45 protein-coding genes, 5 tRNA genes and 2 pseudogenes are annotated in these 45,085 nt (G+C 41.9%); 18 read left to right on the forward strand and 34 right to left on the reverse strand.

The features are described from left to right. From ACEYW6_RS12490 to ACEYW6_RS12510, 5 genes and pseudogenes are all read right to left on the reverse strand, one after another. Window positions 1-1,529 (reverse strand): S8 family peptidase (locus tag ACEYW6_RS12490; RefSeq protein WP_412979935.1); only part of this gene is annotated, 1,529 nt, incomplete at its 3' end. A gap of 383 nt (window positions 1,530-1,912) precedes the next feature. After that, window positions 1,913-2,143, reverse strand: a pseudogene (locus tag ACEYW6_RS12495) (S8 family serine peptidase); the annotation flags it as partial. Window positions 2,144-2,445: 302 nt separating this feature from the next. After that, window positions 2,446-5,148, reverse strand: a complete 2,703-nt coding sequence (locus tag ACEYW6_RS12500) for a type I secretion system permease/ATPase (protein WP_412979936.1) — start codon at window positions 5,146-5,148, stop codon at window positions 2,446-2,448. Further along, on the reverse strand, window positions 5,097-5,879 hold the full coding sequence (locus ACEYW6_RS12505) for a peptidylprolyl isomerase (RefSeq protein ID WP_412979937.1): 783 nt from the start codon (window positions 5,877-5,879) through the stop codon (window positions 5,097-5,099). Before ACEYW6_RS12505 ends, ACEYW6_RS12500 begins: the two co-directional genes overlap by 52 nt. 369 nt (window positions 5,880-6,248) lie before the next feature. Next, a complete protein-coding gene (locus ACEYW6_RS12510; RefSeq protein ID WP_190892643.1) occupies window positions 6,249-7,046 on the reverse strand; it encodes a TIGR00297 family protein in 798 nt (265 codons plus the stop codon). Between the two features lie 539 nt (window positions 7,047-7,585). Between ACEYW6_RS12510 and ACEYW6_RS12515 the strand changes: the two genes are divergently transcribed. Beyond that, on the forward strand, window positions 7,586-8,017 hold the full coding sequence (locus tag ACEYW6_RS12515; RefSeq protein ID WP_412979938.1) for a VOC family protein: 432 nt from the start codon (window positions 7,586-7,588) through the stop codon (window positions 8,015-8,017). 92 nt (window positions 8,018-8,109) lie between these two features. On the opposite strand, the gene ACEYW6_RS12520 is transcribed toward ACEYW6_RS12515, so the two are convergent. Continuing rightward, a complete protein-coding gene (locus ACEYW6_RS12520; protein ID WP_190892647.1) occupies window positions 8,110-8,748 on the reverse strand; it encodes an esterase/lipase family protein in 639 nt (212 codons plus the stop codon). A 505-nt stretch (window positions 8,749-9,253) separates the two neighbouring features. Between ACEYW6_RS12520 and ACEYW6_RS12525 the strand changes: the two genes are divergently transcribed. Next, entirely contained in the window at window positions 9,254-9,766 is a 513-nt protein-coding gene (locus ACEYW6_RS12525; RefSeq protein ID WP_412979939.1) for a hypothetical protein, read from the forward strand. A 191-nt stretch (window positions 9,767-9,957) separates the two neighbouring features. Here the strand turns inward: ACEYW6_RS12525 and ACEYW6_RS12530 are convergent, their stop codons facing one another. From ACEYW6_RS12530 to ACEYW6_RS12545, 4 genes are all read right to left on the reverse strand, one after another. Then, on the reverse strand, window positions 9,958-11,031 hold the full coding sequence (locus ACEYW6_RS12530; protein ID WP_412979940.1) for a tetratricopeptide repeat protein: 1,074 nt from the start codon (window positions 11,029-11,031) through the stop codon (window positions 9,958-9,960). 64 nt (window positions 11,032-11,095) lie between these two features. Further along, window positions 11,096-11,803, reverse strand: a complete 708-nt coding sequence (locus ACEYW6_RS12535) for a 16S rRNA (uracil(1498)-N(3))-methyltransferase (protein ID WP_412979941.1) — start codon at window positions 11,801-11,803, stop codon at window positions 11,096-11,098. Window positions 11,804-11,890: 87 nt separating this feature from the next. Beyond that, on the reverse strand, window positions 11,891-13,807 hold the full coding sequence (gene sir / locus ACEYW6_RS12540; RefSeq protein WP_412979942.1) for a sulfite reductase, ferredoxin dependent: 1,917 nt from the start codon (window positions 13,805-13,807) through the stop codon (window positions 11,891-11,893). 240 nt (window positions 13,808-14,047) lie between these two features. Further along, a complete protein-coding gene (locus ACEYW6_RS12545; protein ID WP_190892657.1) occupies window positions 14,048-14,587 on the reverse strand; it encodes a hypothetical protein in 540 nt (179 codons plus the stop codon). A gap of 393 nt (window positions 14,588-14,980) precedes the next feature. On the opposite strand from ACEYW6_RS12545, the gene ACEYW6_RS12550 reads away from it, so the two are divergent. Continuing rightward, complete coding sequence (locus tag ACEYW6_RS12550) at window positions 14,981-15,922, forward strand: ADP-ribosylglycohydrolase family protein (RefSeq protein ID WP_190892659.1); 942 nt, start codon at window positions 14,981-14,983, stop codon at window positions 15,920-15,922. 230 nt (window positions 15,923-16,152) lie between these two features. Here the strand turns inward: ACEYW6_RS12550 and cutA are convergent, their stop codons facing one another. From cutA to ACEYW6_RS12570, 4 genes are all read right to left on the reverse strand, one after another. After that, complete coding sequence (gene cutA, locus ACEYW6_RS12555; RefSeq protein WP_190892661.1) at window positions 16,153-16,479, reverse strand: divalent-cation tolerance protein CutA; 327 nt, start codon at window positions 16,477-16,479, stop codon at window positions 16,153-16,155. 5 nt (window positions 16,480-16,484) lie between these two features. After that, window positions 16,485-17,486, reverse strand: a complete 1,002-nt coding sequence (locus tag ACEYW6_RS12560; RefSeq protein WP_412979943.1) for a transposase — start codon at window positions 17,484-17,486, stop codon at window positions 16,485-16,487. A 24-nt stretch (window positions 17,487-17,510) separates the two neighbouring features. Next, window positions 17,511-18,362, reverse strand: a complete 852-nt coding sequence (locus ACEYW6_RS12565) for a hypothetical protein (protein WP_190892665.1) — start codon at window positions 18,360-18,362, stop codon at window positions 17,511-17,513. 140 nt (window positions 18,363-18,502) lie between these two features. Continuing rightward, a complete protein-coding gene (locus ACEYW6_RS12570) occupies window positions 18,503-19,162 on the reverse strand; it encodes an Npun_F0813 family protein (RefSeq protein ID WP_190892674.1) in 660 nt (219 codons plus the stop codon). A 357-nt stretch (window positions 19,163-19,519) separates the two neighbouring features. Between ACEYW6_RS12570 and ACEYW6_RS12575 the strand changes: the two genes are divergently transcribed. Further along, window positions 19,520-19,592 (forward strand) — tRNA-Arg (locus tag ACEYW6_RS12575). Between the two features lie 73 nt (window positions 19,593-19,665). Continuing rightward, complete coding sequence (locus tag ACEYW6_RS12580) at window positions 19,666-20,370, forward strand: group I intron-associated PD-(D/E)XK endonuclease (RefSeq protein ID WP_412979944.1); 705 nt, start codon at window positions 19,666-19,668, stop codon at window positions 20,368-20,370. Window positions 20,371-20,717: 347 nt separating this feature from the next. On the opposite strand, the gene ACEYW6_RS12585 is transcribed toward ACEYW6_RS12580, so the two are convergent. From ACEYW6_RS12585 to nadA, 3 genes are all read right to left on the reverse strand, one after another. Then, window positions 20,718-20,789, reverse strand: a tRNA-Thr gene (locus ACEYW6_RS12585). Window positions 20,790-20,876: 87 nt separating this feature from the next. Continuing rightward, window positions 20,877-20,962 (reverse strand) — tRNA-Tyr (locus ACEYW6_RS12590). A gap of 125 nt (window positions 20,963-21,087) precedes the next feature. Continuing rightward, window positions 21,088-22,062: a quinolinate synthase NadA gene (gene nadA, locus ACEYW6_RS12595; protein ID WP_412979945.1), complete on the reverse strand. Its 975-nt coding sequence runs from the start codon at window positions 22,060-22,062 to the stop codon at window positions 21,088-21,090. Between the two features lie 148 nt (window positions 22,063-22,210). Here nadA and ACEYW6_RS12600 point away from each other — a divergent pair, with 148 nt between their 5' ends. From ACEYW6_RS12600 to ACEYW6_RS12615, 4 genes are all read left to right on the forward strand, one after another. Beyond that, window positions 22,211-23,131 (forward strand): TIGR04168 family protein, encoded by a 921-nt coding sequence (locus ACEYW6_RS12600; protein WP_412979946.1) that lies wholly within the window; start codon window positions 22,211-22,213, stop codon window positions 23,129-23,131. Between the two features lie 131 nt (window positions 23,132-23,262). After that, window positions 23,263-23,347, forward strand: a tRNA-Ser gene (locus ACEYW6_RS12605). Between the two features lie 89 nt (window positions 23,348-23,436). Further along, window positions 23,437-23,625: a hypothetical protein gene (locus ACEYW6_RS12610; protein WP_190912562.1), complete on the forward strand. Its 189-nt coding sequence runs from the start codon at window positions 23,437-23,439 to the stop codon at window positions 23,623-23,625. Beyond that, window positions 23,622-23,924 carry a type II toxin-antitoxin system RelE/ParE family toxin gene (locus ACEYW6_RS12615; protein WP_412979947.1) on the forward strand — a complete coding sequence of 101 codons (303 nt, stop codon included), beginning with the start codon at window positions 23,622-23,624 and terminating at the stop codon, window positions 23,922-23,924. The genes ACEYW6_RS12610 and ACEYW6_RS12615 overlap by 4 nt, the downstream gene beginning before the upstream one ends. Window positions 23,925-23,963: 39 nt before the next feature. Here the strand turns inward: ACEYW6_RS12615 and ACEYW6_RS12620 are convergent, their stop codons facing one another. Continuing rightward, complete coding sequence (locus tag ACEYW6_RS12620; RefSeq protein ID WP_412979948.1) at window positions 23,964-25,304, reverse strand: tetratricopeptide repeat protein; 1,341 nt, start codon at window positions 25,302-25,304, stop codon at window positions 23,964-23,966. 294 nt (window positions 25,305-25,598) lie between these two features. Between ACEYW6_RS12620 and ACEYW6_RS12625 the strand changes: the two genes are divergently transcribed. The 3 genes from ACEYW6_RS12625 (at window position 25,599) to ACEYW6_RS12635 (ending at window position 26,947) form a co-directional block, all read left to right on the forward strand. Further along, window positions 25,599-25,865: a FitA-like ribbon-helix-helix domain-containing protein gene (locus ACEYW6_RS12625; protein ID WP_412979949.1), complete on the forward strand. Its 267-nt coding sequence runs from the start codon at window positions 25,599-25,601 to the stop codon at window positions 25,863-25,865. Further along, complete coding sequence (locus ACEYW6_RS12630) at window positions 25,862-26,320, forward strand: type II toxin-antitoxin system VapC family toxin (RefSeq protein ID WP_412979950.1); 459 nt, start codon at window positions 25,862-25,864, stop codon at window positions 26,318-26,320. Before ACEYW6_RS12625 ends, ACEYW6_RS12630 begins: the two co-directional genes overlap by 4 nt. Before the next feature lie 180 nt (window positions 26,321-26,500). Beyond that, complete coding sequence (locus ACEYW6_RS12635; RefSeq protein ID WP_412979951.1) at window positions 26,501-26,947, forward strand: acyl-CoA thioesterase; 447 nt, start codon at window positions 26,501-26,503, stop codon at window positions 26,945-26,947. On the opposite strand, the gene ACEYW6_RS12640 is transcribed toward ACEYW6_RS12635, so the two are convergent. The 3 genes from ACEYW6_RS12640 to menA are packed head-to-tail and all read right to left on the reverse strand — an operon-like array spanning window position 26,940 to window position 30,197. Next, the gene (locus ACEYW6_RS12640; protein WP_412979952.1) at window positions 26,940-28,325 is read right to left on the reverse strand and encodes a 2-succinylbenzoate--CoA ligase; all 1,386 of its coding nucleotides are present in this window, start codon (window positions 28,323-28,325) and stop codon (window positions 26,940-26,942) included. The genes ACEYW6_RS12635 and ACEYW6_RS12640 overlap by 8 nt on opposite strands. Beyond that, a complete protein-coding gene (locus tag ACEYW6_RS12645) occupies window positions 28,310-29,287 on the reverse strand; it encodes an o-succinylbenzoate synthase (protein ID WP_412979953.1) in 978 nt (325 codons plus the stop codon). Before ACEYW6_RS12645 ends, ACEYW6_RS12640 begins: the two co-directional genes overlap by 16 nt. A gap of 13 nt (window positions 29,288-29,300) precedes the next feature. Beyond that, window positions 29,301-30,197, reverse strand: coding sequence for a 2-carboxy-1,4-naphthoquinone phytyltransferase (menA, locus tag ACEYW6_RS12650; protein WP_412979954.1), 897 nt, complete (start codon window positions 30,195-30,197; stop codon window positions 29,301-29,303). Between the two features lie 311 nt (window positions 30,198-30,508). Between menA and ACEYW6_RS12655 the strand changes: the two genes are divergently transcribed. Beyond that, the gene (locus ACEYW6_RS12655) at window positions 30,509-31,924 is read left to right on the forward strand and encodes an isochorismate synthase (RefSeq protein WP_412979955.1); all 1,416 of its coding nucleotides are present in this window, start codon (window positions 30,509-30,511) and stop codon (window positions 31,922-31,924) included. A 49-nt stretch (window positions 31,925-31,973) separates the two neighbouring features. On the opposite strand, the gene ACEYW6_RS12660 is transcribed toward ACEYW6_RS12655, so the two are convergent. From ACEYW6_RS12660 to ACEYW6_RS12670, 3 genes are all read right to left on the reverse strand, one after another. Beyond that, a complete protein-coding gene (locus ACEYW6_RS12660; RefSeq protein ID WP_412979973.1) occupies window positions 31,974-32,243 on the reverse strand; it encodes a BrnA antitoxin family protein in 270 nt (89 codons plus the stop codon). Then, a complete protein-coding gene (locus ACEYW6_RS12665) occupies window positions 32,206-32,484 on the reverse strand; it encodes a BrnT family toxin (RefSeq protein WP_412979956.1) in 279 nt (92 codons plus the stop codon). The genes ACEYW6_RS12660 and ACEYW6_RS12665 overlap by 38 nt, the downstream gene beginning before the upstream one ends. Before the next feature lie 237 nt (window positions 32,485-32,721). Next, window positions 32,722-34,029, reverse strand: coding sequence for a glutamate-5-semialdehyde dehydrogenase (locus ACEYW6_RS12670; RefSeq protein WP_412979957.1), 1,308 nt, complete (start codon window positions 34,027-34,029; stop codon window positions 32,722-32,724). 411 nt (window positions 34,030-34,440) lie between these two features. On the opposite strand from ACEYW6_RS12670, the gene ACEYW6_RS12675 reads away from it, so the two are divergent. Then, a complete protein-coding gene (locus ACEYW6_RS12675; RefSeq protein WP_412979958.1) occupies window positions 34,441-36,432 on the forward strand; it encodes a M48 family metalloprotease in 1,992 nt (663 codons plus the stop codon). A 161-nt stretch (window positions 36,433-36,593) separates the two neighbouring features. Here the strand turns inward: ACEYW6_RS12675 and ACEYW6_RS12680 are convergent, their stop codons facing one another. The 3 genes and pseudogenes from ACEYW6_RS12680 to ACEYW6_RS12690 form a co-directional block, all read right to left on the reverse strand. Then, complete coding sequence (locus tag ACEYW6_RS12680; protein WP_412979959.1) at window positions 36,594-36,806, reverse strand: hypothetical protein; 213 nt, start codon at window positions 36,804-36,806, stop codon at window positions 36,594-36,596. Window positions 36,807-36,875: 69 nt separating this feature from the next. Beyond that, window positions 36,876-37,181 carry a response regulator gene (locus tag ACEYW6_RS12685; protein WP_412979960.1) on the reverse strand — a complete coding sequence of 102 codons (306 nt, stop codon included), beginning with the start codon at window positions 37,179-37,181 and terminating at the stop codon, window positions 36,876-36,878. Then, window positions 37,175-37,366, reverse strand: a pseudogene (locus ACEYW6_RS12690) (IS4 family transposase); the annotation flags it as partial. The gene ACEYW6_RS12685 and the pseudogene ACEYW6_RS12690, both read right to left, overlap by 7 nt. 266 nt (window positions 37,367-37,632) lie before the next feature. Between ACEYW6_RS12690 and ACEYW6_RS12695 the strand changes: the two are divergent. Next, window positions 37,633-37,875: a hypothetical protein gene (locus ACEYW6_RS12695; RefSeq protein ID WP_412979961.1), complete on the forward strand. Its 243-nt coding sequence runs from the start codon at window positions 37,633-37,635 to the stop codon at window positions 37,873-37,875. A 167-nt stretch (window positions 37,876-38,042) separates the two neighbouring features. On the opposite strand, the gene ACEYW6_RS12700 is transcribed toward ACEYW6_RS12695, so the two are convergent. Further along, entirely contained in the window at window positions 38,043-38,192 is a 150-nt protein-coding gene (locus ACEYW6_RS12700) for a hypothetical protein (RefSeq protein WP_196509662.1), read from the reverse strand. A gap of 192 nt (window positions 38,193-38,384) precedes the next feature. On the opposite strand from ACEYW6_RS12700, the gene ACEYW6_RS12705 reads away from it, so the two are divergent. Both ACEYW6_RS12705 and ACEYW6_RS12710 read left to right on the forward strand, forming a co-directional pair. Next, window positions 38,385-39,854, forward strand: coding sequence for an aldehyde dehydrogenase family protein (locus tag ACEYW6_RS12705; protein WP_412979962.1), 1,470 nt, complete (start codon window positions 38,385-38,387; stop codon window positions 39,852-39,854). A 137-nt stretch (window positions 39,855-39,991) separates the two neighbouring features. Next, window positions 39,992-41,200, forward strand: coding sequence for a transporter substrate-binding domain-containing protein (locus tag ACEYW6_RS12710; RefSeq protein WP_412979963.1), 1,209 nt, complete (start codon window positions 39,992-39,994; stop codon window positions 41,198-41,200). 143 nt (window positions 41,201-41,343) lie between these two features. On the opposite strand, the gene mazG is transcribed toward ACEYW6_RS12710, so the two are convergent. Further along, window positions 41,344-42,168 carry a nucleoside triphosphate pyrophosphohydrolase gene (gene mazG, locus ACEYW6_RS12715; protein ID WP_412979964.1) on the reverse strand — a complete coding sequence of 275 codons (825 nt, stop codon included), beginning with the start codon at window positions 42,166-42,168 and terminating at the stop codon, window positions 41,344-41,346. Between the two features lie 51 nt (window positions 42,169-42,219). Then, window positions 42,220-42,807 (reverse strand): metal-binding protein, encoded by a 588-nt coding sequence (locus ACEYW6_RS12720; protein WP_412979965.1) that lies wholly within the window; start codon window positions 42,805-42,807, stop codon window positions 42,220-42,222. Window positions 42,808-42,950: 143 nt separating this feature from the next. On the opposite strand from ACEYW6_RS12720, the gene ACEYW6_RS12725 reads away from it, so the two are divergent. Beyond that, window positions 42,951-43,023: transfer RNA gene (locus ACEYW6_RS12725), tRNA-Val, on the forward strand. A gap of 75 nt (window positions 43,024-43,098) precedes the next feature. Here ACEYW6_RS12725 and ACEYW6_RS12730 read toward each other — a convergent pair. From ACEYW6_RS12730 to ACEYW6_RS12745, 4 genes are all read right to left on the reverse strand, one after another. After that, on the reverse strand, window positions 43,099-43,455 hold the full coding sequence (locus ACEYW6_RS12730; RefSeq protein WP_412979966.1) for a DUF5615 family PIN-like protein: 357 nt from the start codon (window positions 43,453-43,455) through the stop codon (window positions 43,099-43,101). Continuing rightward, window positions 43,455-43,700 (reverse strand): DUF433 domain-containing protein, encoded by a 246-nt coding sequence (locus ACEYW6_RS12735; protein ID WP_412979967.1) that lies wholly within the window; start codon window positions 43,698-43,700, stop codon window positions 43,455-43,457. Before ACEYW6_RS12735 ends, ACEYW6_RS12730 begins: the two co-directional genes overlap by 1 nt. Before the next feature lie 160 nt (window positions 43,701-43,860). Then, window positions 43,861-44,604, reverse strand: coding sequence for an alpha/beta fold hydrolase (locus ACEYW6_RS12740; protein ID WP_412979968.1), 744 nt, complete (start codon window positions 44,602-44,604; stop codon window positions 43,861-43,863). Between the two features lie 123 nt (window positions 44,605-44,727). Beyond that, window positions 44,728-44,928 (reverse strand): hypothetical protein, encoded by a 201-nt coding sequence (locus ACEYW6_RS12745; RefSeq protein WP_412979969.1) that lies wholly within the window; start codon window positions 44,926-44,928, stop codon window positions 44,728-44,730. Window positions 44,929-45,085 lie beyond the last annotated feature (157 nt).

Consider the following 45,085-nt stretch of genomic DNA (forward strand, 5'->3'; position numbering starts at 1 on the left):
ATAGTCTCTGGTGTTAGATATCTTGCTGTTTCTGAAATTGCCTTACCGATTAAAGAACCAATATCAGAATTATTAAAACTAGTAATAGTCTCTGGTGTTAGATATCTTGCTGTTTCTGAAATTGCCTTACCGATTAAAGAACCAACATCGGAATTATTGAAACTAGTAATAGTCTCTGGTGTTAGATATCTTGCTGTTTGTACGTCGATGTGTAGCAGGTTGTCGTTAGACATCGCCTGCCTTGCCAGAGAACTGAAATTGGAAATATTAAAACTAGAGATTGTTGTTTGTGTATTATTTCCTGCTGTGTCTGCAATCACCTGACTCGCTAAAGAACTGACATTAGAAATATAAAAACTAGAGCTTGTAGTTTGTGTACTATTTTCTGCGGTTTCTGTGACAATCTGACGTACTTGGGCATCAGTCAGGCTGGAGTTAGCACTAAGCATAAGGGCAACTACACCAGCAACGTGGGGGGCTGCCATAGAAGTGCCGCTATAAGTGGCATATTGATTATTCGGAACTGATGAATAGACTTTGACTCCTGGGGCTGTGACGTAAGCGATTTCATTCGTCCCAGAGCGGTTAGAGAAGTCGGGCATGTTATTATTTTGATCCACTGCCCCAACAGCAATTCCCGACTTGTATGCATAGCGGGCGGGATAGTCTGGTGATGAGTCACCATCATTACCGGCTGCCATGACAACAATCACTCCTTTGCTGCTGGCATAGTCAATGGCTGACTGTAGAGTACGGTTGGAAGATGTGCCTCCTAAACTGAGGTTAATCACATTAGCTCCATTATCGACAGCGTAGCGAATACCTTTAGATATGGAATTATAGGAACCAGAGCCAGAGTCATTCAAAACTTTGACGGGCATAATCTTGGCATTATATGCAATACCAGTGACACCGTAGTTATTATTTTCTCCTGCGATCGTGCCGGAAACATGAGTACCGTGACCGTTTTTATCTAGGGTGTTATTGTTTTTCTCAGCAAAGTTCCAGCCGTAATTATCATCAATATAACCATTGCCATCATCATCTATACCGTTACCTGCAATTTCGTTGGCATTCGTCCAAATATTATTTCTTAAATCCTCGTGGTTATAGTCAACCCCAGTATCTACAACAGCAACAACAACACCCTTACCTGTGTATCCCTGTGTCCAAACTTCTGGTGCTTTAACAAGGTCTGCTCCCCAATTATTGCCACCAAGATCAGGAACATCTGCAAAGGTATTTTGACCAGTAGCTCTAGCCACTGCTGCTGCCCCATCAATCAAGCCATAGCCATTGGTGGAGTTATAATTTTCAGTGCTAAAAGCATTAGCAGTAGAGTTACTGGTATTTTCGGAGTCACCGTTATTTAGCAACTGCACATCAGCATCGGTTGAGTTGTAGCTACTACGTCCGCTAAAGTTGAGGCTGTAATCATCCTTCCTATTAAAGCTATCTAATGAGGATATTGAAGTAACATTTAGCTGTTTATTTGACAATATCTTGTTATTAACATCATCAATGAGCATAAGCTTTTGTTCTCAAAGATAGCAATAGTTTTTTGACAGATTGAAGCGTCAAAACCTTTCCAATAAAAGATTTTAAGGTGTGAATAAGCTCCATTGTTAATAATTACTATGTAATCTCATAAGAAAATGCTAACTCTACTACTAAAAAGCATAATTAATAGTGGAATTATTGTTAATAAGTTAATTGATACAATCAATCTTAAATTTGTAACAATGTAAGTATAAATTGATGGAATAAAAAATCAATTGTGCTATGTATAGCAATCCTAAATGAGTTACGAACAAAAAGATCCCCAATTTGTTGAATAAGTCGGGGATCTGAACCTCTCGGTGGAGAGCAAATCAAATATTTTACTTTTCAGAAACCACACTTGAGGATTGTTCTATGCCAAGCTATTTCCTGCTGTCGTTGTGACTATCTGACGCACTTGAGCATCAGTCAGAGTTTTGTTAGCACTGAGCATCAGCGCAACTACACCCGCAAAGTGAGGAGCCGCCATAGAAGTGCCTGGAAGAAATTCATATTTATTACCAGGATATGTCGAGTAGATGCCGATACCAAAATAGTCTTCGTATACTCCAGGAGCCTTCACCTGATAGCTCAATTGAATGGTTCTACCAACGGATATTGTGCTGGGGGCTGAGGTATTTTGAACTATCAGGTCTGGCTTGAACAGCCGCCGCAGCGATCGTCTTTGAGGTTGCTGGAGACATCGCTTGAGTAGCGTTTTTGTTGCGTTATTGACTCTTGGCAACATAGTCATACGTGTAATTATTGCCGACGAAAGTGTTGATTACCCCAGCAGTGTAACTACTACGATCGCTGGCTCTAAAACTATTTACACCACTCAAATTGAAGCCAGAGTAATTATTAGTATCATCAAAAATATCAGAAAGCTTTTAGCTATTACATCTACTAAATGTTTGCTTGCTGCCGCTGATATAGTGACCAATACAAACCTTTTTGTTGCAACAACTGTGAGTGAGTACCACGTTCGGCAATCACGCCTTGCTCCAATACCAAAATTAAGTCAGCACGTTTGAGGGGAGCAAAGCGGTGAGCAATCAGGAACACGGTGCGGTTAGCGGAAATTTTTTGTAGGTTTTGCAGTACTTGCTGTTCAGTTTCACTATCCAAAGCACTGGTAGCTTCATCCAAAACTAAAATTGGTGCTTGGGAAAGAAATAGCCTGGCGAGGGCAATACGTTGTCTCTGTCCGCCAGATAAAGCTGTACCGCGTTCACCAACATTGGTTTCGTAACCGTAAGGTAATTGACTGATGAAGTCGTGTGCTACTGCTAATCTTGCCGCCTCTACTACTTGCTCTGCGGTAATGTCGGGATTACCGAGAGTAATATTTTCCAAAATAGAACCGTTGAATAAAAAGTCTTCTTGGAGAACTACACTAATTTGTTGCCGGAGTGAGGCTAAATCGGCACTTTTAATATCAAAACCATCAATAAGGATGCGTCCTGATTCAATTTGATAGAGGCGTTGTAATAGCTTAGACAGAGTACTTTTACCAGAACCGCTGCGTCCGACAATGCCAACAAATTGCCCTGGTTCGGCATTGAAAGAGATTCCCCGCAGAATTGCTTCAAAGTTCGGGCGGTAGCGGAAAAAGACTTGCTCGAAGGTGACTTGACCTTTCAAGGGTGGTAAAACTAGACCAGTTCCCAGTTCAGCTTCTGGAGAGACATTGAGAATATCACCAATGCGATCTACAGAAAGTAGCACTTGTTGGAGGGTTTGCCACAACTGTACTAGGCGTAAAAGTGGGCCTGTGACTCTGCCAGACAGCATTTGAAATGCAACTAGCTGTCCAACTGTGAGCTTTTGTTCAATGACCAACTTGGCACCAAACCAGAGAATCAGCATGGTAGAAAAATTGGTGAGAAAGTCACCAATATTGCTACTGATATTGGAGGTAGTAGAAGCTTTAAAACCTGTGCGAATGAAGCGAGCAAATAAGCCTTCCCAGCGATCGCGGGCTACTGGTTCGGCTGCATGGGCTTTAACGGAGTGAATCCCTGTGATTGTCTCTACTAGAAACGATTGACTATCGGCACTCCGGTTAAAAGTTTCGTTGAGCCAGTTACGCAGAATTGGTGTTGCAACTATCGTCAATGTCGCAAACAGCGGTAGTACTGCTAAGGCCACAAAGGTAAGTGGAATATTATAGTAAAACATCAATGCTAGGTACACCACAGCAAAGATGCTATCCAGAATCACAGTTAATGCTGTACCTGTGAGAAACTGACGTATTTGTTCGAGTTCCTGGACTCGTGCTACTGTGTCTCCGACGCGCCGCGATTCAAAATAAGCTAATGGCAGACGCATCAGATGGCGAAATAGCTGTGCTGATAAACTCAAATCCAGACGACGAGCTGTATGGGTAAAGATGAATAGGCGCAGAATGCCAAGTATGGACTCAAATATAGCTACGAACAAAAGTGCGATCGCCATCACATCGAGAGTCGGCAAACTCTCCTGCACCATTACTTTATCAATGACGACTTGCGTAATTAGTGGTGTTGTTAACCCCAAAAGTTGCAATGTAAAAGATGCTAACAATACTTCTGTTAGCAATCCCTTATACTTCCAAACTGCTGGGGTGAACCAACTAAGGTTAAATTTTTCTTGCTGGGATATGAGTTCTACTTGCCACAATCGTCCATCCCAAGACGCTTCAACTATTGACTGCGATAAGGTTTCACAAGTCCGTTCGGGATTTAGAGGGTTAGCGATAATGAGGCGATCGCCCTTCATTCCATAGGCCACTACCCAGGATGGACTCTGGGGTGAGTCAGAATTCCACAGCAGTAAAGCTGGAAATGACAACTGTCGCAACTCACCCCAACTCACTTGTAACCTCCGCAATACTAACCCTAACTTTTCTCCTGCTTCCACAACCTGTTTTGGGCGTTGTCCTCTGAGTTGGCGCTGCACCCATTCAAGTTGCACAGAATTTTCTAACTGTTGCGCCACCATTGTTAAACAGGCAGCAGCGGTGTTCCAGCTGGCAACAAACGGATAATTTGAGATGATTAGATTTGCTGCTGGGAGTCCTCTTTGGGGTTGGAGGCTGTGGGGGCTGGAAGTTCCCTCTGAGGCTGGCGCTAGTGAAGGAGTCGAAGAGAAGGAAAATGTCTCCCTTTCTCCCTCGATATTCACTGGTAACACTTGCCAGAACTCCTGAATTTGTGGGTTAGAAAATTCTGCCCACAGTGCTGTATCCCAACACACTACTACTACTTCTTTACTAGCAGCTACAGCTTTAAAATCCGCAGACAGCTTTTGTAAGTCACCAAACCAATCCCCCGCATCTAGGGCGGCTATTGGTTTACCAACGCCCTCTTCTCGTAAGCGAACTTTCCCAGCAACAATTAAGAATTGGTAACCGCCGACATCGTTTGACCAGATTTTTTCTCCAAGACGATACTGACGAGTTTGGCACTCCTTTTCCAATCGGGATTGTTGTTCGGGAGTCAACCAGCATAACGGTGGCTGATTCCAAGGCAAAGAAGCTAGCACTTTTAATTGTAAAGATTCATTATCCAGAATATTTAACTCACTTGTAATTTGACTGTCAGTTTTTGAATTTTCTCTGCTAGCCATTTCTCAAATAACTCATTTTGTAGTGCTTGCTTCAGTTGAGTATCTTCTAAAGACGCTGGCAAAAATTGTTCTACTCGAAACAAACCATAAGGTACTTCTCCTTGGGGAGAGTCTTTGCCAACGATTTGTATTGGTCCTACCAATTGTCCAGGACTTGCCACATCAATAGCTGCCCGTAATATATCTGGCATACTTCCTCGGCTGACTATTCCCATCATGCCGTTCACAATTCGGTCATCTGAAAGTGAATACTCTTTAGCTAGTTGCTCAAAACTACCTCCTTCTTCAATTTGGGTTTGTAGTTCGTCTGCCAATTCTCGATTATCAACAACAATCCGAGAAAGTACTACCCGATCCAAGAAAATTTTGCGTTCAATAAAATATTCTTGGAGTTTTGCTTGGGTCACTACAGCTTTCAGCTTTTCTAACTTGTAACCAAAAGTAACCGATGTGTGAAAGGTAGCGTAATCTGTGTTATTGGTCTTTAACCATTCTTGAAAGCTTTGGGGGTCAGTCAGTTGATTTTTCAGCCTAAAGTCAATAATTGCCTGTTCAGTTATTGCTGTACCAATCTCAACATCGTCTCGTGTTCGGATTTCTTCCTCAATTACATACTGGCGAAGAATATCCCCAATGAACTGCCCCAATTTTCCAGAGGCTTGCAGGTACTTTACTGCTTCCTCAATAGAAATTATTTGGTCATTAATTGTCAAAAATGATAAAGATTCCATGAACTAATTATGTGAAAATGGTTAAACACTTATAGGACTTTTAAAGTAAATCATATAAAAATCATCTGGTCGTTGATGAATAAATATGATAAAGATTCCATGAACTAATTACATCTAAATGGTCAAAAAATTATATAGCTAGTAAATACAATAATTTCCCATGATCAGTTTTACAGTCTGGCGGGGACAAAACAGGATTGAAAATATCAGCGTTAGCGTAGTAGTAAAGCAGATTGCTTATTTTCTCTCAATGCCCAATGAGGCCAGCTACTCATGGGGGAAACTCCCTCGTAGCCTATTCCTTTTGGAGAAGACTGTGCTGGTTACCCAATGTCCCACCTAAACGAGTAATTATTTATTCTCACCGTTTTACTTAATGAAACTTATCCATGTCCAGGCAAGTAACACAGCTGCGATCGCACCGATTAATGTATTAAAAATATTTACTACTTCATTAGTCAGCCAAGTATACTTAGATTGCAGTGTTGCCCCAATCACACTTTCTAAATTAGTGGCAATAAATGCAGCCAGCACACACCAAGCTACTCCCAATAGGTCAATTAAACCAACTCCCCAACCAACAAATGCGATCGCTACAGAAGCCACAATACCAGCTAAAGTTCCTTCCAAGCTTACCGCTCCTTCTGTACCACGAGGCACTGGTTGGAGTGTGGTAATTAAAAAGGTGCTTTTACCATATGCTTTACCAACTTCACTAGCAGTGGTGTCAGCCAGCTTGGTACTAAAACTCGCTACATAGCCTAACAATAATAGGGACTGAGGATTGGGGACTATAAATTGGGGACTAAGTACAACAAATCCCGAATTGATTATCCCTACTCCCAAGGCACACAGTGCCCCAGTCAAAGCCGAACCCCAAACATTTTCTGGTCCTCTTGCCCCAGAACGCTTTTCGGCAATTCCTTCTGCCTCCTTCTGCGCCATACCGATGCGAGTAACACCAGAACCAACCAGAAAATAGAACATTACGACTGCATATCCTTGCCAGCCTAGAGTTACCCAAATTAGGATGGCCAAAAACCAAGCGTGGAATAATCCAGCAGGGGTAAGTAGCTTTTTTGGAGCAATCCAAGCTAAACCCAATAGAATTGTGTTTAATACTACCCCCACCAACCAGGGATTCACAGAATTAATTAAGGATGACATCAGCAATTAATCATGAGTAATTTTGTTTGAATATCAACAGAATAACGAATTTGCCATGCTTAAAGCTTAATTTATAAAACCTCTCCACCTAAAGTAATATGTTTGTATTGTTAAACTCAATAGCGTAGGCATCGCCCTGAAAGCTGAATGTAAAACGACAAACAATGTTTTAGATATACACTGCAATATTGACTAAAGAACGTGGATTAAACTAAATGCAAAGCTTTTACTTATTTGGGTGGACTATTCGAGCGCGTAACGCATCCAAAGCACTTTCATCGGATGCGTTAAGTTCCCAACACACCCGATTAAAGTTGTAGGTTATTAAATCTTACGTTCCTAAGCGTGTGGCAATACAAACCTAAATTAGTATAGCCCCAGGGTGTAACACCTGAAGTGGTACTCAGTCACCAATCTTAGCCATAAGGATAAACAATATAAGTTAATGTCAATTAAAACTGTGTTCAAGTTAACCACAATCAAGACTGAACAGCATAAATTGTAGATACCATGAACTACTAGTCTTTTCCACACAAGCTATGAGCCAAACCTTATTCCATCTTGCTTTCCCTGTGACTGACATTGCCCAAACAAAAGCATATTACGTGGATGGCTTGGGCTGCATTCCTGGTCGTGAAAACCATCATGCCCTGATTCTTAATCTCTACGGGCATCAACTAGTGGCTCACATCACCAAAGAACCCTTGACACCACAAAAAACTATCTATCCCAGACACTTTGGGCTAATTTTTACCCAAGAACGTGACTGGCAAGACTTACTAAAAAGGGCACAACAACAACAGCTACTTTTTCGTGAAGAAACCAAAAATCGCTTTGTTGGTTCTCCTCTTGAGCATCGCACTTTCTTTTTAGAAGATCCCTTTTTTAACCTAATGGAGTTCAAGTATTATCGTTACCCAGAGGCGATTTTTGGGAGTTACGAACATACACAAATTGGGGATAGGACTTAATAAATTCGTAATTCTTAAATACTCACCTCCGACGAGAAGCAAGCTACGTAATTCGTAATTTAAAAATGAATAAATCCAGTATGGCAAGCATTCTAGCTACTGACTGGATTTTTATTCAGCAAGGGTAGCTTAATACCCTTTGCTAAAGCTGCTTTCACTACTGCTAAACTTCTAGAGTCTGTCAGCATCCAAGGGTGTAAAGCAACTGGTACTATGACTTCGCTTCCTACGGGCATTTGTGAACTATTTGCTGGGACAATCATCAAATCATAAGGTGTCCAGATAGATGTAAAATCTAGCTGCCCCAATATTACAGCATCAGAATTTAAATCTTTGAGAAAAATACTGTCAGGGCGCATTTGTATGCAACCAGGACGCAAGGAACCATAAGCAACCACGGTTCCATGATGAGGGGAAGAGATCGTGATAAACCGCTGAACGCGGTTAATTCCTCCCAGTCGCTGGACATAGTAACGGCTGACAATTCCTCCCATGCTAAAGCCTACTAAATCTAGCCGTTGTTCTGGCGCAAATGTGGCTGTCACATAATCTGCTACTTGCTTTGCCAACTCATCAAGACCCACACTACCATTATTAGGTACGAGATCCAGGGAATATACAGACCATCCCTGTAGTCTTAACTGAGCCGCCATCTTATGAAAAACTGCCTCTGTATCGTCAATCCCGTGTATTAACAAAACGGGATTGCGTTGTTGATTTTCAATGTTCATTTACAAAATCTAGCTGAATTAAGGTGTGTATTTCACGTTTGTAGCTACATACTGCTCTACAAACTGAAGCTATTCTTTTTCGGATTCTTTATAAAGATATCTTTGCAAAACCGAAATACTTCTAAAGATAGTACGTATAAAATTTAACCAATTAATCTCATTATCTGCCAATAGGCTATGACACTCCTCCTACTGGTTGAAAGTAAACCGCTTGCTTTTCTCCAAGCAGTAATTTCCAAACAAAGAAATGTTAAATTTTGTAAAGCCGGCTTTCAGAATCTTGCTCTTAGTTACAGTAAAATTTAATAATTAGTTCTCGGTGTATACAGGTTGCAAGTGCTTGCAAAAGAACATTTGCCCTATAGTTTTACTACAATGTTGATTAAGCTACAAGCCTATAAGGTTGTCACCAGAACAGGTGAAGCAAAGCAGAAAATGTAACATTATATCGTAATTTTTAACGATTACGGTCGAGTTCCAAATATAAAAGGCAGGAGTAATTGTAATGGATTTTATCAAAAAGTTAATTTCGGGTATTCTGGGTTTCATTACCGGACTGTTACCAGGCAAGAAGAAAAGCAACGGCTACTTTTTGGAATTGGACGAAGCCAAAGATGCTGCTAAAGAAGTAGCATCGAACGCTAAGAAAGTAGCAGAGACAGTTGTATCGAATGCTAAAAAAGTAACAGAGACAGTTGTATCAGAAGCGCCAGAAGCATCCAAGCCGGCTTCATTGAACGGAACAAAAACCGCCGCAACTAAGGCTAAAGCAAAATCAGCTAAAAATCCCAAACCAGCCGATGTTACGCTAGTCCAGACTGCTGAGGGTCTGAAAGTTGAACCTGGGAAAAATGCAAAAGCCGCAGCAGCCAAAGTAATCAAAGAGCAGCCAACTGAAACTACCTTTGCGCCTAAATATCTCGCTCCTTCGGCTACTAGCTCTAATGGTCGTCGTCGTCCAGGGGCAAATATGAGTGTTTACCTAGACATGGCACGTCAGGTTAAAACCCCTGGTTAAGTCTTAGAGGCGCGAAATTTCGCGTCTCTTTTATATCCCTATATTATTCATGAGTTAAGTGTTAATACGCAAGATTAGGACAAGTTTACCAACTGTAGATGGGGGAACTCTCCAAAGTAGGAGCGATCGCTTAATATTCTCCACTACAACTGCATCTTTTTAGGTTTGGGTTAGATAGTTTCTTTGTATAACTAATCGGCATCTTTAACAAACACCAGTCCACTATATAAATGAAAAGCTGAGTCCCAATTAGTCTGTTCCCTACGCAACAAATGAATGTGAGACTTGATATGACCCAGCATTTCTGTTTGATCTAGTGTTGTATCTGCAAAGGATGTGAAATCTGACCAAATTTTGACTTGAGGTAGTTGCTGGTCAATCCAACTCGATAAACTATTCCAATTAATTCTGATTGTATTTTGGCTAGCTTGAGGAATGATTTCTAAACCTTGCTGAAATTCATAGCCGTTATCATCAAATCGGAGAATGCAACGTCTACCAGGTAGGTGTAAATCACAAAACTGTGCATAGTCTTGTGTTTGAGTTTTCCATTCCAGTTTCCGGTGGGCATCAACATCTATAACTTGTTCAAAAATGGGCAACAGTCCCACTACTCTTGCTGTGACTTCTGACCAGTCAAAAGTGAGAGAACCGAGTTGATTGGTGTCATTACGGCAAACAACAGTAGCTTGTGGAGTAGATTCTTGGAAATATTTGACTTGATAAACTTGAATTTGTTGAATTTGAGGTATTGTTGCCCAAAAGCAAGGAATACCAGCCTGCTGTAACTGTTTGCCGTAAAATTTTATTTCTCCCACTTGGCCAGTACGGTACAACCTCCAGCCACGACTTGGCAGTAATAGCCTTGCAGTATAAGGGTCTAGCTGCATAATTTGGGCGAATTTTCGAGATGCTTCTGTTTTCATCTCGTTACCGAGTGGTTCTAAGACTAGTACGCCAAGTTCGGTGTTATTAGGTTGAGATTTTGCTTGGGAAATGGCTCTTTGTCTTTCTTCAAGCTCCATTTCTTGTAGTCGTTGTAAACCTTGGCGTGCTAGCGTAACTATTTTGGTATTTGTAGTATCTCGCAGCAGTTGCCGATAGATTTTTTCCGCATCTTGGTGCTTTTCAGATACTTCATGTAGGCGACCAAGATAATATTGTACCCAAGGATTGTCTGGTGATTCTGTTAGCAGCTGTTTGAGTAATTTAGCAGCTGTTTGATAATCTTTATGGTCAAAGGCGATCGCAACTTGCTCAATCATCACTTTAAATAGACAGTGGAGTGATGTCTCGCGCAAAATTATTTTTGCGTGAGCTATACATCATTTATACTTCACAACTTGCGGTAATCAAGGATAATGCTACTACTGGGGCTGTAACTGCCCTCAGGATGCGGCGACCAAGGGAAACAGGTTCAAATCCAGATGCGATCGCATTCTCAATTTCTTGTGTTGTCCATCCTCCCTCTGGGCCAGTAGCAATGACAATCTCGTCAGAGATGCTACTCAGCACTTTGTTTAAATGGGGATACTCACCACGAGCTTCACAAATGTAACGGTGACTTGTCTGATTAGCGGTGACAGCAGTGTTAAAAGCAACAGGCTCTAAAATTGTCGGCACGAATGAGCGCTCTGATTGTTCGGCAGCTTCCGCAGCGATGCGCCGCCAGCGTTCGAGCTTTTGAGGACTAGGATGAAGCAAAGTGCGATCGCTCAATACGGGTACAATACAAGCTACTCCTAACTCTGTACAACATCGCACCACTTCATCAAATCCATTGCCTTTAGGTAACGCCACCATCAACGTAATTGCTACAGGTAATTCTGTTTCCACTAAAAGTGATTCTAAAACCTGTGCTTGTTCCCCCGCTAGCTGCGCTAACCACCATTTTCCCTTACCATCCATTGCAATAAAGTGATCGCCTTCATGCAAGCGCAACACACGCCCCAAATAATGTTGCTGTTCTTTAGTGAGCAAAATTTGCCCTTGTTGGAGTTGGGAGGGTGCGATCGCAATTCTTTGCAGTTGAGACATGAGATTTGAGAATTTCAAGAATATAAAATCAAAGATGGACACAGATAAATCCATCTGTGTCCATCATGGTTTAATTATTTATTCGGCTTACGAAAGATTCTGGAAGTATACTTCTAGCGCTTCAGTCACTAACTGAGTCATCGGCTTACCTTGGCTTTCTGCTACTTCCTTCAACTTGCTATAAACCTCTTCTTTCAAATTTACCCGGTGGCGCGATTTGTTTGCACCATTAGCTGTTTGGGGTTCGTAGGTGCTAGCAAATTCGCGGATGGCATCAAAACCAACGCGATCGCAAAAATCACCAAAGCTTTCCTTGGATTTCCGCGACTTTTTAAAGTAAACAAAAATCGGTTCTAGGAAGCTGTCTAAATCATTGTGGTGCAGCTTCTCTGTGTAAGGTTGTGCCAGTCGAGTCTGATTTGGCGAACCCCCTAACCATAATTGGTAAGATTCTGGGGCGCTACCGACAAAGCCCAATTCTGCTAAGTAGGGACGAGCGCAACCGTTGGGACATCCTGTCATCCTTACCACAAAATGCTCATTTTGTAAACCAACTTTATCTAACAGAGTGCGAACCCGCTCTAAAATACCTGGTATTGCGCGTTCTGATTCCGTGATTGCCAAACCGCAAGTGGGCAAAGCCGGACAAGCCATTGCATAGCGCACTAAAGGTTCGATTTTACTAGGGTCGTCTCCTACACCGTGACGGCTGAGAATGTCTTGAATAGCTTGCTTGCTATCTGGTTCAATATCGTAAAAAATCAGGTTGTGGTTGGCTGTCAAACGGATGGACAAGTTGAACTGTTCGACAATTTCCCGCAAAGCGGTTTTCAGTTGAAACGAACCTTCATCCTTAACTCGACCATTGTCAATGGAAATTCCTAAGAATAGCTTGCCATCACCTTGTTCATTCCAGCCCAGGAAGTCGTAATATTTAAACTCTGGCAGTGGTTTGAAAGCTTCGAGTGGTTTACCAAAATATTCCTCAACTTGGGTGCGGAATTTATCTACGCCCCAATCGTTGATTAGATATTTTAATCTGGCATGACGACGATCGGTGCGATCGCCATAATCTCTCTGGGTCGCAACAATCGCTTTCACTATGTCGTAAACGTCATCTTTTGCCACATAACCGATGGGGTCTGCTAACCTAGCGAAAGTTTCTTCTTTACCGTGGGTTCTACCTAAACCACCACCAGCAAAAATATTAAATCCTTCTAATTGCTTCTTCTTATTGGTAATTACTACCAACGTCAGGTCTTGGGAATACAAATCTATCGAATTATCTCCTGGCACCGTCACGCAAATTTTGAATTTGCGGGGCATATAGTGAGTGCCATAAATTGGTTCTTCGTTGTCATGAATAATTGTGCCATTCCCATTCCGCTGTCGGGCTGCCTTTACCTCTGGGTCTTCTTCAGCACTAATTGCTTTTTCCCCATCTAACCAAATTTCGTAATAAGCGCCTGTCTGCGCTGACAGCAAATCAGCAATATTCTGGGCATACTCCCAAGCATACTGATACTCTGGGCGATTCTTAAAGGGGGCTGGTGGTGCCATTACATTGCGGTTGATGTCACCACAAGCTCCCAAAGTCGAACCCAGGTTATTGACAATGGTGGCAATTGCTGATTTAAGATTCTTCTTTAAAATTCCGTGCAGTTGGAAACCTTGACGGGTAGTGGCTCGTAACGTGTGGTTGCCATACTCATCAGCTATTTTATCTAAAGCCAGATACAGCTGCGGCGGTACTAAACCACCCGGATTTTTTGTCCGCAGCATAAACTGGTAATCTTTTTCCTGTCCCTTGGTGCGGTTGTCGCGATTATCCTGCTGATAGGAACCATGAAACTTCAAAAGCTGCACCGCATTTTCGGTAAAATGCGTAGTGTCTTGAAGAATTTCAGTTGCTACAGGTTCACGCAGAAAATTACTATTTTCCTTGATTCCTTCTACTTTGGAAGGCTTACGGCTAGCGATAGGGGAAGGAGCAGATTTAACCATTAGACTTGTATAGTATTCTCAATAAAGCATTACGTAGACGCCGAATCAGCACCCTTCGGCTACTTGATCCCCGGTAATCCGGCCGGAATAATGAGGAATATTTTAATTTTACCACGGCAAAAGCCGGCTTTGTCAGTGATGTAATACTTAACAAAACCAGCTTTTTGGAGTAGTGAGTTTTAAGTGCTGAGTCCTGAGTACTTAAGTAAAGTATAAACTGACTGAGGACTCAATAATCTTTTATTTGAAGCGATATCCAATACCGCCATTGATACTAACAGCAGGAGTATCGCTATTTTGGTAGGCACCAAGCCCGACTTTAGCATTAGTGTAGACAAGGAAGTTGTTAGCAACTTCCGATTCAACACCAGCACCTACCACTACTGAATCTTTGTTACCTATAGGAGTTGGTGAGCCATCTTTCTCTACAAAAGAATAACCACCAGTTAAATAGGCATTAGTTCTATTAGCGATGGGCACATCCACAGAAAGTTCTGGGATAATGGCACTTGTTTTATCACTCCAGAGGACATTACCGCGTGCAGAAAATGGCGTAGTTCCTAATTTCACACGACCTGTAACATTACCACCAAATGTGGCATCATCATTGATACCTTGTCCGCCGCTGGTAACGCCAGCTGCAACACCAGCACCAACATAGCTAGCATCAGTACCCTTTTTAGTTTCAGCAGAAGCTTGACCAGCTGATAGGAAAAAAGGAGCAACTATTAAGGAAGACAATGCAGAAATTGTCATGAAAGACTTGAGTAAGCGTTTCATAATTTTTACCAAATTTTGTATTTTTTACTTGTATATTCCAAGTCGAAAATTGTATGATAATGTTCCAAATGTTTCCCAAATTTTATTAAATGAATGTTGCTATTGATGCATGGCGCTTAGAGGCAAGCTATCCCTGATAAGAATAAATAAGCTGTTATAATTACATTCAATGTCTTTTCATCCGGGGTCTTTGTTCCAAAAATAGACGCTTTGAAAACTGGCACAATATTTGGAACTAAAACTAAGCCGGGATATGGTAAATAAAATACCCGGTTAACAATTTTTGCCGAACTTTTCACAGAGGATGAAAAAGTAGGCTGTAGCATCTGTTGCAACAAGCTATAGAGCGAATCTATAAAGTTAATTTTGAGCAATTCTTGTGGAGATTGAATAATGCTAACCGCTGCAAAAACGTTGTCTGGTTTGATGGGTTTATGTGTCGGTGATGCGTTGGGTGTGCCGGTGGAGTTTACTAGCCGCGCTGAACGAGTAAAATCTCCAGTGACAACGATGTTAGGTTATGGCACATGGAATCAACCACCAGGAACTTGGTCAGATGACAGTTCCTTAAGCTTTTGCTTGGCAGAATGCCTTTGTAGAGGGTATTCGTTGGATGCTATAGCCAATTCCTTCTGGCGCTGGTACAAGGAGGCTTACTGGACTCCCCGTGGCGATGTCTTTGATATTGGTCAAACTACCCACACAGCAATTATGCGCCTGAAACAGGGAGTTGTTCCCCATCAAGCGGGCGGGAAGGTTGAAAATAGTAATGGCAATGGTTCATTGATGAGAATCTTGCCGATGGCTTATTGTCACAGAAGCTTCACTTTAAGCGAATTGCTGGCACGGGTGCATGATGTTTCGGCGATTACTCATGCTCATGCGCGATCGCAAATGGCCTGCGGCATTTATATTAGTATTGCAGTGGCGCTCTTGGAAGGGGCTGACCTTCAAACAGCTTATCTACAAGGATTGCAAGATATTCAAACAATTTATTCTGTGCGGGAGTTTTTGTTAGAGAAGCCGCATTTTGGCAGAGTTTTCAGTGGTGAAATTGCCAAAGTACCAGTGGAAGAGATTAATTCTGGTGGCTATGTGATTGATACCTTAGAATCATCCTTATGGTGCTTGTTAAATAGCTCATCTTATTCTGAAGCAGTGCTAAAAGCTGTCAACTTAGGCGGAGATACAGATACTACCGCTGCCGTCACCGGTGGGTTAGCGGGTATTTACTACGGCGTGGAAAATATTCCCAGACAATGGATGAACCAAATTGCCCGAAAACAGGACATTATCTACTTGGCAGAGCGTTTTGCGAGGGCTGTTTACGCTTAGGACAACATTTCATTAATTCTTTGCGTATCTCTGTGCTTACCTTCGCGGCCCTATCCTGCGGGAAGGCGTACCACTTCGTGGAAGCAAGCTACGCGTAGCGTCTCGTAGAGAAGCGCCTATGCGTTTAAATTTTAACCCTCAATTCGCCACGATTTTACGCAAAGCTTTACTTAGAGTTATTAGTTGAGAGGAAAAAGTGAGGAGTTATGAAAATTCTAACTCCTCACTCTTTAACTTTTAACTTGCTGAGAAATCCACTGCAAGTAGGCTTGAGAACTGGCAACAATTGGTAAAGCAATAATTTCTGGCACTTCATAGGTGTGCAGTTCCTTAATTTTGGCCTCCATTGCAGGAAATTGTGCCAAATCAGTTTTAATCAATAATTGCCATTCTTGCTCTTTATGCAGTTCCCCTTGCCATCTGTAAATTGAGTGGATTGGTAACAGACTCACACAAGCAGCGAGTTTAGCTTCCACAAGGGCATTTGCAATTGTTTCTGCCTCCTGGATGTTGCCAGTTGTCACCAATACCACACCATAGCCAGCAGGTGTCTCCATGACCTCTAAACCGTTGCAGACAAAGAATAGACCTGACCATCAATCAGCAGTCGTGTAATGCCCTTAGCTTGGAGATGAGTCCGAGCCTTATGGAGCATTTTACTATCGGGAACTTTAATCACGCGATCGCGCTTCGTAGAAAAACGCTTTGCAACGCGATGGTTATCAAAGACTGGCAGAGTTCTTTGCTGGGTTTCCAGGCTGGGAATTTGCCCCAAGTCACCAAAGTCCTTGAGAGGTCGGGTAATTAATTCCGAAGAACGGTCAATCACCAAATAGCAAGTTTTCGGCAAATTGGCTATCGACAGAGGTAAAACTTGAACTGATGCTTCACCTGGTCTTCTTTTTGTGACTAACGGCCTTTGGTCATCCAGGTCATCGTCATCAAAATCTTCTTCCTCAAAGTCGTCATCTTCTAAATCATCATCTTCTAAATCGTCCAAATCATCCGATTCGTCTAGCAAATCTTCGCCCAGCATGTGCGCGATGACGGCCGCTCCTGGATGTTCATTCTTTAGCGGTGGGATAGGGATGCTAACGATTTCCGGCGGCTTTGGCTCTGGAGTTTCTAATTTCTCTGTGACTCGGAGTTTGGGTTTTTCCGCCGCTGAGGGGCGTCGCCGCACCCGTCTACTAGCAGCGATTGACTCGGCCGTTTCCTCTGAGTAAAGTTGCTCCTCTACATGAATTACCCGACGTGGCTGCGGCTCAACCTTCGGCACTTCCACAGGGTGGCTCTCAATGGGTGGAACTTCTATCTCAAGCTCCGGTTGACTCAGCAGCGGTAATTGCTCGTAGCTTACCTGCGCCCTACCCTCAGGAGTTCTTGCAGCCCGCTTTAAGGAGACTAAGTATTCATACTCATCTTCTGGCAAAGTGCTTTTGAGCAGGCGACTAATTGTCGAATTACTCACACCATAGCGGTCTGCCAAAGTTGAGGTTGTTTCGGCAGTCTCTCGATATAACTTAAGAATTTCTTGCTTGTCAGAGTCTGTTAGTTTTCTCACGGTAGATACCAAAAATCTTTATTACTAAGCTCGTTTTCGTCCGCTGGTACGCCGCGTTCGTCTTAGTGATGCGTCATATTCTAAGACAGCGCCCAGTCCAAATAACACTCCACTAAACACCCAAAACACTTCTAATATCTCCCCACTTTGATAATTGGGGTCTTGGGCGTATTTAAACCACATATCTGCAATGTAGAGCGAAAATGCCGCCGCTGCAATCATTCGCCAAGACTGGGAAACTCTTCCCCCCCAAAAGGCTAATAGCAGAGTGGTAGCAATAATTAACAAAACCACATCGCTAACTACGTAAAACCAATTCAAAATAGCGACTAGCAGTTCTGAGGGTGTTCCCTGTTGCATAGAAATCCACCATGCCAACAAACTACCGAACATTGCAATTGCTAACACAATGAGCCACTGCCATTTTTCCAGATTGATTCGCCTGGAAGCCACAGCTAAAATCATGCCTGCGCCAAGTAATAGATAACTAAGTACAAAAAATATATCGCCTAAAGACACATCCGGTTCATCTTTTAAAATTATTTCGGTATAGCCGAAAATTATCCCCCCAACGAAATAGGAAAGCATACCTAAGCCAATTAAGAGCCAAACATTTCGGCCACTGACGATTTGCGGACTTAGCCAGTTCCTCAAGCATAAGATACTGGCACCCAAATAAGCTAAAGCTTCAAAAATATTTGTGCCAATCACATACCACTCGGCCCGGCTTTCTATGCCATCTGCTCCGGGAACTTTGGCACTAAACAACAAAAAGTATAGCAGTGCTAGTACGGCCCAGCCAATATTAGCTAAGACAATGTTCTGAGTGGTGAAAATTGATTTAGAAAGGAACGAATTCTCGTAAGAGTTATTCATAGGGCTTGACTATGTAGATGCACTCTGGCAGTATTTTGAGTTAAAGGACTGTATGTCTAGCAGTGTGTCTACTAGGTAATACACAATCGGACACCAAAAGCAAGTGCCAGTGGCAGGAACTTTGTTAAAGAATTTCCATGCTACTGCCATAGTTTACCTAGTGGCGATTGATTTAGCCAAGCGAAAAATAGCGATCGCTCGGCTTCTGGCATATCTTCTAGCTTATAAATCACTTGTTTGGTAAAATTAGCGTTGCCAAAATACGCCTTTCCTAATCGATGCAGTTCTTGTAATAAGATAACTACATGATTTTCTTGCCAATCAGGTATTTTGGCTGTCGGTAACGGATTAGTAGATACCAAATATTTCACTGCTTCTAAGGAAGATGCTTGAGGAAATTGCTTCTGCTTTAACACTTCCGCAATATCTTTTTCAAATAATGCAGCTTGCCGAGCACCCAAAAAATCTTCAATGTCGATAGAAACACCTTGCAACAGCAAAATACTGGCTTGGACTAAAATCGCCGTTTTGCCATGACCACCTGTGTCACTATCCAGCTGCTCTAAACGGATTTTACCCCAGACGCTAAAGCGTTCCGGTTCCTCCAATAAAACACAGGCTTTACCCCGATTATCCGTTAATTCTCTCCATAAGGCTCTAGCTTCTTCCTCTTGACTAGCTTTGAAAACACTAATCAAGCGAAAAGTCTGCCCTTGATAATTGAGAATCGGCACCTGCTGATCCTTTTTTGGGTGCTGAATGCTTGATATTTCAACATCCTGCCGTTTGAGAATAAACATGGCACTAGCAAATAACTCCTCACAGGGGCACTCTTAATATGGAATATATAATGGCATTTGGCAGCATCGCCAAGGCTGAAATTACCTAGCATACTGTGGAAATGAGCCTAGCGATCGCCAGATACTTCCCGAAGGTAGCGGCCCAGAAGGCGTTGGCGTTAACAGGCAAATAACCCATTGACAACTCAATATATCTAAACCAATACCCCATCTGTTTCGTTTTCGGTGTAGATTAACTAACTAGCGACTAGCATCTTAGCCTTGCTAGTAGTAAATCTGCAATTTTCGATTGCTTCTTGGTAGGTGAACACGATATAATAGTGCAGATGACTCCTTCAGGAGCCATTATTTTGTTTTGGGCGCGTAGCTCAGTGGATAGAGCCACGGATTTCTAATCCGTTGGTCGCAGGTTCGAACCCTGCCGCGCTCGTTTTAACTTAATACGAACCCTAAAGAAGCCTTTTCATGGTAATTTACCATAATAGGCTTGAGAGTTCATATAAATGCACCATACAAAAGATAAGGGCGATCTAGCAGCAGCTAAAGTTATAGCAGATTTAGTCGAGAAAGAATATTCAGTTTTTGTACCAGTAGTAACTGATCACGCACCCTTTGATCTGATTGCCTACAAAAATGGCAAATGTTACAGAATTCAAGCTAAATACAGTTGTGATGGCACACTGAAAAATAAAAGCAATTGGGCAGACAAGAATGGTTGTCATGAGAAAAAATACAAATCTGATGACTTTGATTTCTATGGTCTTTATTTGCCAGATATAAACAAAGTAGTTTATCCATCAATCACGTTTGGCGGTTGCGGTATCAGGACAACGCCGCCTAAATCAACCAATCCTTTTTATTGGTGGGAGGATTTTACAGATTTAACTGAAGTAGCACTTAAGCGAACCTACAAAGAGTTTGGAGTTGATTTAACAACTAGAAAGGTTAACCCAGACTCTAGAATTCACACCAGAAAAGTTGAAAGGCCATCAAAAGAAGAACTAGGAAAACTAGTTTGGGAAAAGCCAACAGCGCAAATTGGGAGAGATTTAGGTGTGTCTGACAAGGCTGTAGAGAAGTGGTGTAAGGCTTATGGGATAGAAAAGCCGCCTAGAGGTTATTGGGTGAAGAAAGCTTATATAAAAGTAGAGGTAAAATTAACAGAAACTGTAGAAAATATTAAATCATCAATAACTAATGCTTCTTAGCGATAAAATTTAGCTCGCGATAGACTTAAATCACTATTAACTTTATAGAACTGACGAACCGCACTTTGAAGATAAATGGATATTTACTATTTCACATGAGTGGATACCTGAACAGCTTAATTGGCTTAGATAAGCCTTAAGCAGCTAATGTTCTATATTCATATCCCCTCTATTGCAGTATACAGATAGTATCTGAAGCTACAGTAGTTGTTTTCTATGTCAAATCATAGTCAAAATTCTGTCCCGCATAGTCAAAAATGCAAGGAAGAGAGTTATATCTTCAACATCCAGATTCCTTAAAACCCTGAAAGGCTTAATTTTGCGTTGATTATTTTATCAATTCAAAAAGCCCGTGACGAGGATTGAACTCGTGACCTCACCCTTACCAAGGGTGTGCTCTACCACTGAGCCACACGGGCAAAATATAAACTTAGTTTTTTAGTTGTAAGTTACAATGCTGGGAGCTTTGCTCTTAACCCAGTCATTATAACTTATAACTTCGTAAGTGGTGGGCCGGGCTGGATTTGAACCAGCGTAGGCGCTAGCCAACGGATTTACAGTCCGTCTCCATTAACCACTCGGACACCGACCCGATTTGTCTCACGATTTAAAATCTTAGCACCACCTTTTATAATTAGCAAGTGGTTAGAAAAAATAACTTTGTGGGTAGAGATCGCGACAAAATTGCGTCTCTACCATCTAGATAAAAAATACTGGTTACACGCTCATCTCCAGCATTCGTTGCATTGGTCGCAGTGCAGCCAGCCGAATATCCTCTGACATGGTAATTTCGGGAGTACGATTTTTCATTGCCCAGTAGAGCTTTTCTAGGGTGTTTAACCGCATAAAGGGACATTCGTTACAAGCACAGTTATTCATCGGCGGTGCAGGAATAAAATGCTTGTCAGGAGCTAGTTTTTGCATTTGGTGAATGATTCCCGGCTCCGTAGCAACGATAAATTCTTTGGTGGGGCTGTTTTGACAATACTTGAGTAAGGCGGCTGTGGAGCCAATAAAGCTGGCGTGGCGTAATACACTACTTTCACATTCTGGATGTGCGATCGCCTCTGCTTCGGGGTGGGCAATTTTTAACTGGACAATTTTCTTTTCTGAGAAGGTTTCATGGACAACACAGCTACCTTGCCATAGCACCAAATCTCGTCCAGTCTGTTCCATAACATACCGCCCCAAGTTCCGATCTGGGGCAAAAATAATCGGCTGTTCTTTCGGTATCTGCTGGACAATCTTGACAGCGTTGGAACTGGTGCAAATAATATCGCTCATGGCCTTGATATCAGCAGAGCAGTTGATATAAGACACCACCAAATGATCTGGATGCGCTGCTTTAAAAGCTGCAAATTTGTCTGGTGGACAACTGTCGGCTAAAGAACAACCAGCATCTAAATCTGGTAAAAGTACTAATTTATCGGGATTAAGTATCTTTGCTGTTTCTGCCATGAAGTGAACGCCAGCAAAGACAATTACATCCGCATTGGTTTTTTCTGCTGCTTTCGCCAGTTGTAATGAATCCCCAATAAAGTCTGCAATATCCTGAATATCTGGCTCTTGATAATAATGCGCCAGGATAACGGCGTTGAGTTCTTTTTTGAGACTCTCAATGGCGGCAAACAAATCTAGTGGTAGTTCACCCAGTTGGGTGTTTTCTCGTTGAGCTAGTGCAGTGGTAAACACAATTAGGGGGTGCTTTAAATTGCAAATTTATGTCCTGTGGAACAATTATAGTAGTTTTTACCAAAAATAGTGGACGGTTGATATCCTGGGATTGTGTCCAAATCCGGCTGAGTTTCATATCCTGGAGATAGACGGCAAGGAAAGTGGCATGACCAGTCAGAAAACTCAATCGATAACCCTGAAAATTGCTGTAGTTGGAGATATTCACGACCAATGGGAAGTGGAAGATGGCGTTGCACTCAAGCATCTGGGTGTTGACTTAGTGCTGTTTGTCGGGGATTTTGGCAATGAATCGGTGGAAGTGGTCAGAGCGATCGCATCTCTCGATATTCCCAAAGCAGCCGTGATGGGCAACCACGATGCCTGGTACACCGCCACCGAATGGGGACGCAAAAAGGCTCCTTATGACCGCTCTAAGGAAGACTGGGTACAGGAACAACTCGATTTATTAGGTTCGTCCCATGTCAGTTACGGTAAATTGGATTTTCCCGCTTGGAATTTAACTGTAGTGGGGGGTCGTCCTTTTACTTGGGGTGGCCCAGAGTGGAAATTCGCGGAAATCTGTAAAGAACGTTACGGTGTGACGAGTTTAGAAGAATCCGCCGATCGCATCTTCAAAGCAGTTAAAAGTGCCGCTTACGAGACAATTATATTTTTGGGTCACAATGGACCTAGTGGATTAGGCGATCGCCCCGAAGACCCCTGCGGCAAAGACTGGCATCCAATTGGCGGCGACTTTGGCGATCCAGATTTGGGCGAGGCGATTTCTCAAGCCTTGACTGCTGGTAAAACCATTCCTCTGGTGACATTTGGTCACATGCACCGAGATTTACGCCATACCAAGAAGGTGCAGCGCAAGCCCATCTTTAGAAGTCCAGAGGGGACAATTTATTTAAATGCGGCTAGTGTCCCCAGGATTGTGGAAAATGACGGCGATAAGTTGCGTAATTTTTCCATTGTCACCCTAGAGGCGGGTGTGGTTTCGCAAGTTTCCCTAGTTTGGGTGGGGAATGACTTTCAGGTGGCTAAGGGGGAAATTTTGTACGAGCGATCGCGTATTGTGTCGTAGATATTCGCATCCAGTAGTGCAATCTGCGTAGAGAATAGGGTATAGTATTATCTGTCAAGTTTAGTGCTAACCAACAAAAGCGTCTAAATAGCGTCTAAAACTAGGATCAGCACAAGTTTGACAGATTTACTGGAGAGGTGGCAGAGTGGTCGATTGCGTCCGACTTGAAATCGGATGAGGCTAAAACCTCCGGGAGTTCGAATCTCCCCCTCTCCGTTGAATAAATGTTGCGATCAAGTAGTACACCTGTTTTGCATCTACAATATATCCAAATTGATGCACAAACAGTATTTGGTTAACTACTAATGAAAAATCTAAATATTAAAGAAGAAGCCCGCAAATTGATTGACAAATTGCCAGAAAATTCCACATGGGATGATTTGATGTACCAAATTTATGTTCGACAAACTATTGAAGCTGGACTAGCGGATAGCAAAGCTAGTAATGTTATTTCTGTACAAGAAGTGCGGAAGAAATTTGGACTACCAGAGTGAACGTTTACTGGACAACAACAGCAGTAGAAAATCTCTCAGCAATTTATGCTTATATTGCCCAAACTTCTCCGCAGTATGCGGCTAGAATAGTTGACCGGATTACTAGGCGTTCTGAACAAATTGCTAATTTTCCTTTGTCAGGTCGAATTGTATTAGAATTTGAAACCGAACAAATCCGAGAAGTTATTGAAGGTTCATACAGAATTATTTATTACATCAAACCAGAGAAAGTTGATGTACTGGCTGTCATACATGGTTCGCAGCAAATTACATTGAGTTCTGCGGATGCAGATGAGTAATGTTGGGTTTCACTTTACTTGATACAAGTTCCAATCTAACTAAAACAGCCGTGTTTGCCACCAAGGAGTATTTTTAACTTCCTTTTCTAAATTTTGAATTTCTTGTTGAAGAGTTTGCACTTCACTCACCATCGATTGTTTAGAAAAAATAGCAGATGCTTGCTTTAAATCTGCTATTGCCTCTTTCTTCTGTCCATTTTTTTTGCGAATACAACCCCGTTTTACATAGGCAAAAACGTAATCTGAATCTAATTTAATTACTTGATTATAATCAGCTATAGCGCCTTTAAAATCTTGTATTAGGCTACGAACACATCCTCTTTTAAAGTATGCTTCAGTATTTTGCGAGTTTTTATTGATGACTTGACTATAATCTGAAATAGCGTGATTATATTCTTTGGTATGTGTGTAAGCATTTGCTCGATTCATTATAGTGATTAGATCATTTGGATTTATGTTAATCACTTGATTAAAGTCTTGAATTGCACCTTCATAGTCCTTGATCTCTAAACGAGCATTGCCACGATACAAGTAAATATTGCATTCATTAGGTCTTAGTGCAAGTACTTGAGTATAGTCTTCTATTGCACCTTTGTAGTCTTTAAATCCCGAACGGATATAACCTCTGTTTAAGTAAGCATCAATATTTTGAGGATTAATATTGATAGCTTGGCAAAAGTCTGCTAAGGCTCTTGTATAATCAGCGACTTGAATATATAGCATACCACGCCTGTAGTAAATATCGTCGTTGCTATGTTCAATTCTGATGCTCTGTGTGTAATCTGAGATTGCTCGTTTATAATTTTTTTGTCCCGATAGAATGTGTCCCCTATTACGGTAAGCCACAAGATGATCTGGATTAATTTTAATTGTCTGAGTATAATCTTCAATTGCTCTTTGATAATCTCGTCTGTCAGAATAGATGCAACCTCTTAAAAAATAAGCTTCAGCATATTTAGGATTCATTGCTATAACTTTAGAAAAATCCTCAAGAGCTTCCATGTACTGTTTATTTTCAAGTCTTTCAACACCTCGCTTGAAAAACTCATCACCACTTTTAAATACATCAAGTAAACCGGAAATTCCTCCTGTTATTCCTTTAGATACATAGCCAACAACAGAACCTGCTTCATTAGCTACATTCTCAACTACAGAACTTATATTTTTCGCTGTTTTCTTGACTGAAGATTCACCTTTTGCACCAGCTAAAACCCCTCCGGCTATAGCTATAGGGATAGCAATTGGGCCAGTCAAGCCCAAAGCACCTATTGTAAATAATGCTCCCATACCACCTGCAATAGCCCCTGCTTTATTTTTCCCCGTAAAGTCATTGAATACAGCTTCTTCAGCAACATCAAAAACAAAGTCTTCTATGCTCATTTGTCCTCTATTTTATGAAAGTAAATATTATTTAAAATTAGACTGTTACTATAGACAGTACGCCTTTACTTTAGAAATAGTAGCTGCATTGGGTATTTTTTACATTTGTAAAAACTCGGAATTATTTTAATATAGTTTTTTCAGTTTAACTAAGTAATAACTAGGTTAAAAATAGTAAAAAAATAAAGTTTTATGCCAAAATTGCTGTACGCACTTACAAAACTTACAAGCCCACTCCCCTTTAATGCTTGCATTATGCTATCATTTTGCTAAATTCTACTTCGAGGTAAAGCGATGGCTACCCTTTATGTAAGAAATTTACCCGATGATTTGTATACAAAGCTGCAAGAGTTAGCGGCATCTGAACACCGTTCAATTAATGCCCAAGTTATAACTCTGTTAGAGCAAGCTTTAAAGACTGAAGCACAGCAAATAGAAGATCAGAAACGTCAGAATGTACTTAAAGTCTTAGAAGAAAGTCGCCAGCGTCGCCGTGTGAATCCAGCAGATTTCGGATTACCTGATAGTACTGAAATGATTCGAGAAGACCGCGACAGATGACGACACCTCTAAGATGCGTGTTAGATACCAGTGTGTGTATCAAGTATTTTATCGCTGATCCACTAACTCCCAAAGTTAATCAGCTTTTCGACCATTTTGCCAATCCACAGACGGAAATATTTGTTCCAGACCTCTTTTACATTGAGTGTGCTAACGCCTTCTGGAAGTACGTCCGTGCAAGGATGTACACTGCTGCTGAGGTTCAGACAGATTTAGCCACCCTCAAAGCTTTTCCGTTACGTGTTGTCTCAACGGCTGACTTGATGGCGGATGCAGTTGCGATCGCATTAAATTATGGAATCTCCGCCTACGATGGCTCTTATGTCGCACTTTCACAGCAGATAGGTACTACTTTGCTGACTCTCGACGGCAAGCTGGTGAAGGCTTTAGCCGCTTCGTCTTACAATGTTTGCTCATTTAATGACTTCGAGGTTCCGCTATTGGAGTCAATGTAGAAGCGATCGCTTCTCCTCACTCTATATTCAACCCCAAAGCATTAAATGAGACTAAATATCTTGATATAAATTCAGAATTGGGGAAATTAAATTTTTATCACTGACTTATCTTAGTTGCAATAAAATTAGTTTGTAAAGCAGGGAATAAACCTGCTGTTTTTTAATATTCAATTGTCAAAAATGCCTTTTACTTATAACCGCACGGTTCGCTTTCAAGATACTGATGCTGCTGGGGTAGTTTATTTTGCTAATGTTTTGGGTATTTGTCATGAAGCTTATGAAGAATCTTTAGAAGCATCAAATATTAATCTCAAAGATTTTTTTACTAATCCTTCTGTAGCTTTCCCCATTGTTCATGCTAGTGTCGATTTTTTGCGCCCTATGTTTGGCGGGGACAAATTGCTGATTAGTTTAATTCCCCAAAAAATAGGTGTTGAGAAGTTTGAAATTACTTATGAAATTACTGTGGGTGAAGTGATAGTTGCTAAGGCTATTACTCGCCATGTTTGTATTGATGCAAGTACTAGAAGTAAACAGGAATTAACTGATGAGATTATTCAGTGGTTGGAGACGAACCGCAGAGACGCAGAGGACGCAGAGAGAAGAAAGTCGAGAGAGATTATGTGATGGAATTATGAAGGAATTCTGTGGAAATTTTCTGTAACTGTTGACGGTTAATTTTACCTTGAGAGTTACGGGGTAAGTTTTGCTGGGGAATCCAATATTTAGGGATTTTAAATTTGCTGAGTTTGTCTTTAAGTAGGGTTTGAATTTTTAAGGCAGAGGTATCTGATTTTTTGGGAATGTAAATCGCTGTTAAGGCTTGTCCCCAGTGTTGATCTGGGATGCCGATGACACAAATATCAGCAACCATTTGAGTTGATAAGATAGCTGATTCAATCTCTGCTGGGTAAATATTTTCCCCACCTGTAATAATTTTGTCGCTGTTACGTCCGATAATATTTAAATGACCTTGAGCGTCTAAAAAGCCTAAATCATCTACTTGGAAATCAGTTTTATTTTCTCTAGTTATCGGATAGTAACCAAGAGCTAAAGATTGAGCATGAATGGTGATATTTCCGATTTGATTGGAATTTAAAATTTCACCTTCCTGATTGTGAATAGTTACTTTCGCATGGGGAAGAATTTGGCCACTGCTAATTTTACCAATCAGAAAATCATCCGGTTTTAGGGTAGCAATTTGAGAGGCGGTTTCTGTCATGCCATAAGTAGGTGCTAACCGGATGCGGTGAAATCTGGCTTTTTCTAGTAGTACGTTCCATGCTGGCGCACCTCCCAAAAGTACAGTATTAAATTGGGATAGCCATTCAGTTAATTCTGGATTTTCCAGAAGACGTTGTAACTGCGTTGGTACTAAAGATATGAAAAATTCTGATTGTTTAATATTTAATATTTGACCTGATTCTACAGCTTTAAATGGTTGAATAGCTAGTTTACCTGCGGTAGTGAATGAGCGCATAAATTGCATTAAACCGCTAACATGATACAAGGGCAATATGCAAAAAGAATTTACTTGCTTTAGTTGAAAGTATTCTGTAAATCCTTGTACAGATGCTGTGAGAGTTTCCCAAGTGTGGATGGCAAATTTAATCTGCCCCGATGAACCACCTGTAGGAATCATTATGAGTGGGGAGTGGGGAGTGGGGAGTGGGGAGTGGGGAAGTGGGGGAGTGGGAGTGTGTAGAAGTTCTCCCCAAATAATATCTGGCTGTACTAAATCAAAGACTTGTTGCCATTCTTGTGTTACCCAGTCGGGGTTACAAAGAAAAACTGGACAATTCGCTGCACAAGCGGCAATAAAACTAGCTAAAAATCGTAATGGTTCACGTTCAGCTAATATGATTTTTGGTGGCGTTCCGCACGCTGATAATTGTGTTAGTTCTAAATATAATTCTTGAGCTATTTGATTAAATTTACGGCTGTTATAACCGATAAGCCAATCATTTTGAGCCAGGTTATTAAGACAGTCTAAAGGTCGTTCCATAAACTTTGAAACCACGTTTCTTCTTGTTCAAAAAAATGGTCGATGCCAAAACCAATTGCTCTATTGTCTCGGGATAATTCCGCTGCTAGTTGAAGTGCTGATTTTCTACCGATCGCAGTTTCAAATACTGATGAAAATACAGTATCAATTTGATGCTGGTGGCAAAACTTTCTCAGACGAGATGGCGATCCGACTATCCCAGGCTTGATCACAAAAATTCCTCGCCAACCTTGTTGATGACAAGCGGCGAGTTGCCCAAGTGTGGCGACAGATTCATCTAAAGCGATCGCAGTTTCATAACTCGTACTCAATTCCAACATTCGCTGAAATTGCTCAACAGGTAGCGGTTGTTCGATAAATTCAATTTTTAGGGGTAGTTCTCCATTTGCCTTGAGATTGTCGCAAGTTGACAGCCATAAGTTTGCTTCCTCACAGCTGAGTCCACCGTTGGCATCTAATCGCAGTTTCGTAGAGGTTGGTAAGGCGTGTATCAGTGACTCAAAAATTTTTAGTTCATCAGCGATCGCATCCACGGCAATTTTCCACTTAAACGTGCGATATCCCTTCTGCCATAAGGTTTCCCATTGATTTAAAGCCGCTTCCCCTGCTGGTAATAAGCCACTGTAGAAGAGTGAAGAGTTAGGAGTTATAAAATTATCTCCCCCACTCCCCATCTCCCATGCTGATTCAAAGCCAAATTGACAAGCAGGTAACTCATCTGGGATGGAGAAAATTATCTCATCTGTGATTTCTCCTGGGATTTGGCGACAAAAATCTAAGGCTTGTTCTAGGGTTTCGGAACCGAACCAGCTAATGGGGGCAATTTCTCCCCAACCGAGTTTACCTGATTCATCGGTGAGACGGAGGATAATACCTTCACGAATATCCCAAGTACCATGATTGGTGGTAAGCGATCGCAAAAATCTTCGCTGATATGGACGAAACTTAAATTGATAACGCATCAATTAGTAATTGCTAAAGCATAAATCCCAGTCCGAAAAGCAAGCAAGCCCAAAAATGCACGGCTACGGCGATGAATTTACAGTTACTAACTTTGTCCGGCTGGTTGTGATTTTCTTGAACGTGGCGACATAATTTGACAGCGAAGGGTAAACTTACCCAACTCAGTAACGTCCAAACTGGAGAAATTCCCAATAGTACAAATAGCAAGGTGAGGGGATAAATACTACCAGTAAACCAAACTAGGAGTTGAGCACCTTTTGCTGTTCCTAGACGGACAATAGGCGATCGCTTACCTGCGGCTATGTCATCTTTAACTTGGTGAAAATGTGAGCAAAACAAAACTAAGGTTGTGGCAATCCCGACAATGACTGAGGCTGCTAAACTTGTCATTGACCAAGTTTGAGTCTGGCTGTAGTAAGCTGCTTCCACTGCTAAGGGGCCAAAGGCAAAAAAGCAAAGAATCTCGCCTAAACCCCGATATCCTAAGCGGAAGGGAGGCCCTTGGTACATATAGCCCAAACCACAGCATACTAGAATGATGCCGATAACAGTTAGGTCTTGTTGCCAAAATGCGATCGCTAGTATGCCCAGCAACCCCAAACTTAAACACAAATTTCCTAACCAAAATATTAATAGCTTATTGCCTGTTAAGTTCACCAAAGAATGATGCTTATTTTGATCAATCCCTGTTTCGGAATCAAAGACATCATTGCTGATATTTTCCCAGGCAAGAATTAAGATTGCAGCAGCTACAAAAGTAGAGAATACTGCACCATTAAAAATTTTAGTTTCGGCAAATGCTACTGCTGTTCCTACCCAAATGGGCATAATGGCAACGCTGTACATTGGCGGTTTAATCGCTGCCATCCATAACTTAGAGTTGGGATATAAAATCTGCTTGGTAGTCATCAGTCGTGATTAATTAAATTGCCGGAATATTACTCACACTTGAGATTTTATAATTTAAAGAGACGCTAGATATTCATGAGCTAAAAACAACTGCCACTTTTACTGTGGCTCGTTAACCTTGTGTTGTTAACACTCTACCCTCGCTTACGTTGCAGCCCAAGGCTGGAAATGGCTTGTCAGGGTCTAGGAACACCACAAACAAGGCAAATCCTACGCTGGTGAAATGACAACTTAATATGTTACCTGTAGAAATACGACCACGATTAATTACACTTTAGGAAGTTAACTTAAAAAAAATTTACTATAGATCCATGACAGTTTCACCATGTCGTAGCAACCTCTTTGTAGAGCACAAAGATTTATATCAATTTTTGGTAGCAGTGCAAGAAAAGTGCGTCAAAAATAATTGCAGGCAAATTGTCAGTATCTCTCAGGAGATCGATTTAGTTGACCCTTTACTTGTATTGGATAAACTTACACAAGCAAATGAAATAAATTTTTACTTTGAGGATAAAGGTAAAGGAGAAGCGATCGCAGCAATTGATTCTGTAGCAAAATTACAGATTGATGGTGCAGATCGTTTTACTCAAGCTGAACATTTTATCAAATCTTGTCTAAAAAATATAATTAATTTTGGTAACACTAATCAACCTTTTTCTGGGCCTCACTTTTTTTGTTATTTCAGCTTTTTTGATAAAAATGCCCAGGTAGATTATCCATTTCCATCAGCTACCATCTTTCTTCCACGTTGGCAAGTAGCTGTGAAAAATCAGCGTTGTATATTAGTAACAAATATAATTATCAATGAAGATGCAAATATTCAAAGATTGTTGGAAAATTTGCAACATAAAATTGATTTTATCCAATCTTTAGAATATTATTCTCCTAATATTGATTATTTTCAGGCAAACTTCTACAAAAAATCTGTCACGAATGCTACTCAGTTTAAACGTTCAGTAGCATCTGTTTTGGAAAAAATTCGGTCTAGTCATTTAAGTAAAATTGTCTTAGCAGATATATTAGATGTCAAGTCAAGCAACCACTTTGACTTAGTTAAATCCTTAAATAATCTTAGGCATATACATCCTAATTGTTATATTTTTTCTACAAGTAATGGCAAAGGTCAAAACTTTATTGGTGCAAGTCCAGAAAGATTAATTAGTATTAATAATCAACAGTTAATCACTGATGCTTTGGCTGGTTCTGCACCACGAGGTAAAACCCCTGCTGAAGATGCAGCTAATGCTAATCGCTTACTCAATAGTGAAAAAGAAAAGCACGAACATTCGTTAGTACTTGATTTCATTACACAACGCCTATGCCAACTAGGTTTGTTACCCCAAATATTAGCACCACGGCTGCGACAATTATCGAATATCCAGCATTTATGGACACCAATAAGTGCTATGGTTCCCACTAATATACACCCATTAAAAATTGTTGGACAATTGCATCCTACACCAGCCGTTGCGGGTGCAGCACGAGATGTGGCCTGTGCGGAAATTCGGCGTTATGAAAGCTTTGAAAGGGGTTTATATGCTGCGCCTCTGGGTTGGATAGACTCTGAGGGAAACTGCGAGTTTATTGTAGGAATTCGTTCAGCATTGATTGATGGCGATCGCGCGAGATTGTATGCTGGTGCTGGTATCGTTGCGGGATCTGATCCTAACAAGGAGTTTGCAGAGGTGCAGCTTAAACTTCAGGCGTTACTGAAAGCATTAGTTTAAATAAATTAACTAAAATGCGGAGATTGTGGGACAATTTCCACATTTTTATTCATTTGTCACCACTATTTTTGATGTGTTGACGCAAGACAGAATTGATGAGTGTTTTGTATTCGACACTTTGGGATTGAAACCAAGCTATCACATCTGGATCAATCTGAATTAAGTTCCGTGCTTGAGTTGCGGGTAATCTCAATATTGACTTCTTGAAAAACTCATCGTTTAACGGCGGAATATCAGAATAATCAATGTCGTCATCTGACATCGATTCCAATGCTTCCCAATTAGTATGTGAGATATTGTTCAAATCGTTGGCGCTCATATCGATTTGCCCTTCGTGCTGAAATAATTCGGATGACATCACTTTGGCGTTCTGTCCAGATGACGACCGCTACACCGTTACCGAGAAAACCGATACCTAACCAGCGTTCTTCACCATAATCAAAACGGTTATCTAGCTCAATTAGCATTGTACTATCAAACATTTTAGGGACATCGGCAAAGTCAATTTTATGTTTGCGGATATTTTCGAGATTCTTCGCGTCATCCCATTCAAACTGCATGAAAGTTCAAAGAAAATTAATTGGGCTGATATCTATTATCGCGCATAAGTAAGTAGGCGAGAAGAAATCAAAGTAAGTTAAGTAATGTAAAAAATCTTGAAATTAGTTCGTAGTGTTCGCCTAGCATCTCATAGAGAGGACTTTAGTCCTCATTCAGATAAACTATTAACATAAAAACTACACCGCTTAATCCGGTGTAGTTTTTATGTTAATAGAGCATATACTTTTGACGATGTTTTATACTAAATCCTGATGAGTAAAAGCTTTAGCATTCGCCCCAGTGTAAGTAGCTACAATATGACCATCACCAGTCATTCGATATTTGTATGTCACTAATCCTTCTAAACCAACGGGGCCACGAGGAGGCATTTGTTGCGTACTAATTCCTACTTCTGCACCAAAACCATAGCGGAAGCCATCAGCAAATCTGGTAGAACAATTATGGAATATATTAGCTGAATTTACCAATCCAAAGAAAGTTTCTACAGATGCTGAATCTTCAGTAATAATCGCGTCAGTATGACGAGAACCATATTCGTTAATATGAGCGATCGCATCTTCTATAGAATCTACAATCTTTATCGACAAAATAAAATCGCTGTATTCTGTTTCCCAGTCTATTTCTGTTGCAGCTACGATATTAGGCAAAATTTCTAAGGTGCGTTTATCACCCCTTAATTCCACATGGCGTTCTTCCAAAGCCTCAGCAACTTTTGGTAAAAATTCTGTAGCAATTGATTGGTGAACTAGCAAAGTTTCAATTGCATTACAAACAGCAGGATATTGCGCTTTCGCATCGACGGTAATTGGAACTGCTTTAGAAATATCAGCAGCTTTATCTATATAAAGATGACAAATCCCATCAGCATGACCTAGTACCGGAATGCGTGTATTTTCTTGGACAAACTGCACAAAGGAATTAGAACCTCTAGGAATAATTAAATCTACATATTTATCTAACTTCAAAAGTTCTAGGGTTTCTTCTCTAGTTGTCAACAACTGCACCGCATCAGGGTTAACAGCAGTTTGAGATAATCCTTGTTTAATTGCTTTAACGATTGCTTCACAAGAACGTACCGCTTCCTTTCCACATTTAAGAATCACACCATTTCCCGATTTGATAGCCAAGGAAACAATTTGAATCGCCGCCTCTGGACGCGCTTCAAAAATAATTCCCAAAACGCCTAAGGGACAAGTAATTCGCTTGAGAACTAAGCCAGTATCAAGTTCGCGGTGAATCTGCACTTTACCGATAGGATCAGCTAGCTTACCAACATCTCGTACCCCAGCGATCGCATCTCTTAATTTATGTTCATCTAACTGCAAGCGCTTATAAAGTGGTTGGGGAATACCTTCGGAAGTAGCAGCTTCACAATCAGCAACATTTGCTTGTAAAATTTCATCTCTAGCTGATTCTAAAGCTTGAGCGATCGCAACAAGGGCTTGATTTTTTGCCTCAGTGGAGAGAATCGCTAGCTTACTTGCAGCTTGGCGGGTTTGCCCTGCGATCGCAATTAGGGGAGAAGCAATGTTAAGAATAGTCATAGCACAAATCTTTACCTTTTCTTCATCTTATCAATGTGAGTTCACCATTGCTTATCGTCTTCCTCCAATCGGGTGAACCATCTGGGTAATCAATAATTACTCTGATCGGGTGAAGCAAGACTTGGTTTAAAACATTTATTCTGTGATTATCGAACACGGACAAATTAAAGATAGTAAATCTACATTTCAAAGATTATTCTAAGTATTATTGCGTAGCTTATTTGAAATCATTAAAAATGATTTATGCGTACCGGAGGCTAGAGAGATATCGTAATTTATGTTTCTCTAGCCTTTTACTTAAGTAATTAATTTATACTGCCGATATTTGAATTTTTACGAAATTGTGATGACGATCGCTGGATCTATTGAGTATTGATGGATCAAATACCACTCCTTTGCTAGGGAGATCCTATGTCATTGCAATCTGGATTAGATGCCTTAAAACAAAAACGTTATCAAGAAGCGGTTGAATTACTCGAACAATTCTGCCGTGATTGCGTTGAACGTGATTCCTCAGATTATCTTTCAGCACAGATGTGGCTGATGAAAGCCTATCAAGCTACAGGCGAAATCGAAAAAGCCAAGATTCTGTGTCAAAAGTTAATGATGAGTGAAAATCCACAGGCTCGTAGTTGGGCTGAACAAGCTAGTCAATCCTTTCGCCAAACGCCAGCAACCCAATCTAACGCCAGCCAAAAAGCTGGTCGCGCCGCGACTACTGGGATGAAATTAGCGATGGGGGGTGTGGGTGGTAGTTTGGCGTTAGCTTCTGGTGTCACCATGACCTTGCTGTTTGGCATGGTCTTGGCCTTAGGTTTGAGCTTAGTATTTATTTTGGGTAGCGACGATCCACTCCAAGGGCTAGCGATCGCTATTGGTTTTACCCTAGTTTTTAATATCGCCGCCTTTTTCCTGTCTCCATTCATCATGGACTTAACCCAAGGCTGGCTTTACCAAACTCGCTGGGTAGAGTTAGCAGAAGTTGAAACCCTCAGTCCAGAGACAGCTAAAGTTATTAACCAAATCTGTCAGCAGAAAAAGCTGAAAACACCCCGTTTAGGAATCATTAACGACGAAAATCCCACGGCTTTTACTTACGGTTCATTACCTAACAGCGCCCGTTTAGTAGTCAGTCAGGGACTTTTCACTTATCTGGATGATGATGAAATTGCTACTGTCTACGCTCATGAATTAGGGCACATTGTCCACTGGGACTTTGCAGTGATGACAGTAGCTTCTACCTTAGTGCAAATTTGCTACCTGATTTACAGCACAGCCAGAAGATTGGGGCGTGGTGGCGATAGCAAAATTAAAGATGCGATGCAAACTGCTGGTCTAGTTGCCTACGTGTTTTATATCATTGGTACTTATTTACTGCTGTACCTCTCCCGCACACGGGAATACTTTGCTGACCACTTTGCAGCCGAAAGTACAGGTAATCCCAATGGATTATCCCGCGCTTTGGTGAAGATTGCCTACGGGATATTAGAAGAAGGTTCGCGGACACAAGAACCTAGCCGTTTAATTGAAGGGACTCGCGCCTTAGGTATCTATGATCATAAAGCCGCCGCTTCCACAGGAACCGCTTACCGCATTGCATCCGATCCGCAAAAAATTGGTCGCGTCTTTTTGTGGGATATGTTTAACCCTTGGGGCTGGTGGATGGAGTTAAATTCAACTCATCCCTTGACAGGAAAACGAGTTCGTGCATTAAGCACCTATGCCGAACAATTGGGTTTACCGACTGAATTCGATATGGGGCGAGTTGTAGGCGAAGGTAAAAGTCTTAATAAAAGTAGGCTTTACGGTAACTTCTTTTTAGATGTTGTGCTGTATGGTGCTGAAACTATAGGTTTCTTTATTGGCTTAGTAATGGGTGTGATTCTGTGGTCAAGTTCCCCAAACACAGGTTTAGCATTTGGTGCACCACTTATTGGTTTAGGGATGGGGATTCTGGTTAAAGCCTTGGTGATGTTCCCCGACTACAAGCAAGCACCGGAAACTGACATTCTCACCCTGATGTCAGATCCTTACGCCAGTCCGTTGCGTGGAAATCCTGCAAAACTTGAAGGTCAACTAATTGGTCGTGGCGATGCTGGTTATAAGTTTGGTTCCGATTTAAAAATTCAGGATCGTAGCGGGATGCTTTATTTGCATTATGCTTCACGTTTTGGTCCCATTGGCAATTTCCTATTTGGGATGAAGCGAGTCCAAAGCTTGATTGGTGAACAAGTTGGGGCAGTGGGTTGGTTCCGTCGGGGTGTTGCACCTTGGATGGATTTGATTCAACTCCAAAGTGAAAATGGCACCATTGTCAACAGTTATCATCGCTTCTGGTCATTCATCCTTGGCGGTGGATCAATTATTGTAGGAGTGGTCTTGACTATGTTTTTGAGCAGCTAGCTGAGTTTCTAGCTTGCTGTCAAAGCATTTCTCAGTCCATCCAAGCTTTCATTTGTTAGGAGGTGGTTAGTAACTGCCTCCTTTTTTTATGCAACTTGTAAATCAATACGGTTCAGGTTTTCGAGACGCGATAAATCGCCGTCTCTACAAGTGTTTTGGTCTTATCTGAACTGTATTGACTTATAAATAGCCCTATTCTGTATCTGTAATTTTCCTCCTTCCTTGCCGTCGGCACGCTGGGCGATCGCATTTGCTTGTTTAGCGATCACATTTGCTTGTTTGGCGATCGCATTTGCTTGTTTGGCGATCGCATTTGCTTGTTTGGCGATCGCATTTGCTTGTTTGGCGATCGCATTTGCTTGTTTAGCGATCATATTTGCTTGTTTGGCGATCGCATTTGCTTGTTTGGCGATCGCATTTGCTACCGAAAGCTTACTTGTGCATTAAACTTGTTGGCTGCCTTTAACCAGGTTCGCCACCACTGTCACCAACTTATCTGGCTCGATTGGCTTAGATAGATGAATTTGGAATCCAGCTTGCAGAGCCAACTGACACTCTTTATCTCTGGCAAAGGCCGTCAGTGCTACAGCTGGAATTTTTTTTCCTTGGGGTGCTTCCCTGATTCGCACTTTGCGAATCAGCGCATAACCATCTTCATCTGGCATTCCGAGATCACTGACTAAAACATCTGGTTTTAATCGTACCAGCGCTTCTAAAGCTTCACCTACTGAACTGACCGATGTCACCATAAAATAAGCTCAGGCTTTTCTCTAAGCATTTTTAACATTTCACGGACATATCGAAAGCCACGATAATAAGCTTTCAGGTCAATAATGCCAGAACCGATATTATGGTGACAGAAATCAGCGAGAAGATGATGGGATAAATTGACCATAAAGAATTCTAGATTAGCAGCATTAGTGACAGCAGTTTGGCTTCATACTATTTCTGTAACATTTCCTAATCAAGAAAATTTCAGACTTTTTATAGATAACCATATATATAAAAAGAAGGAGTAGCTACTCCAATGAAAAATATAAAAGTTAAGATACATTGTTGGTTCGCCACAATGACTTCCATGAGAATTTCAATTAGGTTTTGAATGGTCTGGAGCATTAAAATTACAGATTTTGATCGCTCCAAATTTGGATTTCAGATCGGTACAGTTTGTAACAGTCAATGAATAAAACTGAGGTAATTATGTCGGATCAAATTAACATATGTGAGTTGCTGACAGAACTATCCACAAACGAACAGCAACTTCTATCCGGTGGCCACTGGGGTCATGGTCATGGTCATGGTCACGGGGGTCATGGTCATGGTCACTGGGGTCATGGTCATGGTCACGGGGGTCATGGTCATGGTCACTGGGGTCGTGGTCACTGGGGTCGTGGTCACTGGGGTCGTGGTCATCATCGTCGCTGGGATTATGATGATGATTAATAAAAGTAAAGCCATAGCAGAGCGTCTGCCGCTGCCTGCCACCAGTTGAGCACAGCGATCGCCTCAGGGCAAACGCATCTAAAGTATAAGAATCCTTTAATAGCAAGGGTTTTGGCGTTTTTTAATTTAACCTATTTTTTCGTCAATATCCTTATCCAGCAGGGGTTTCAGAAATACCGTGCGTTCGCCCTGGGAATAGTTAGGTGTTCAGTAGTAGATTTAACTGCGGTAAGGGTAGTCTCATTGTGAGTAACCAAAGCATCAGGCGCAAAATCAAATAATTCTTGGTAACGCTGACGCTCCTTCTCGACTACCATTCGTGTTGCTTGTAGTTCGTCGGAAGCGAACGCGAGTTCTACAAAGAGAATTAGACACAATTTAGCTATCTCAACCTCCAACTATTATCATAATAATAAAGAATTCATAAAGAAATCCACCTAGAGTGCTGTACAGCAACAAACATAATAGGTAGATTTAAGCAAATTTTTTTATAGCTTAAGGAGGGCCTGATGGTTACAGCAACGGTACCAGGACAACAGGTCAAAATCGGCCCAACCAAGTTGCTGATTAACAATGAGTGGGTAAATAGTGTCAGTGATCGCCGATTTGAAACAATCAACCCGACTACAGGTGAGGTAATCTGCGAAGTCTCAGAAGCAGACGCCGCGGATGTAGATAAAGCAGTACAAGCAGCCCGTGCTGCCTTTACTAGTGGAGAATGGAGAAAGATATCTGCCACCCGTCGCGGCGAGTTGCTTTACAAGCTAGCTGATTTAATTGAGCAAAATATCGATGAGTTGGCGCGGTTAGAAACTCTCGACAACGGTAAGCCATTACAAGATTCATTAGGTGACTTGGGGCTAGTCATCGCCTGCTACCGTTACTATGCAGGCTGGGCTGACAAAGTACAAGGTAAAACTATCCCAATTAACGGGCCATACTTCTGCTACACTCGCCATGAACCTGTGGGTGTAGTTGGTCAAATTATCCCGTGGAATTTTCCCCTATTGATGCAGGCGTGGAAATTAGCACCGGCTTTAGCAACTGGTAATACTGTAGTTCTGAAAACAGCAGAACAAACACCATTATCAGCGCTGCGGGTAGGTGAGTTGATTGTTGAGGCTGGTTTTCCCCCTGGTGTGGTGAATATCTTATCAGGATACGGGCCAACCGCCGGGGCTGCGATCGCTCGTCACATGGATATTGACAAAGTGGCATTTACTGGTTCCACTGAAGTCGGTCATCTAATTATGGAAGCAGCCGCTAAGAGTAACCTGAAGCGCGTCACTTTGGAACTTGGTGGTAAGAGTCCTAACATCGTCTTTGCCGATGCAAATATGGATGCAGCGATCGCAGGTTCCCACGATGCCCTATTCTTTAACCAAGGGCAGTGCTGCTGTGCTGGTTCGCGGCTATTTGTCGAAGAAAAATGTTATGACGAGTTCGTTGCTAGAACTGTAGAAAGAGCGAGAGTGCGGGTTGTCGGTAATCCTTTCGATGCCAATACAGAACAAGGGCCGCAAGTAGACAAAGACCAATTCGATCGGGTGATGAGCTATATCGAATCTGGAATGCGTGAAGGTGCACAGATGCTATGTGGCGGGAATCGAGTCGGCGACAAGGGTTATTTTATCGCCCCCACAGTCTTTGCAGATGTCCGCGATGACATGAAGATTGCCCAAGAGGAAATCTTTGGCCCAGTGATGAGCATCATCAAGTTTAAAGATATTGATGAAGTAATTCAACGGGCTAATGCCACCATGTACGGACTCGCCGCCGCTGTGTGGACTCAGGATATCACTAAGGCCCATGCGATCGCCAACAATCTCCGGGCTGGTACTGTGTGGGTAAATTGCTACGACGTATTTGATGCTGCTGCACCCTTCGGTGGATTTAAGCAATCTGGTATTGGTCGAGAACTCGGCGAATATGGCTTGCAGCAATATACTGAAGTTAAGACCGTTACCATCAAATTGTAATTCGACTTGAGTCTAGCTTTAACCATGTTCATCCCTCTAAATCTGAAAAAAATCGGTTTTAGGGGGATGATAATTGTGATATTTGATATGGGGTGGGCATGATAAATAGACTTGCATACAACCCCTAGAAAATTCTGATGATAAATGCGATCGCTACTAGATTTCGCCAACTTATGGCTGGGAGAAAAAGCCCGATTGGCAGATATGACCGTAAAAACAAAATCAAGCGTTCCTTAGCACTGTATACCTGCATAGGGTTAGTAGGTGGAATTCTAGCATTGTTGTTAATGACATCCCCAGGACTGGCCCAAAAACCGGAACCCCAGCAAACCCCAAAACTCCAACAACCGTTATTAGTAGCCACACGAGTTATACCGCCTTTTGTACTACCAAACAAAGGTGAGCTATCGGGGTTTAGTATCGACCTCTGGCGCAGCATCGCCAACCAAATAGGTGTAGAGTCTAAATTTATAGAATATTCCACTGTGCCGGAACTGCTTTCTGCCATTAAGGACAGCAAAGCCAACTTGGGAATTTCAGCTATCTCGATTACAGCCGAACGCCAGCAGAATTTTGATTTCTCATTACCCATTTTTACTGGGGGGCTGCAAATAATGGTACGAAACGCAGAAACCAACGACAGCGCCTTCCCAAATATTTTGCAATTATTTTTCTCTGCTAGCCTCTTGCAAGTAATAGGCGTTGCCTTAGTGCTAATTGTCGTAGCAGCCCACATTATTTGGTTATCTGAACGCAATCATAAAGATGGGATGATTCCCCAATCATACTTTCCTGGCATTTTCAAAGCCTGTTGGTGGTCAGCTGCCACATTAGCAACCCAAGCTGATGAAATGCCCAAGGGGGTACTGGGACGCTTAGTAGGTATTGTCTGGATGTTCATCGGAGTACTTTTTGCCGCCTACTTTACAGCCAGCGCTACTACATCATTGACAGTACAACAGCTTCAGGGCGATATCAGGAGTATAGACGATTTACCCGGCAAGGTAGTGGTCACAACTGCGGGTAGTACAGCAGCCACATATCTGCGAGAACATCGTATTTCAGTTTTAGAAGTTCCTAAGATTGAGCAAGCTTACAATGCTCTGCAAACAAAAAAAGCTGATGCCGTGGTGTTTGATGCACCTGTACTCCTTTTTTATGTTGCCAATGAAGGCAAAGGAAAAGCACAGATTGTTGGCAGTATCTTACGTGAAGAAAGCTACGGCATAATTCTGCCTAACAACAGTCCCTACCGCAAGCAAATTAATCAGGCCCTGCTGAATATCAAAGAAAATGGCACTTATCAATCGTTATATGATAAGTGGTTCGATGCTAAAGAATCTTGAAGAAGGGAGTGGGGAGAAATCAATTCAAAATTCAAAATGACGTTCGCGGACTCGCTAACAAAATTGAAGAAAAAGACTGGGGGAGATGAGGGAGATGAGGGGACAAGGAGAATAACCCATGCCAATGCCCCATTCCCAACTCCCTACTCCCCACTCCCTTCTTTGGCAAGTTGGGCTTTTGCCTGTTGCCAGAGAGTTTCTAACTCATCCAAACTGTAATCAGAAAGGGGACGGTCAACAACCGCCTCCATTTTTTCTAATCGCTGGACAAATCGCTGATTTGTGCCTTGCAAACCGGTACTGGGGTCAAGATTATGCCAACGGGCTAGCTGAATCACTGCAAACAGTAAATCGCCTAATTCTGCTTCTTGCCGTTCGGGTGTTTCCGCAGCTAAAGCCTGTTGAAACTCCCCCAACTCCTCATGAAACTTATCCCAAACACCCTGAATATTTTCCCATTCAAACCCAATCGCCGCTGCCTTTTGGGAAATCTTCATTGCCGCCGTCAGTGGGGGAAGGGTGCGCCCATAACGACCGAGTTTAGCACTAAGTTTTTGCGCCTCTGGAGATGATTCGCCTTTTTCCGCAGCCTTGATTTGTTCCCAATTTTGCCGCACCTCATCCACACTAGCAACCGACACATCACCAAACACATGAGGATGACGGCGAATCAACTTTTGAGAAATCCCCTGAGTTATTTCCTTAAGAGAAAATTGCCCCGATTCACTAGCTATTTGGGCTTGTAATACCACCTGTAATAATAAATCGCCTAACTCCTCAGCGATCGCACCCTTATCCCCACCCTTAATTGCATCCACCACCTCATAAGCTTCCTCAATCACATAAGGCGTGAGCGTTTCGGGAGTTTGAGCCAAATCCCAAGGACAACCACCATCAGGCGATCGCAACTTTGCCACCACCTCAATCAACTCCTGCAACGCCGCCAAAGTCTCATTTTTATCTTCCATACCTCTGCGTACCTCTGGGCTTCCCTTAGCGTTCCTTTGCATTTAAAAAAATTATTTCTTTAGTCTCGGACGACGACCGCGACTTGTAACTTTACGCTTCTTAATTTTGCCACTAGGAAGCAACCCCCGAACCCCCTGCTTTTTAAAACGCTTATAAGCCGAACCGCCCCAATCGCTCAGAGAATGACTCATTGCACCGAGTTCCAACCCCAAAAACAGGGCGATATATTCAGTATCGTAATCCACAAGCGATTGCCCCACAGTTTGTCCCAAATCCTGCCAAGTAAAACTCAGATTCCATAACCTTTGGGCGATCGCCAAAACGAGAATTGCCACAATAGCCAGCAAACACCCCAGATAAATTACTCGTAGAATCGTGCCAATAATCGGCCCGTGGGATAAAAAAGAACGATGCCGGAGACTTTTTTGATAAGGTAGCCAAATCCAGCGCAAGAAACCCCAGCGTTGAAATTGCACAGAGTAAATATCCAAATCGGGGCCAAACATCAGCCCGCCAAAGAGAAACCCGCCTGCAACCAACAAAGTCGCATTGCTGCTGCGAGTCTGCCAGAAAGTAACGCCTGCCACAAACGGCAGAGCATACATGGTAATGCGATCGTGCGTCCGACCAGAGGGCATCCTAAATCCTGTTAGCGATAGCGGGGCGTTGAGCCAGTGCTGAGTAACTGAATACTGAGTCAGTATAAGAGAAAAAAAGATTTTCTTAAAACTACTAGCGCAACGCGAAATGTTTTGCTATATTAGTTAAGGATTAGTCAAACGGGCGGTTAGCTCAGTTGGTAGAGCGCCTGCCTTACAAGCAGGATGTCATCAGTTCGAGTCTGGTACTGCCCATTAATTAAATTAAGGCTAGAGACAGCTTAGATGCGGTTTCTAGCCTTTTTTTTTTGGATTTGTGGTATTCCTTAACTACGGCAGAGGACGCTGGCGAATCTGATCGCGCTCTAATACCGTGAACCGCTCCTCAAATTGCAATCCTTCTATCTCTAGTAAATTTAACAATAGTGTAGCTGGCTCCTCTGGAACATGGGGGCGAAACCGCAGATAAATCACACCCGTTGGTGATGGTAATCTTAAGCGATAGATGAGTTCGCCATAGTCGCGATCAAACTTTAAAATCACCCGTTGCTCATTAGCGGCACGAGTCAAAACCTCTGTATCTTCAATACCTGGAGAATCCTCTGTCACTGAAGCAACATCATAGCCCGCTTGCTGTAGCAGCCGCACACTGGGCAATGGAAAGTTCTCATTCGCCAGAAACCGCATTACTTGGCCTCAGTAGACAGCAATGGTGTGTAGAATACATCCTCTTTGAGACACTCCGCGGCAAACGCGAACACAGCTTGGATTGCAGGAGCGCTGAGAGTTGGATAGCTTTCTGTAACTTGCTGTTCTGTCCAACCTTCGGCAAACAACCCCAATATGAATTCCACAGATAGCCGCGTTCCTTTGACGACAGGCTTTCCAAGGAGAATTTTCGGGTCTGAATGAATATAAGTTTTCCAATCCATACCAGTTTACCTTTATCGGGCTTCATTTATTATGAGCGATGCCTACGGTGGGCTGCGCCAACGCACCACTAAGATATTCCGCATTTTTATCAGATTCGTCAAAAATGCAGCAGTTGGAAAATAACTTTGCTACGGCAACAATTGACCCAAACTCAAACAATTAATCACTAGTTAATATTGAGGCAAGAAGGTCAGGATGAGACAGATGTGGGCAATGTCCAGAAACTAGTTCAATGGCATCAACTCCTAAGCGCTTGCGTGCGGCGTAGCGTGACCATGTAGGAGACAATATTCGGTCATCGGTACAAACAATATATTTACGCTCAACATGCGGCAAAGCTTTTAGAGGATTCGTTTCAAAGATATATGCCATAGATTGTTGCGAACGACTTTTCGATATTGCCCACTGTGCTACATCTGGTTGACAATCATGAAAGAAAAACTCCCTTAATACTGCTTCGTCTGAATAATCCTTCCCTACGGAAGCTGGTTCAAACATATCAGGTTCATCGTGGAACTGTTCGAGTTTACTTGGCTCTTTTGGCTGGTAATTGAATGATTTAAGCGTATCAGAATCGAGACGATGAGAAAATTGGTCGAGTGTACTAATTCCGGGATGGGGAAGTAGCGCAGCCACAAACACTAGTTGACGCACTTTTACCGCTGCTGCGACCAGGGAAATTATAGTACCAGCCATTGAGTGACCGACTAGGACAATATCATCATCAGTTTTTGGCAGCGCTTGAATTACTGCATCTGCAAACTGGGACAAAGTAGCAGATGCATTTTCAATTGGTAAATCCATTGCTACGGTTTTGTGACCCTGTGTTTCTAAATAGGGAATTAGCAAATCCCAACACCAGGTGGCTTGGAAAGCACCGTGAACTAGACAGTATAGACTCATATCAATTGAATAGTGGTAATGGTGGACGATTTTCCTAATTTCTCTTATTTTTTAGTAAATTTTTAACCTTAAGCAGGTAAGTAAATCAGCATCTTTATCGATTGCCTGTTTCCTGCTATATATTCAAACAGCGGTTAAAACAGGCTGAAAAGGTTGCAATAAAATACCCAAGATTTTATCAACTTCTTTAATATAGTACTCAGTCAAATCTATATAAACAGTCGTCTCTTCTAAAAATAAAAACTTCCAGTTAGTTCCACTAGTAACCAAACCATAAATCCGCCCAACTTCATTGCCTTGATTTTGATTGAACAACTGCGCCACCTCTCTCCTCTTAGGAGCTACGGTGTACACACAAGTGATCGAATCACTACCAGTCCTCAAATTACCCCACCCTAACCCTCCTGACAAGTGTAGGTTTTTTACAGTTAGGAGGAGTTATAACAGTAAAATTCATCAACAGGGGTACGAGGAAAAGAAC

Origin of the sequence: Nostoc sp. UIC 10607, from assembly GCF_047228265.1 — a bacterium.
Lineage (GTDB): Bacteria > Cyanobacteriota > Cyanobacteriia > Cyanobacteriales > Nostocaceae > Nostoc > Nostoc foliaceum_A.

Bases quoted from the DNA above. Each gene is read 5' to 3' on its own strand.
- ACEYW6_RS12500 (WP_412979936.1), bottom strand. From the start codon at position 5,148: ATGGCTAGCAGAGAAAATTCAAAAACTGACAGTCAAATTACAAGTGAG.
- ACEYW6_RS12505 (WP_412979937.1), bottom strand. From the start codon at position 5,879: ATGGAATCTTTATCATTTTTGACAATTAATGACCAAATAATTTCTATT.
- ACEYW6_RS12510 (WP_190892643.1), bottom strand. From the start codon at position 7,046: ATGTCATCCTTAATTAATTCTGTGAATCCCTGGTTGGTGGGGGTAGTA.
- ACEYW6_RS12515 (WP_412979938.1), top strand. From the start codon at position 7,586: ATGAGCCAAACCTTATTCCATCTTGCTTTCCCTGTGACTGACATTGCC.
- ACEYW6_RS12520 (WP_190892647.1), bottom strand. From the start codon at position 8,748: ATGAACATTGAAAATCAACAACGCAATCCCGTTTTGTTAATACACGGG.
- ACEYW6_RS12525 (WP_412979939.1), top strand. From the start codon at position 9,254: ATGGATTTTATCAAAAAGTTAATTTCGGGTATTCTGGGTTTCATTACC.
- ACEYW6_RS12530 (WP_412979940.1), bottom strand. From the start codon at position 11,031: ATGATTGAGCAAGTTGCGATCGCCTTTGACCATAAAGATTATCAAACA.
- ACEYW6_RS12535 (WP_412979941.1), bottom strand. From the start codon at position 11,803: ATGTCTCAACTGCAAAGAATTGCGATCGCACCCTCCCAACTCCAACAA.
- sir (WP_412979942.1), bottom strand. From the start codon at position 13,807: ATGGTTAAATCTGCTCCTTCCCCTATCGCTAGCCGTAAGCCTTCCAAA.
- ACEYW6_RS12545 (WP_190892657.1), bottom strand. From the start codon at position 14,587: ATGAAACGCTTACTCAAGTCTTTCATGACAATTTCTGCATTGTCTTCC.
- ACEYW6_RS12550 (WP_190892659.1), top strand. From the start codon at position 14,981: ATGCTAACCGCTGCAAAAACGTTGTCTGGTTTGATGGGTTTATGTGTC.
- cutA (WP_190892661.1), bottom strand. From the start codon at position 16,479: ATGGAGACACCTGCTGGCTATGGTGTGGTATTGGTGACAACTGGCAAC.
- ACEYW6_RS12565 (WP_190892665.1), bottom strand. From the start codon at position 18,362: ATGAATAACTCTTACGAGAATTCGTTCCTTTCTAAATCAATTTTCACC.
- ACEYW6_RS12570 (WP_190892674.1), bottom strand. From the start codon at position 19,162: ATGTTTATTCTCAAACGGCAGGATGTTGAAATATCAAGCATTCAGCAC.
- ACEYW6_RS12580 (WP_412979944.1), top strand. From the start codon at position 19,666: ATGCACCATACAAAAGATAAGGGCGATCTAGCAGCAGCTAAAGTTATA.
- ACEYW6_RS12600 (WP_412979946.1), top strand. From the start codon at position 22,211: ATGACCAGTCAGAAAACTCAATCGATAACCCTGAAAATTGCTGTAGTT.
- ACEYW6_RS12610 (WP_190912562.1), top strand. From the start codon at position 23,437: ATGAAAAATCTAAATATTAAAGAAGAAGCCCGCAAATTGATTGACAAA.
- ACEYW6_RS12620 (WP_412979948.1), bottom strand. From the start codon at position 25,304: ATGAGCATAGAAGACTTTGTTTTTGATGTTGCTGAAGAAGCTGTATTC.
- ACEYW6_RS12625 (WP_412979949.1), top strand. From the start codon at position 25,599: ATGGCTACCCTTTATGTAAGAAATTTACCCGATGATTTGTATACAAAG.
- ACEYW6_RS12630 (WP_412979950.1), top strand. From the start codon at position 25,862: ATGACGACACCTCTAAGATGCGTGTTAGATACCAGTGTGTGTATCAAG.
- ACEYW6_RS12635 (WP_412979951.1), top strand. From the start codon at position 26,501: ATGCCTTTTACTTATAACCGCACGGTTCGCTTTCAAGATACTGATGCT.
- ACEYW6_RS12640 (WP_412979952.1), bottom strand. From the start codon at position 28,325: ATGGAACGACCTTTAGACTGTCTTAATAACCTGGCTCAAAATGATTGG.
- ACEYW6_RS12645 (WP_412979953.1), bottom strand. From the start codon at position 29,287: ATGCGTTATCAATTTAAGTTTCGTCCATATCAGCGAAGATTTTTGCGA.
- menA (WP_412979954.1), bottom strand. From the start codon at position 30,197: ATGACTACCAAGCAGATTTTATATCCCAACTCTAAGTTATGGATGGCA.
- ACEYW6_RS12655 (WP_412979955.1), top strand. From the start codon at position 30,509: ATGACAGTTTCACCATGTCGTAGCAACCTCTTTGTAGAGCACAAAGAT.
- ACEYW6_RS12660 (WP_412979973.1), bottom strand. From the start codon at position 32,243: ATGAGCGCCAACGATTTGAACAATATCTCACATACTAATTGGGAAGCA.
- ACEYW6_RS12665 (WP_412979956.1), bottom strand. From the start codon at position 32,484: ATGCAGTTTGAATGGGATGACGCGAAGAATCTCGAAAATATCCGCAAA.
- ACEYW6_RS12670 (WP_412979957.1), bottom strand. From the start codon at position 34,029: ATGACTATTCTTAACATTGCTTCTCCCCTAATTGCGATCGCAGGGCAA.
- ACEYW6_RS12675 (WP_412979958.1), top strand. From the start codon at position 34,441: ATGTCATTGCAATCTGGATTAGATGCCTTAAAACAAAAACGTTATCAA.
- ACEYW6_RS12680 (WP_412979959.1), bottom strand. From the start codon at position 36,806: ATGATCGCTAAACAAGCAAATGCGATCGCCAAACAAGCAAATGCGATC.
- ACEYW6_RS12685 (WP_412979960.1), bottom strand. From the start codon at position 37,181: ATGGTGACATCGGTCAGTTCAGTAGGTGAAGCTTTAGAAGCGCTGGTA.
- ACEYW6_RS12695 (WP_412979961.1), top strand. From the start codon at position 37,633: ATGTCGGATCAAATTAACATATGTGAGTTGCTGACAGAACTATCCACA.
- ACEYW6_RS12700 (WP_196509662.1), bottom strand. From the start codon at position 38,192: ATGGTAGTCGAGAAGGAGCGTCAGCGTTACCAAGAATTATTTGATTTT.
- ACEYW6_RS12705 (WP_412979962.1), top strand. From the start codon at position 38,385: ATGGTTACAGCAACGGTACCAGGACAACAGGTCAAAATCGGCCCAACC.
- ACEYW6_RS12710 (WP_412979963.1), top strand. From the start codon at position 39,992: ATGATAAATGCGATCGCTACTAGATTTCGCCAACTTATGGCTGGGAGA.
- mazG (WP_412979964.1), bottom strand. From the start codon at position 42,168: ATGGAAGATAAAAATGAGACTTTGGCGGCGTTGCAGGAGTTGATTGAG.
- ACEYW6_RS12720 (WP_412979965.1), bottom strand. From the start codon at position 42,807: ATGCCCTCTGGTCGGACGCACGATCGCATTACCATGTATGCTCTGCCG.
- ACEYW6_RS12730 (WP_412979966.1), bottom strand. From the start codon at position 43,455: ATGCGGTTTCTGGCGAATGAGAACTTTCCATTGCCCAGTGTGCGGCTG.
- ACEYW6_RS12735 (WP_412979967.1), bottom strand. From the start codon at position 43,700: ATGGATTGGAAAACTTATATTCATTCAGACCCGAAAATTCTCCTTGGA.
- ACEYW6_RS12740 (WP_412979968.1), bottom strand. From the start codon at position 44,604: ATGAGTCTATACTGTCTAGTTCACGGTGCTTTCCAAGCCACCTGGTGT.